At 47.9% G+C, this 57671-nt stretch carries 45 protein-coding genes and 1 riboswitch (1 of these 46 running past the window's edge); of the genes, 3 read left to right on the forward strand and 42 right to left on the reverse strand.

From position 1 onward, the window contains the following. From AB4Z33_RS08035 to AB4Z33_RS08155, 25 genes are all read right to left on the reverse strand, one after another. Nucleotides 1-383, reverse strand: a 383-nt coding sequence (locus AB4Z33_RS08035; RefSeq protein ID WP_442049427.1) for a GDP-mannose 4,6-dehydratase, incomplete at its 3' end; no start/stop codon positions are given. 2 nt (nucleotides 384-385) lie between these two features. Further along, nucleotides 386-931, reverse strand: coding sequence for a GNAT family N-acetyltransferase (locus AB4Z33_RS08040; protein WP_442049428.1), 546 nt, complete (start codon nucleotides 929-931; stop codon nucleotides 386-388). Nucleotide 932: 1 nt separating this feature from the next. Next, nucleotides 933-2000 carry an N-acetylneuraminate synthase family protein gene (locus AB4Z33_RS08045; RefSeq protein ID WP_442049429.1) on the reverse strand — a complete coding sequence of 356 codons (1068 nt, stop codon included), beginning with the start codon at nucleotides 1998-2000 and terminating at the stop codon, nucleotides 933-935. After that, nucleotides 1993-2883, reverse strand: coding sequence for an SDR family oxidoreductase (locus tag AB4Z33_RS08050; protein ID WP_442049430.1), 891 nt, complete (start codon nucleotides 2881-2883; stop codon nucleotides 1993-1995). Before AB4Z33_RS08050 ends, AB4Z33_RS08045 begins: the two co-directional genes overlap by 8 nt. A 5-nt stretch (nucleotides 2884-2888) precedes the next feature. Then, on the reverse strand, nucleotides 2889-3914 hold the full coding sequence (locus tag AB4Z33_RS08055; RefSeq protein WP_442049431.1) for a class I SAM-dependent methyltransferase: 1026 nt from the start codon (nucleotides 3912-3914) through the stop codon (nucleotides 2889-2891). A gap of 44 nt (nucleotides 3915-3958) precedes the next feature. Further along, on the reverse strand, nucleotides 3959-4696 hold the full coding sequence (locus tag AB4Z33_RS08060) for a cytidylyltransferase domain-containing protein (RefSeq protein WP_442049432.1): 738 nt from the start codon (nucleotides 4694-4696) through the stop codon (nucleotides 3959-3961). Between the two features lies 1 nt (nucleotide 4697). After that, complete coding sequence (locus AB4Z33_RS08065) at nucleotides 4698-5735, reverse strand: SDR family NAD(P)-dependent oxidoreductase (protein ID WP_442049433.1); 1038 nt, start codon at nucleotides 5733-5735, stop codon at nucleotides 4698-4700. Nucleotides 5736-5746: 11 nt separating this feature from the next. Beyond that, nucleotides 5747-7474, reverse strand: coding sequence for a motility associated factor glycosyltransferase family protein (locus AB4Z33_RS08070; protein WP_442049434.1), 1728 nt, complete (start codon nucleotides 7472-7474; stop codon nucleotides 5747-5749). Nucleotides 7475-8120: 646 nt separating this feature from the next. Further along, nucleotides 8121-10424, reverse strand: a complete 2304-nt coding sequence (locus AB4Z33_RS08075) for a motility associated factor glycosyltransferase family protein (protein WP_442049435.1) — start codon at nucleotides 10422-10424, stop codon at nucleotides 8121-8123. A gap of 55 nt (nucleotides 10425-10479) precedes the next feature. Then, nucleotides 10480-10806 (reverse strand): hypothetical protein, encoded by a 327-nt coding sequence (locus AB4Z33_RS08080; RefSeq protein ID WP_442049436.1) that lies wholly within the window; start codon nucleotides 10804-10806, stop codon nucleotides 10480-10482. A gap of 1 nt (nucleotide 10807) precedes the next feature. Then, nucleotides 10808-11206 (reverse strand): flagellar export chaperone FliS, encoded by a 399-nt coding sequence (gene fliS, locus AB4Z33_RS08085; protein ID WP_442049437.1) that lies wholly within the window; start codon nucleotides 11204-11206, stop codon nucleotides 10808-10810. Nucleotides 11207-11225: 19 nt separating this feature from the next. Next, nucleotides 11226-12659, reverse strand: a complete 1434-nt coding sequence (fliD, locus tag AB4Z33_RS08090; protein ID WP_442049438.1) for a flagellar filament capping protein FliD — start codon at nucleotides 12657-12659, stop codon at nucleotides 11226-11228. A 17-nt stretch (nucleotides 12660-12676) separates the two neighbouring features. After that, nucleotides 12677-13042: a flagellar protein FlaG gene (locus AB4Z33_RS08095; RefSeq protein ID WP_442049439.1), complete on the reverse strand. Its 366-nt coding sequence runs from the start codon at nucleotides 13040-13042 to the stop codon at nucleotides 12677-12679. A 157-nt stretch (nucleotides 13043-13199) separates the two neighbouring features. After that, on the reverse strand, nucleotides 13200-13994 hold the full coding sequence (locus AB4Z33_RS08100; RefSeq protein ID WP_442049440.1) for a flagellin N-terminal helical domain-containing protein: 795 nt from the start codon (nucleotides 13992-13994) through the stop codon (nucleotides 13200-13202). A 125-nt stretch (nucleotides 13995-14119) separates the two neighbouring features. Next, nucleotides 14120-14356 carry a carbon storage regulator CsrA gene (csrA, locus tag AB4Z33_RS08105; protein WP_442049441.1) on the reverse strand — a complete coding sequence of 79 codons (237 nt, stop codon included), beginning with the start codon at nucleotides 14354-14356 and terminating at the stop codon, nucleotides 14120-14122. Nucleotides 14357-14358: 2 nt separating this feature from the next. Further along, nucleotides 14359-14808: a flagellar assembly protein FliW gene (fliW, locus tag AB4Z33_RS08110; protein ID WP_442049442.1), complete on the reverse strand. Its 450-nt coding sequence runs from the start codon at nucleotides 14806-14808 to the stop codon at nucleotides 14359-14361. A gap of 87 nt (nucleotides 14809-14895) precedes the next feature. Further along, a complete protein-coding gene (locus AB4Z33_RS08115; protein ID WP_442049443.1) occupies nucleotides 14896-15471 on the reverse strand; it encodes a DUF6470 family protein in 576 nt (191 codons plus the stop codon). Nucleotides 15472-15473: 2 nt separating this feature from the next. Continuing rightward, entirely contained in the window at nucleotides 15474-16376 is a 903-nt protein-coding gene (flgL, locus tag AB4Z33_RS08120; protein WP_442049444.1) for a flagellar hook-associated protein FlgL, read from the reverse strand. Between the two features lie 31 nt (nucleotides 16377-16407). Beyond that, nucleotides 16408-17943 (reverse strand): flagellar hook-associated protein FlgK, encoded by a 1536-nt coding sequence (gene flgK, locus AB4Z33_RS08125; protein WP_442049445.1) that lies wholly within the window; start codon nucleotides 17941-17943, stop codon nucleotides 16408-16410. Between the two features lie 15 nt (nucleotides 17944-17958). Next, nucleotides 17959-18459, reverse strand: a complete 501-nt coding sequence (locus AB4Z33_RS08130; RefSeq protein ID WP_442049446.1) for a flagellar protein FlgN — start codon at nucleotides 18457-18459, stop codon at nucleotides 17959-17961. 18 nt (nucleotides 18460-18477) lie between these two features. Then, the gene (gene flgM / locus AB4Z33_RS08135) at nucleotides 18478-18753 is read right to left on the reverse strand and encodes a flagellar biosynthesis anti-sigma factor FlgM (RefSeq protein WP_442049447.1); all 276 of its coding nucleotides are present in this window, start codon (nucleotides 18751-18753) and stop codon (nucleotides 18478-18480) included. Between the two features lie 187 nt (nucleotides 18754-18940). Continuing rightward, on the reverse strand, nucleotides 18941-19357 hold the full coding sequence (locus tag AB4Z33_RS08140; RefSeq protein ID WP_442049448.1) for a TIGR03826 family flagellar region protein: 417 nt from the start codon (nucleotides 19355-19357) through the stop codon (nucleotides 18941-18943). Nucleotides 19358-19449: 92 nt separating this feature from the next. After that, nucleotides 19450-20007, reverse strand: coding sequence for a ComF family protein (locus AB4Z33_RS08145; RefSeq protein WP_442049449.1), 558 nt, complete (start codon nucleotides 20005-20007; stop codon nucleotides 19450-19452). A 299-nt stretch (nucleotides 20008-20306) separates the two neighbouring features. After that, the gene (locus tag AB4Z33_RS08150) at nucleotides 20307-22286 is read right to left on the reverse strand and encodes a DEAD/DEAH box helicase (protein WP_442049450.1); all 1980 of its coding nucleotides are present in this window, start codon (nucleotides 22284-22286) and stop codon (nucleotides 20307-20309) included. A 144-nt stretch (nucleotides 22287-22430) separates the two neighbouring features. After that, nucleotides 22431-22901, reverse strand: coding sequence for a hypothetical protein (locus AB4Z33_RS08155; RefSeq protein ID WP_442049451.1), 471 nt, complete (start codon nucleotides 22899-22901; stop codon nucleotides 22431-22433). Between the two features lie 254 nt (nucleotides 22902-23155). Continuing rightward, a riboswitch (cyclic di-GMP riboswitch) is annotated at nucleotides 23156-23237 on the forward strand. Nucleotides 23238-23270: 33 nt separating this feature from the next. On the opposite strand from AB4Z33_RS08155, the gene AB4Z33_RS08160 reads away from it, so the two are divergent. From AB4Z33_RS08160 to AB4Z33_RS08170, 3 genes are all read left to right on the forward strand, one after another. Further along, nucleotides 23271-25115, forward strand: coding sequence for a SpaA isopeptide-forming pilin-related protein (locus tag AB4Z33_RS08160; RefSeq protein WP_442049452.1), 1845 nt, complete (start codon nucleotides 23271-23273; stop codon nucleotides 25113-25115). A gap of 196 nt (nucleotides 25116-25311) precedes the next feature. After that, nucleotides 25312-25974 (forward strand): NUDIX hydrolase, encoded by a 663-nt coding sequence (locus tag AB4Z33_RS08165; protein ID WP_442049453.1) that lies wholly within the window; start codon nucleotides 25312-25314, stop codon nucleotides 25972-25974. Next, entirely contained in the window at nucleotides 25965-27227 is a 1263-nt protein-coding gene (locus AB4Z33_RS08170) for a hypothetical protein (RefSeq protein ID WP_442049454.1), read from the forward strand. The genes AB4Z33_RS08165 and AB4Z33_RS08170 overlap by 10 nt, the downstream gene beginning before the upstream one ends. Nucleotides 27228-27361: 134 nt before the next feature. On the opposite strand, the gene AB4Z33_RS08175 is transcribed toward AB4Z33_RS08170, so the two are convergent. From AB4Z33_RS08175 to AB4Z33_RS08255, 17 genes are all read right to left on the reverse strand, one after another. Next, a complete protein-coding gene (locus AB4Z33_RS08175; RefSeq protein WP_442049455.1) occupies nucleotides 27362-28093 on the reverse strand; it encodes a response regulator in 732 nt (243 codons plus the stop codon). 4 nt (nucleotides 28094-28097) lie between these two features. Beyond that, nucleotides 28098-29258: a sensor histidine kinase gene (locus tag AB4Z33_RS08180; RefSeq protein ID WP_442049456.1), complete on the reverse strand. Its 1161-nt coding sequence runs from the start codon at nucleotides 29256-29258 to the stop codon at nucleotides 28098-28100. A gap of 81 nt (nucleotides 29259-29339) precedes the next feature. Next, on the reverse strand, nucleotides 29340-32057 hold the full coding sequence (locus AB4Z33_RS08185; RefSeq protein ID WP_442049457.1) for a stalk domain-containing protein: 2718 nt from the start codon (nucleotides 32055-32057) through the stop codon (nucleotides 29340-29342). Between the two features lie 194 nt (nucleotides 32058-32251). After that, nucleotides 32252-36619 (reverse strand): Ig-like domain-containing protein, encoded by a 4368-nt coding sequence (locus AB4Z33_RS08190; RefSeq protein ID WP_442049458.1) that lies wholly within the window; start codon nucleotides 36617-36619, stop codon nucleotides 32252-32254. A gap of 249 nt (nucleotides 36620-36868) precedes the next feature. Continuing rightward, nucleotides 36869-38083 carry a methionine adenosyltransferase gene (gene metK / locus AB4Z33_RS08195; RefSeq protein ID WP_442049459.1) on the reverse strand — a complete coding sequence of 405 codons (1215 nt, stop codon included), beginning with the start codon at nucleotides 38081-38083 and terminating at the stop codon, nucleotides 36869-36871. Nucleotides 38084-38248: 165 nt separating this feature from the next. Further along, nucleotides 38249-38524 carry a small, acid-soluble spore protein, alpha/beta type gene (locus AB4Z33_RS08200; RefSeq protein WP_442049460.1) on the reverse strand — a complete coding sequence of 92 codons (276 nt, stop codon included), beginning with the start codon at nucleotides 38522-38524 and terminating at the stop codon, nucleotides 38249-38251. A 113-nt stretch (nucleotides 38525-38637) separates the two neighbouring features. Beyond that, nucleotides 38638-39129 carry a hypothetical protein gene (locus tag AB4Z33_RS08205; protein ID WP_442049461.1) on the reverse strand — a complete coding sequence of 164 codons (492 nt, stop codon included), beginning with the start codon at nucleotides 39127-39129 and terminating at the stop codon, nucleotides 38638-38640. Between the two features lie 123 nt (nucleotides 39130-39252). Beyond that, nucleotides 39253-41760, reverse strand: a complete 2508-nt coding sequence (locus AB4Z33_RS08210) for a hypothetical protein (protein ID WP_442049462.1) — start codon at nucleotides 41758-41760, stop codon at nucleotides 39253-39255. 193 nt (nucleotides 41761-41953) lie between these two features. After that, the gene (locus AB4Z33_RS08215) at nucleotides 41954-44425 is read right to left on the reverse strand and encodes an S-layer homology domain-containing protein (protein WP_442049463.1); all 2472 of its coding nucleotides are present in this window, start codon (nucleotides 44423-44425) and stop codon (nucleotides 41954-41956) included. Nucleotides 44426-44924: 499 nt separating this feature from the next. After that, nucleotides 44925-49094, reverse strand: coding sequence for an S-layer homology domain-containing protein (locus AB4Z33_RS08220; protein ID WP_442049464.1), 4170 nt, complete (start codon nucleotides 49092-49094; stop codon nucleotides 44925-44927). Nucleotides 49095-49277: 183 nt separating this feature from the next. Continuing rightward, entirely contained in the window at nucleotides 49278-50420 is a 1143-nt protein-coding gene (locus AB4Z33_RS08225) for a glycosyltransferase family 4 protein (RefSeq protein ID WP_442049465.1), read from the reverse strand. 207 nt (nucleotides 50421-50627) lie between these two features. Further along, a complete protein-coding gene (locus AB4Z33_RS08230) occupies nucleotides 50628-51377 on the reverse strand; it encodes a WecB/TagA/CpsF family glycosyltransferase (protein WP_442049466.1) in 750 nt (249 codons plus the stop codon). A gap of 7 nt (nucleotides 51378-51384) precedes the next feature. Further along, on the reverse strand, nucleotides 51385-52530 hold the full coding sequence (csaB, locus tag AB4Z33_RS08235; RefSeq protein WP_442049467.1) for a polysaccharide pyruvyl transferase CsaB: 1146 nt from the start codon (nucleotides 52528-52530) through the stop codon (nucleotides 51385-51387). Then, complete coding sequence (locus AB4Z33_RS08240; protein WP_442049468.1) at nucleotides 52494-54626, reverse strand: DUF5693 family protein; 2133 nt, start codon at nucleotides 54624-54626, stop codon at nucleotides 52494-52496. The genes csaB and AB4Z33_RS08240 overlap by 37 nt, the downstream gene beginning before the upstream one ends. A gap of 287 nt (nucleotides 54627-54913) precedes the next feature. After that, the gene (locus AB4Z33_RS08245; protein ID WP_442049469.1) at nucleotides 54914-56641 is read right to left on the reverse strand and encodes a phospho-sugar mutase; all 1728 of its coding nucleotides are present in this window, start codon (nucleotides 56639-56641) and stop codon (nucleotides 54914-54916) included. A gap of 62 nt (nucleotides 56642-56703) precedes the next feature. Then, nucleotides 56704-57135 (reverse strand): 3-hydroxyacyl-ACP dehydratase FabZ, encoded by a 432-nt coding sequence (gene fabZ, locus AB4Z33_RS08250; protein ID WP_442049470.1) that lies wholly within the window; start codon nucleotides 57133-57135, stop codon nucleotides 56704-56706. Nucleotides 57136-57274: 139 nt separating this feature from the next. Next, nucleotides 57275-57671 carry the 3' portion of a CDP-alcohol phosphatidyltransferase family protein gene (locus tag AB4Z33_RS08255; RefSeq protein WP_442049471.1) on the reverse strand. It continues 161 nt past the right edge of the window, so the window shows 397 of its 558 coding nt (coding positions 162-558); its start codon lies beyond the right edge, outside the window; the stop codon is at nucleotides 57275-57277.

The raw sequence follows: 57671 nt of genomic DNA on the forward strand, positions 1-57671 counted from the left end.
CGGTCGTATACCATGCAAGTGCTCATAAATACGACTTTGACATTATGCTTACGGCATTGTTCCATAATATAAAAGGTCCCGATTGTATCGTTATTAAAAGTCGTACGCGGATCGTCTATCGAATCCTGAACGTTAATAGAAGCTCCAAGATGATAGCAGATGTCGAATGCATAATTGTTGAATAAGGATTCAAGCAATTGTTCGTCAAGGATCGATCCTTTAATAAAGGCTTTGAAGTTCGGATGCTCACGAAACTCCGCAATGTTTTGTTCGCGTCCATTGGAAAGATCGTCAAGCGCCCATACGGAGTGCCCGTCGGCAAGCAATTGCTTAGTCACCCATCTTCCGATAAAACCCGCTCCGCCTGTAAGTAAAATGTTCATGCCTAATCACCTTTTCCTCTATTGTTATACTCGTTTATCAAACAGCTGTAATAAATCGATGCGTGCCAAATTCCTTCTGCCCAATGAGTATCTCTCAGCCTGCCGTCTTCTTTAAAGCCTATTCTTCCGAAAAACTTCTGTTTGGGAACATCAAATTCGTAGATTTCACCCCACAAACGATGTAGTCCAAGCTCATCGAAGCCATAGGCCATCATCACTTTGGCTGCATCATCCGCATATATCTCATCAATGTATAGCTCATCCGCTCCGATATAAATCGAGAAATCCGCGCTTCTATTGACCCAATCGATATAACATAATCCGCAGGCGCCTAGCAATCGTCCGGTAGACAGTTCTGTAATAGCGAACATGACCGTATTTCGATCCGAAAGAACAAACTTCTCGTACCATTGATTCTGGTTGTCGCTATTCAGTTCCCTATATTCGCGGAAGTATCTGCGAAATTGAGGCTTATTTCTCCAAGCCATCAATTGATTCAGGTCTTCTCGCTCTATCGCTCTTAAACCAACTACTTGACCATCCAACATGTTAGATCACCACATCCGTCAGGTACAAGGCTTCCCCTTGCTTTTTCGATACGGATATCTTCCTGCCGATCACTTGAGCAGCTTGGTAAGGAGCCAAAGAACCTCCAGGCGCCGGACGAAGCTCTTCCAGGTCCGCTTTATTAATCGTTTCGCCCGAAGCGATGTCCCTCGTCAACCGAAGGCAGCGGCGTTGAACGACGGACGTTTCCTGCTCGTTGTCCTCAATCCTTTTTACGCCGTCGCCCAAAGCAGCCTCCAGCTCTCTGCTTCGGTCAACCATCTCCCTCCATGTAACAGGATTCATGGAGAACAGATGATCCGGACCTTTACGATCATTGTCGTCCGTGAGATGTTTCTCGATTACCCTCGCTCCGTAAGCGATGGCCCCAAGTACCGTTGCATGGCCGGGCGTATGATCGGACAAACCGAGAATCGCATCCGGATAGCGCTGCGCATACATTTGAAGCACTCGCAGGTTAACATGCTTAAGATTGCCAAGATCCCCTGTGTAATTCGTATTGCATTGCATAAGCACAATTTGATCGTTATATGGTCTTATTGCCTCCATAGCGCGGTCTACGTCTTCTAAAGAAGATGCACCTGTCGCGATTAATATCGGCTTATTACATTGTGCGATTTTCTCAATAAGCGAAATCCAGGTAATATCGCCGGAACCGATTTTAAAAGCCGGCACATGTTGTTCCAATAACTCGATAGCTTCATAATCGTACGGAGTTGTCATGAAGTCGATTTGCGCTTCCTTCGCTGTACGAACAAGCTCGGCTGTCCAGTCGCGATTGCACTCGTATTGCTTATATACGTCAAACACGCTTTTTTCCCATGCGGATTGATGTCCTACTTTTAGATTCTCGAAACCTACCGCGCTTACGATTTTACTCGCTTCGAAATGCTGGAACTTCGCCGCATCCGCTCCCGCTTCCTTCGCAATCCAAATCAATTCCTTCGCCCGTTCCAAATCCCCGTCATGGTTCGAGGCTATATCCGCTATGAAGTAAGCCGGCAGATCGCGTCCGATCTCGAATTCGTTTATTCGGATAGTTTTATTCATGGCCAGCATGCCTCTTTTCTATAAATTCATTTTTGAGAGACGATATCACGCCTTGCAAATCAGGAAATGTGTACCCTACTTTGCTTTCTGCTCTGGATACGTCCAGCCCCAAGCTTTCCGCTCTCTCAATTCCGTCTTTAATTTGTACAACGCTGCCTTCTTCCACCTCGTCCAAACGGTACTCAAGCGATGTCGCTAACGCCTCGATAAATGTTTTCTTAGATGAGACCTCGCTGCTTGCTATGTTCCATACCCCGGCTGCTTTAGTAGCAATCAGATCAAAGAGAATGGCAGAAAAATTTCTAACATCTATGCTTGAAGTGAAATAATCTTTAAACATCGTAATCTTGCGCTGCTTCTGCAGGGAGTCAATCACCCACTCGACAAAGGTCTGCGATTGCTGGCAGCCTCTAAAGCCTACAATATTTGTCCGCACGACCAAGGACATTGGATTTGTTAATGCAAACGTCTCTCCGGCATATTTGGTCCGTGCGTATTCATTAACCAGATCCACTTGACTTGTCTCGTTATGTTTTTCAGAACCATGCCCCGTAAAATAATGATCTGTCGAAATATGTACGAAGTAACTATCGACTACACGCGCCGTTTTGGCCATTATGTCCACGCTGCGCGCATTCACCGCATAAGCATACCCGGGATCGTCAGTGCATTCTTTCAAATTAACCGATGCCGCGGCATTAATGATAAGATCAGGTCTGACATCATAAATAATTTGTCGAATGGAATCGTCATCCGTTATATCCACTCTGCGTTCGCCATGTTGACGAGAAACAGTTATGACCTCGTAATCTCGCAATTTGGCCTCATTATTCAGCGCTTGTCCAAGCATGCCTGAAGCCCCAAAAAGCAATAACCTCATCATGAACCTCACTCATCTTTTCTTTTTTTCAATAGGATATGCGTCTCGGAAGAAAAGTCTTTTTTGTCGAACAGAAGTTGAATCGCATCAATCTCTTCTGAAAACATGCCTTTAAATAGATCTAACGCTGAAGCACTGCAACTGGTATGCAGTTCATTGAGCATAAACCGATACAAGTCGATTGCATCCGCTCCGAAACTCCATTTTCCGATAAGATCGAATCCATATTCTTCACAAAACCACTGGGTATGACCGCCTGACAACAAACGATTAAAGTGATTTTGATTAACAAGCTCAAAATACACGCTTATCGAAAATAAAGGCAAAGATAAATAGAAGTACTCGATATGATCATTCTTTTTCACTTCTGCCAAAAACTCTCTAGGATTTACGAGATGCTCCAGCACTCCTATCATCGTCAGTACTTCGGATTCCGTATCCTGTACGATGCGAAGAATATCTTGCATATCGTTTTTCTCGACTAACGATTCGCCCAACATCGTATTTGCTAGCCTTACCTGTTCCTCGGACACTTCGTATCCTCGAACATCGTCTAACCCGAATTCTTTTTTTAGCGAATATACAAAATGTCCGCTCCCGGAGCCAATGTCGCAATACGACATTTCATTAGCGTTACGACCGTCTTCGACCAAACAATCCAATAGAAATTTCACCTTAGGGTTGTAAACCTTGCTTACTCTTTCTAAATATTGCTTATCTTCAACGGCTCTGTAGTATTTAGCGTAATCGCTTTCCGGACTTACGTAAAGCTGTTCCACAAAAGCCTGCGTATCCTCATATCCACCGTTCAAATGATTGCATCGTTCACAAAGATAATATTCTATATCATGTTTGACGAAAAACGCATTCCCAAAAGGATGCTTGCAGTTTTTACAAACTGATCTTCGCGGTTGTTGCTTATAAATCTCAGCTTGCCGCAAATTTTCTATTAAAAGTTCCTGATCCTTATCAAAAAAGTCCTGTTTGATATCCAGTATATCATTGCTTTTTTTCCCATACTTGACGAATGACAATCGAATCAATCCCCTTAATTGATTTGGCTATCCTATTCTAGTTGCTATATTAATGGGTTAAGTTTTTTCTGTTCGATATGCTTATTAATATCCACCAAYGCAGGATACCGTTTCATTAATTTTATCGCTTCGCTCCAATGAAAGGTATCGCCGGCAGTGTACAGATGATTGTATATTTCCGTTAAGTGTCTGTAATCCTCTTCCGTGTCCAACGTCCAGCGATAATGCGAGTAATCCGCGTCCCCGGTGTAATAAGCAAGTTTAAACCGACTCGGATTTTGATAAAAATACGGCGTTACATGTTCAAAATGATCGGCCGAATGCGCCTCTTGATAAGCAAGCTCTAGTCCTTCCATCGTAAACACTTCGGTATCCAAGCCACGCGGGAAAGTCCTCTCGATCGTATTGCTGGCGTAGTCAACTTTACGGTCCATAAAGAAACGGATCGTTTCGTTAGTCACCTCAGGATCAATTACCGGGCAATCCGACGTAATCCGAATGACGATATCGGCATTATATTGTTTAGCCGCCTCATAATAACGGGATAATACGTTTTCTTCGCTGCCTCGATACCACGCTGCTTCGATTCTTTCCGCCTCTGTTATGATGGCATCGTCACTCGGTTTAATTGTAGTCGCAATAACGACTTCATCGATCAACRGCACCTTGCGCAAGCGATCAACGACATGTTCCAGCACCGTTTTATCCATAAGCGGCATGAGCACCTTGCTYGGCAATCGGGTTGAACCCAATCTGGCTTGAACGATAGCGACTGTCCTCATTCTAGCTCATCACCATTTCGTAATTTGATTTAATCAATTGATTTTGAATTAACATATGTCGAATTTCTTCTTTGCTGACGATTGACGCGTTATTGGACGCATAGCTCTTTATCGGCGCAGGCTGGGCGTTTTCGTAATCGCGCTTGCCAATATACTGGTTGGGAATAACGAACATATCCGAAAACTCAAGCGCGTTAACCGACTCATCCTCCGTCATTAATTCTTCAAACAATTTCTCGCCCGGCCGAATGCCGATTTCCTCGATGCTTACTTCTGAAGAGGATATTTGCTGCGCTTTGCAGGTTTCTTCAATGACGACTTCCGCTAACTCCTGCAGCATGATAACCGGCATCTTCAGAATGAATACTTCTCCGCCTTGGGCCATCGTCATCGCTCGGATCGTGAGCTCCGTCGCTTGCTTAAGAGACATCATAAACCTGCTCATTCTGGAGTCCGTTAATGTGATGTTTCGTTGCCCGACAATTTGTTTTTGGAATAAAGGAATCACGGAACCTCTCGAGCCCATGACGTTGCCAAATCGAACGGCCGCAAATTTCGTTTTTCCCGCTCCCCCGTAATATTGGGCTGCGGAAATGAGCCTCTCTGCCATTAACTTAGAGGCTCCATATGTATTGGAAGGCGATATTGCTTTGTCCGTGCTCGTAAACACCGTCTTCTGCACACCGCTGTCGATAGAAGCTTGAATGACGTTCTGGGTTCCAATAATGTTTGTCTGCACCGCTTCGAAAGGATTATATTCGCACGCCGGTAYATGCTTCATTGCAGCAACGTGAAATACATAGTCGATATCCTGCATAGCTCGGCGAACTCTCGTGTAATCCCTAATATCGCCGATTAAAAACCGAACGTTGGAATGGTCTCTCAGCGTTTGCTGCATCTCGAATTGTTTGTATTCATCCCGGCTGAAAATACGCACAACCTGCGGCTGTTCCTGCAATATCGTTGAGACGAGAGATTGCCCGATCGTTCCTGTACCGCCGATGATCAATACTTTTTTATCTTTGAAATATCCTTGCATCCATATTCCCCCTAAGAGTGTGTGCTAGCCTTGCTGCCTTCTAAACGATAAAGCGTTTCACTAACAATACCCTTAAATTGAGATGCTTTACCAAGCATGGATTGTATGAGAGGCAACATAATCTTAATGGCAAAATCCGCTTTTTTAATGAGATTTGACTCCCCTGCAAATACCGGCAAGTCTCTTTCGAATTCTAGCAGTTCGTTTCTGCTTACTTTCAAATATAATCCTTGAAACGGATCGCTCCTTAGCATAGCTTTCCAATCAGAATCTATTTCCTGAAAGGCGCTCAAGCACTTGGACGGCTTTCTCCTGCTCCATTCCGGCAACTGCTTAAGCTGCCGTTCTAGCTTAGCTAGCCGTTCTTCGAACAGATCCATCTCCATCGGCAGTCTCTTAATTTTATCATTAATATACGAAATACGGGTTTCATTGTATGCATTGAGTTCGGCAATTTCATTCTTGACGAATGCGTCATCGACTAGCTCTCGTTCCAAGCTTTGATAGACTTGGCTCATTGGCTGATAGATCGTATGCTTTATTTTCGCCCCTTTGCTCGAAGCATTCACAAATCGAATATCGGAGAATTGTTCCAGCAGAGCTTCTATATTGGCAAGCGTTTGTCCCATGCCGGGGCTGATCCGGTTCCTTCCCCCTTGCACATTCTCGACAAACAGATCCGCACGATTAACAACTTCTTTCATTTCGTCATCGGTTTTATGCCGAGCTCCCGCCGCATACATCGTATTATCCGGATAGGACAAATCCTGGCCTGTAAAAACAATGGTGTGGCATCCCATAAATATCGCCGCTTGCACGGCTGTCCCCGTTACGGAATACGTCGAGAGGAAGCGCGGCTCTTCCTGCTTCACCTCCAGAAAGTGATCCATCGTACTATCGTTATCCAAAAAGAGATGAATAAGATTTCCATGATTTCGGTCGATAATCTGATAGTTGATCATAGGCGCAAAGACAAGAGGTATATCTTCAATATTAATGTTTTTAAACACATTGTAGTTCGGTTCCCCTCCGTCGATAGAGACGATTAAATGAGGAGTAATTCCATAATGGAGCAAGGATTGAATGGCAGAACCCGCAGCAATTAGAATAGCGTGTTTTTTGAGCTTATGCAGCCACTCAACATCCAGTTCCAGCGAAGGACCTGCACCGATAATGATGGCGGTCTTCCCCTCAAACTTATTTTTCAATCCTGATAACGAAGGCGAATGCAGTGTGGCTTGGAGATTGTACAAGCTATTGCGAACCCATTCCGTTCCGAACATTTCGGTCATCTTAATAGAGCTATTGAAGTTTGAAACGGCTGCTGCCGCTTCATTATAAAAGTGATCCAAATCATTTTTTTCAATGCGATCGTACTTAGGGAGAGCAAACAAGTGCGGCTCTCCTTTCATATATCTTGCAAAATGATAAAACATTTGCTCCTTTTGCTTTCTATCGGTTCCCAAAACGAAGTTGATGCCGGCATTACTTTCAAATAAAGATACGAAATCAAACACTTCCATCGCGGCCATAAAGATTTGCACATTCGGTTCATATATATATAATCGGAACTGCGGATATAGCTCAGCGTATTGCACGACCTGATATCCTAATCCAAAACCATAGAAGAAAACGCTCGTAGCTTCCGTCTCGTTAACAGCCAGAGAGCCGACCCATTTTGAAGCTTCGTAACCGGGATTATAGCGGCTGTGCAAAAATACTCCTTCGCCTTCTGACAACGCTACGCAAAGATTCGGGCTTCCGTTATTACTGTTCGTAATGCGGTACTTTTTCCAGTCCCTTGTGACTCCGCTAATCTGGGCATAAATGGAGGGCTGCTTCCTCCGAATATAATTCATATTCGATGCAAACTGTTCTTGAAGCTTGCTCGAGCCCGGCCCAAGATCGACGAACAGTTGGTCAAAAACCGGATTTAACTCATATATAATAATATCGCCTGCTCCTGCATAATCTTCTCGGTCCATATAATCGTTCATGATCCGAAACGCATCCTTGATGGCATCGATTGCCTGCTTAATATGCTTCTGCCCCGGATGGCCGGGATCCATGCTACCCAGGTCTTCGTTCAGACCCGACAACGTTTTGTACAAATCGTCTATTCCTTCAACGACATCTGAGACTTGCATCCAAGATTGATCATCGAGTCGACCATACATTCGGTCAGCAAGGTCAGAGGCTGCTGCGACTAGCTTCGGTAAAAACTCCTTTATTGCATCTATAGTCAAGTTAATGTCGCTCATTTGCCGGTTCATGGTTCCGCACGCCCTTTCGCTGCCTACTCTATATATCGGACTGCCAGCTTCATAATATAATAAAGCCCGTCAGAAAATTGCCGACGGGCTTCTAGTAATAATATCCAGTTTACTACTGTGTGGTTCTCAACCGATCGACTCGTACGATGGCCTCATCGATATAGGAAAGCAGCTCTTTGTTGACTTCCGAAAACTTATCGATCAGAGGACCCAATACAGCCACGAACAATTCTGCCTTCTTCTGAATATTTCTTTCCTCGGTCAATTCGGGCAGCTTTCGGTCAAGCTTATGCACGTCTGCCCCGACCACATATACATACAGCACTTCGAATGGCTTGCTCTTAACAATGATCCCCCAATGATCCTCAATCGCAGCCATGGAATTCAAGCATTTATCAGGGTTAGTGCGGCTTAGCTCAAGCAGCTGGTTCAGTTTTCTCTTTACTTTTTTCAGCTCCGATTCCACGTCGTTAATCAATTGTGGCAGATGTTTCAATCTGTCTTCGATTTCGGCTTTCTTAGACGACTCGTATAAGGCGCCTTTACTGCTCAAAGCTTGCTCTATGCGCTTTATCGAGCTGTCATCCGTGCTCATGCGTTCCCATATGCGCTCCATCGGCTCGAATTCGGTATGTTCGATTCTCGCTCCTAAGCGGCTTGCATTGATGAAACGGACGTTCTTCGTTCTTTTGATTTCCTCTTCGATATTGGCCAGCGTGACCTGCATCTTCATATTCGTTCGATTTTTGCCGCCCTGAACATTGTCTACAAGCTCATTGGCCTTGCCGACCGTAGCTTCCAGCTCCTGTAATTCGATATGCTGAGCACCTGCGGCATACATGCTTTCCGTCGGATACGAAAGGTCTTGACCGGTTAATATAATCTCTTGGCACCCTAAATAGGCTGCTACTTGAATAGCTGTCCCCGTCACGGAAAAATTGGAATGGAAGGGATGAGCCGCCCCCATCAGGTAGTGAGTAATGGAATCGCTTGTGAAAAATGCATGCATGTAATTATCGTTTCTAGGCTCCACGATCCGATACTCGATTTGCGGATTATAAACGAATAATGCATTTTGAAGCTTTATGTCTTTGAACGCCCTGTAATTTGCCTCTCCGCCATCCATGGATACCACGATATGCGGCTCAATACCGTAATGCTGCAGTGATTGTATGGAGGAGCCTGCCGCTATAATGACACAGCGGGATTTCAGCATCTTTAACAGCTCGATATCCTTCTCCAAAGAAGGTCCTGCACCTACGACAATTGCAGAAGCGCCGATCATCGTGTCTTTTAAATTCGTGATCGGCCTCGTATCGAGATTAACCGCCGTGTTGAACAATATATTTTTAGCGTGCTGCAGACCTAACGCATTCATTGTGCTTAGATTAATTAGATAAGAAAACGTCGCTTGCTGAATGAACTCCCGCAGCTTTAACTTCTCGTTGTAATAGAGCTGATTATAGAGAGGAATTTCAATATTCGTTACCTTGCTTCCGTTAACGGCGAAGAAGTCTTTCATAATCTCTTCGATTATGTTTTTTTCTTGTCCCAGAACGATCCGCTCGATCTTTACGGATTCAAAAAACGCCTGTAGGTCCAGCGTAAGCATGGCGGCCAGCAGCACCTGCTCGTCCGGTTCTACTACATAGTATTTTACGTCTTTCATATGTTTGGAAAGCTCTAAGAGATGGTGGCCCAATCCAAAGCCGTATACGATTATATGTTGATTGCCCTCTACTTTGCCTAGTACGGTCTCGACCCACCGGCCGACTTCATAGTCGGGATTGTATTCGCTGTACAAGAAGGCGGAACCGCCGGACTGTTGTTTAATATGTAAATTTGCTGCACCGTTCTTGGCACGAACCAGTTGATAATGAGCCATATCCCGCTTCAGCGTCGCAAGCCTTTGCCCTATTTTCGGATGTGCGGCTGACATGATCTGCAAATTGCTCGCAAATCTGGCTTCCATCGCGTCCCCTTCTTCGCCAAGATCATTGTAGAGCTCTTCGATAAGCGGCATAAACTCATATCGAATGATATCGCCTACCGCGAGATGACGATTCAGATCAAGCTGTATGTTCAATTGGGCAAAGCGAATCTCTATGGCCGATGCGGCTTGCTTCAAAATATTTTGCAACCCGTAGTCGACTCCGTAATCCAACAAGCCGTTACTCGCGGCATTCAAGGTTTGATACAAATCATCGATGCCTGCTACTACCTGGCTGAATACTTCCCAGGATTCCGGATTCATCTGGTCGTAAAACAGTTCGGATACAGAATCGCTAGCTTTGTGTAGACGCGGTAAAAAAGCTTTAATTTCCTCTATGATCTCGAAGATTGAATCGATCTCGTTATGCATCGCCAACCGTCCTTTGTATGTAGAAGTGGTATAGTTGTATATCGGCAATTGCATTCCGTTTCATAAGAAAAACTGCCAGGTATAATAACCCAGCAGTTTCTCGTTCCTACTATTCTTTACGATCTATAAAGTAGCTTTCCGCAGCCATCACCTGATCGTATTTGCTCTTATTCATCTGCGAATTTCTGAGCCTCGTCAGCTCCCGCGATGCCTCTTCTTTCAAAAAGTCCATACGGCCTACAATGGTTTCCTCGTAATGGCTGAGCTCTATTATCGCATCTTTATCCGCTTGCGTGAGACTTTCGGATTGCCGTAGCTGCAAAATGACCTGATCACGCAACGAAAGAAGCGTATCCAGCTGCTCTTCGAAGACTTGTTCGATATTGTTGGCCGTATCTATCGTTAATTCCATCAGCCGTACAAGATCTTCCACCATATCAAACCGTATCCGCAGCGGACTGCGAACGACCAGCACCGCCGTTAGACAGCTGCTTCCATGCTTCCAGCAAGCTTTGCAGATGAGAAATGACCTCTTCGGCCATTTCGGCATCCTTTCTTACGTTCGACTGAATAAGGCAATGCAGCATATACTCATAGATTCTTAGCAAGTCATTGGATATGGGATAGTCAAAATTAAGGGAAGCGATCAATTCATTAATAATCGCCTGCGCCTTAATAAAATTGTTATTGGCTACCTCATACTTACGACCTTGGACGGCTTCGATAGCTATTTTCGTAAAACGTATTGCCCCTTCATACAGCATGATAGTCAGTTTTTCACCATTGGCTGTCTGAACGGAAGATTGCTGATAGATTTGATATGGTGAATTTATCATCGTACACACTCCTTATGAACTACATAAAGCTGGATAGAGAGCCTGATTGCGAATTGAAACGATTAATTGCTGTTTCCATGGCCGTAAACTGTTTATAATACTGTGTCTCGAGTCGATTAAGCTTCGTGACMATCGCCGATTCCCTTATCTTCATCTGGTTGATCTCTTGGCTCAACGTGGAATTGACTAGAAACGACGACGAAAGATCGGTACTTGTAAGCGATGTGCCTGCCTTCTTGGATAATTCGGTCAAGGCATCCATAGACGCGTTCGTCATTTTCCGAAATACGCCTGTTGTGTTATTCGAGAATAGATCGGTCACTTCGCTTGGATTCGATTCAAGCGCATTACGGAGCGCAGTCTCGTCCAATACGAGCTTGCCTTTCTCCGAATAACTGCCTGTCGTAATGCCAATAGAAAGACTCTTCCCGTCCCCATCTTTTATGCCTGCCACAAGCGATGTTGCCGTTAGACGCAAGTCCGACACATATCTGCTCAGCGTACTGTCATTCTTCAGCGCTCCGCTTCTGGCTTTGTCCTGCCAGGTCTTTATGTCGTCCTCGTTCATTTCCGCTTTCTCTTCGCTGCTTAACGGAGCGAAATTGCGGAACTTGGCCTCGGACAATTCGGAATTCAGAGATCCAATCAGCGAGTTATAGTCAGCAACGAAGGCCTTAATGGTCTCGACAATTTTGCTCGTATCCTGCACGGCAGTAATATTAGCCGGTGCTAAGGTCTGCGTCATTGCCTTAACCGTAAAGTCGACCCCGTTAATATTGAAACGGTTGCTCGCCTGCGGTCCATACGTGATCCCGTTTACCGTAACGCTTGCATCGTTACCAGCCGTGATTTGGGTCTTTGGAGCAGGGAAATTGACATCGCTAAGTGTGGAAGCACCAGTCTGTGTAGCAGATAAGGAAAGCTTGCCTGCACCATCATAGACGGCAACAGCTTTGAAAGTGCCGCTATTTTGGTTTATGAACTTAGCCAATCCGTCTAGTGTGCTCTCTTCATCCACGTATAACGTTTTCCCGTTAATCGTAATGTCAACTTGACCGGCAGGCGTTCCTGTCCCAGCAGCAAAACCCAGGTCTTTCAGACTCATCGACGGGTCTGCGAAGGTATAAAGATCGGTTGCAGCCGTCGCTACCGAAGTAACCGAGACGGACAATGTCCCCGCTGCCGTAGAGTTGGTTGAGTTAACGGTAAGCGCATTGGTATCGCCGCTTACTTGCGATGTCTTAGCGCTGATTGCGTTCGATAGCGTGTAAGAGGAAAGCTTATTGTTTCTAAAATCAACGATTTTAGTGCTCGCCGAACGAAAATCTTCCTGCTTCCATTCCGAGAGCGTCCTCTTTTTCACCATATTATTGTAAGTTGTTTGACGAGCTTTCATAAGCTCTTTTACCATGGAGTCTACATCCAGACCCGATGCCAAACCGGTTAATCTCATCGGTGCAACACTCCTTTCTAAACCTTTTCGTCAATCATAATGCCTGTGAGCTCTATGATCTTGGCAGCGGCATCCAGCAGCTTTTCCTCGGGAAATTGACGGATGACCTCGCCGCTTGTTTTGTCTTTCACTTTATAAACGACTTGTTTGGTGCCATCATGAATGGATCTTTCAATCGTTGTATCGGGGCCCTGAATGGCCTTAAGAATACGGTCCAGGCTTTCCTCAAGCTTTTGCTTGGATACCGGGCTTTCACTCTTCTTGATCTCGCTCGTTTGCGTCGGTTCTACTGCTTTTGTCTGTATATCTTTTCCGGCTCCGGTGCCTAAGTTCTGGATTGATGTATAGCCTGGCGCGGTGTTGCTAGATGATAAATTAATCATCGCATGGCCACCTCACAATTTAATTTCCTTATTTTTATTATCGGATCGTACGATCGAGATTGTTAGTGCAAATTAACTAGCGTGATCTATGTGTTTAAATAGAGAAAGGAGACCTTGGCTATTCCAAGATCTCCTTTCTCTATTATTGCGGAATAAATTAACGGAGCAAGGACAGTACGCCTTGTGGCTGCGAGTTCGCTTGAGCCAACATAGCTTGGGAAGCTTGAAGAAGGATGTTGTCCTTCGTAAGCTTAACCATTTCGCTCGCCATATCCGTGTCACGGATACGGGACTCGGAAGCTGTAAGGTTCTCAACCGTAGTACCCAAGTTGTTCGAAGTGTACTCAAGACGGTTTTGTTTAGCACCCAGCGTAGCACGTTGCGTCGATACTGCTTTGATTGCATCTTCGATAGCGGAAAGCGCGCCAGTCGTAGCGGAAGCTTTGAATGTGCTTGCTTTGCCTACGAAGCCCGATTGTGCGATACCGGAGATAAGGATTTGTTGTTTGCTGTCATCCGATTGGATGTTAACGCCARCGGAAGTGTTGATTTTGATTCCGTTGAACGTCGTCGAAGTCATGATTTCGTCGATTTGGGAAGTCAGCTCAGTAAGCTCCAAGTCGATGTTCGATTTGTCGGAAGTCGAGTATGTGCCGTTAGCTTTTTGAACAACAAGCTCTTTAATACGGCTAAGCATGGAGCTAACTTCGTTCATTGCGCCCTCAGCAGTTTGTACGAAGGAGATACCGTCTTGAACGTTGCGTTGAGCCATTTCAAGACCGCGGATTTGTCCGCGCATTTTCTCGGAAACAGCAAGACCTGCAGCATCGTCAGCAGCGCGGTTGATGCGAAGACCGGAAGATAGTTTCTCCATCGATTTGCCAGCAGAAACGTTGTTAAGACCCATGTTACGGTGCGTGTTCAATGCAGTGATGTTGTGATTAATACGCATTGTTATTTCCTCCCTGAAATAAGTAGTTGATATCCACATCCATGTGGATTGCTGAGTCAGGTCGGCCGCCCTTGATCAGCTATATTACTTATATCGACAGGCAAACAAAATAGTTTATAGCATTTTTAATCTTTTTTTATTTGGCTGAACTGGTTTTTCAGATCGTCCTTGCTGATTGCCGATTGCAGTGATTTCAAGTTCATGTCTTCAATCGAGACGTACAGCTCCTTGCGCAGAATACCGATTTCCCTCGGGGCGGCAATTCCGATCTTAACGCCGTCGCTCGATATTTCCAGTATGCTGATCTCAATATCGTCCCCGATTAAGATCGATTCATTTTTCTTGCGTGTCAATACGAGCATCGTTAGTCCCCTTTCCCTGCCGCGACGAGCAATTCCGAGAATAACGGCTGACGGATGGAATAGTTATCGTTCGATATTATATACTGAACCGCCGTTCGACTGTCTTTATTAATAATGATAGGCGCTGTCAGATTCACGGTCGCGTTCACCAGCTCATCCCTGATACTTACGATACTGTACACGGCTACCTGCTGCTCTGTCTCGATGGCCAGATCGGATTTCAGCTGTTCGGACAATTCGAACTCGTACTCCTTAAAAAAGTCAAAGGGCGATACGATAATAAAGGAAAGCCCCGCTTCATCAATCGACTGTAGAAATTTAAACGGCCCTTCTTCCATTTCTACAACGATGTAGCTTTTGTTGGATTTAAATCCCGGTATTCCACCATTAAACGTAATAACTTCTTCTTCGCTGCCTTCCAGCTCTCCGAAACGAGTGGTTTGTATAATCAAATGATTCACGCTCCATAAAATGGTTAATTAAAACAAAAAGCTATAGAATCGAGGTCGATTATATAGCTTTAACAAATTATGACGTTATTAATGGGTCAAGTCAATAATTGGCGGTGTAACCGTTATCGACGCATACTGTTCCATATATACCTTTACGTTGCCTCTATTATACTGAATATCCGGCTTATTCACCTTCACGTTAATATCCGCTCGACCGACTTGAACATTCACTTCAGGCTTAGTTATTACGGCTTGAAAATCAACGTTGTCGTAAGAGGCGGGACCGAATACGTTGAGCTTCAAATCCTGTTGCGATAACGACTGCTTAGCCACATCGGCGACTGGGTTCCCGCCTGCGGTAAGGTCGCCTATTTGATTATATTCTTGAACCTTTGACTGGATATAGCGGATCGCGCACTCCTTGTAAGAACTATAGATGCGATTCCAAAACGCTTCGGGCTTGCCGCCCGTCAGCGCATCCCACGTCTTCGTCATATCAATCATAACGACAGGCTGCTCCGTCTTAATATCAATTACCGTGTCGGACGTCTGAACGTCAATTGTCGCCGAATTCTGTCTGATGTCATATTGTCCGCTCTGTGACTGAATACCGATTCTCCCTGGAACGGACTGGATCTGTATTTGCGGAAGAGGTACCGTCATAGCTAGCTTAAGAAGTCAACCAGCGATTTGCTGACGATTTTCGCACCGACCGACAGAGATGCTTGATAGATGTTCTCGTTGATTTGGGCATCGATCAGCAGTTTTTCATAATCGGCATCTTCCGTTTTTGACTGCATATCCGTCAAGTTAATCTCCATGTCCGCAAGACGGTTCTGCACTAATTCTACTCGGTTCGTACGAGCACCAATTTCCGATCTCGCATTAATTAAACGATCCATACTTGCTTCAATGTTCGGAATTTCTGAGGTAACAGCCGAGTGCGTTCCATTATCCAAAGCGGCTATGACGCGGTCAAGTACAGAGAATACATTGTTGCCGGTACCCGCTGGGTCATCAGCTCCAAATACTTGATTGCCCGACAAATTAATGTCCAGCGTCGAATTAACGCCAATCGCATAGTTGATAACACCCGTATCGGTAGTGTCTGCCTTTGGGTCTGAACCGTATGGCATCTGGTCAAACTTCTCACCATTAAATACGTACTTGCCATTAAACTGGCTGTTTGCGATATCCTTCAATTGCGATTTCAACTGGATGATCTCGTTCTTGACGTTATCAAGCGCAATATCCGGATTGGTGCCATTGGAGCCTTGAGTCGCCAATTCCTTGACACGCTGCAAGACCTCGTTCGCTTGACCCAGAACCGTATCGTTGAAATCCAGCCACGATATAGCGGAGTCGACATTTTTCTGATACTGCTCATTTCCTGATATTTCCGTGCGATACCGGACCGAATAGGTAATGCCGACCGGATCGTCGGAAGGCTTGTTCAGCTTGCGCCCCGTCGCCGTCTGTTCCTGCAGGCTGGCCATTTGGCCCATATTACGATTCAAATTGCGCATCATATTCAAATGCATCATGCCTTGCGTAACGCGAAGTGACATATCATAAACCTCCTTCTATGCGTCTAGTCTATTAGCGGCCAACCACGCCAGTGCCGTTGATAAGTTTCTCCAGCATCTGGTCAAAAGTGGTCATAAACCGTGCTGAAGCGCTGTATGCGTACTGATATTTGATCAGATCGGACATTTCCTCGTCGAGCGAGACGCCGCTGACCGATTGCCGGCTGCTTTCTACTTGATCGAGCTGCGTCTGCGTATTCGTGTAAATCCGATTCATTTCCTGACTTTGAACGCCCAGCGCGCCGACAATCGCGCCATAGAAGTCGCCGATTTTGGCGCTGGTAATGCCTCCTCCGATAGCCGTCTCGTCGAAGGATACCTTCACATCCTTCAGTTCGGACATAAGAAGTGCAAGTCCATTATTTCCTTTGACTACGGTCGTGACGCCTGCTCCATCCGTCGAAGTGCGAAGGGATGTGGCAATCTTGTTAGCATCCGATGCAATCGTCGGATTAAGCGTTATACTGGCTGCCGTAATACCCGTGGCTCCAAGCTTGAACGTAAAGAAATCTTCGCCTTGTTCAGCCGGAGAGCCCAACGAATAACCAAGCTTATGCAGGCCGTTTATGCCTTGAACAGTGACAACCTCCGGAGCGGTAGTAGCAACCGTGGTGCCGGGCTTCACCCATCCTGCCGGGACGGTAACCTGAAATTCTCCGTTCGCCAGCGTGTTGGCGAGCGTATCCAGTTGTTGCCGGAACTCCGATACGTAGGTATCTCGCGATACGATCATCCCGTGAATTTCGCCGCCGGTAAGCGTGCCGTTCGCTACGGCAGTCTCAACATCTTGGGATGTAATCGACGTCATTGTTCCGCCCTGCACCAGGTTCGTGTTGCCCATCGTGATCTGATAGCCCAGCTCGGAATCGGCGACGTTGATATTGACGATCTTTGAAAGCTTGTCGGTCATCAAATCCCTTTGGTCGCGGAGATCGTTCGCATCGTCGCCTAACGATTCAATACGTCTGATCTCCGTATTCAGCGATGAGATTGTCTGAAGCAATGAATTGGCCTCGGTCACCTTGACATCAACGTTTTCCGTTAGATCGGCATCCAGATCGCTCAATTGACGGCTCAATTCATTGAACGTCTCGACGAGAGCTTTCGCGTTCTCCTGCAATATCTCGCGGCCGGTTACGTTTTCTGGATCTTTGCTAAGATCCGACCATGAGCTCCAGAAATTCTCAAGTACTGTTCTAATTCCCGTATCCGAAGGTTCATTCACATAACCCTCCAGCTTGCTTAACGTATCCGACTGGATCGATAAGCTTCCGAGACTTTGACTTTGCTCTCGATACTGTTCATCAAGGAAAGCGTTCCGGATGCGCGTAATCGAGGTAAACTCGACACCTGTGCCAAGCTGTCCTGGAGCGATGGAACGGTTCATGCCATAAGCTTCGATAGGCCGCGCCGCCACCATATTGACCTTCTGCCTGGAATACCCCTCCGTATTCGCATTTGAAATGTTGTGGCCTACCGTATTAATCGCTGCCTGTTGCGTGAACAAGCCGCGCTTCGCCGTCTCAAGCGAATGGAAGGTTGATCTCATCGTGTCATCTCCTTGTTAAGCTCTGGAATCGAACCAAGTATTCCGTTTATTGTTATGGTACTGCTGTCCCATCGGATGCTGGTAGGTTACATCCTCTGTCGGGTTCTCCTGCATAAGATCGATCGAGAAGTTAATGAATGAAAGCGACTGTTGAATCAGTTGCTGATTTAGATCGTTCACCTGCTTCAATTGTTGGAGCAATCCCGCCAGTTCCTGCTGTATCTTGATGAGCTCCTGCTTCTCTTCGGCATTGCTGACCGACTTAATGAGCTCCGTCATGACGCCGCTGCGGAATCGGAAGCCCATATCCTTGTAGTAACGCGCCGTCTCGAACACTCTTTTCTTCTCGAGCTCATCAGCAGACGTGATGAGCAGCTTTTCCTTCTGCGTAACGACGTTCAACTGAACGACGTCGTTGGCAAGAATAAAAGGTTTCTTGCATTGCTCCAGTTCGAGAAGACGTCCGTATAGCTCATGCTGCTGCTGGAGCAACTGAACGATCGCATTTGTCGACATATGGGTCCGCCTCCGTCATTATTCCGACTGATTGTTCTTCAAGTATGGCAACAGCTTCTCGGCGATTTTGCCGGCTTCAACATGATAGGTTCCCGTTGCCACCGATTGCTTGAGCTGTTCAAGCTGCTTCGCTCTCTCGGCGCTGCTCGTTTGGCTGGTTGCCAGTTCTTTGGCCTCAGCCGAAATTTGCACTTCGTCCTTCTTCTTCGTCTTGCTCGTCTCGCTCAAGCGAGATTCATTTTGCTTCTGGTAGGGGTTAAGCGCGCCGATTCGACTAGGTTCATTTATCTTCAACTTGTTCACCTCATTATTTATCCGTACTAACGCAAACGGCTATAGTAGTCGTTCCGTGATGTGGTATAAGCCTATTTATAAGTATATAACCTATAAATAATACTCATAAAATAAAAAAGCCGATTACCTTTACAAGTATTATCGGCCGCAGTCAAGTTATATTTTATAGATACAACTATATTTATAATTATCTGTCCTTGTAACGATCGAGCCCACGGTAAGCGCCCTGGGTCGACGAGAAACCCTTCGGTTCATCTTTCTTGGCTAGATTACCCTTCATTTCATTTGCAGCTTTCGCCAACTTGTTGCGGCAATTGTCGCATAAATGCCCATCCCTGATAAGCGTCCCGCAGGATTCGCATGGATAAGACATATTCGGTGCGTTCACCATAGAGATGCGGCCTTCGCGAATGAACTTCGTAATCTGCTTTATGGAAACGCCGGTTTCATCCGACAACTCCGTAATGATAGCTCCTTTAAATTCACGCAAGTAGTTTGCGCATAGCTCGTACTCTTTATCGATGTCTCTTGTACATACATTGCATACCTCTCTGATTCCTTTGGCAAAAAGCTTTCCGCAACGAGGACAATTATCCAAATTCATCGCCATAAGCCCTCCTCTTCGTTCTCTATCGAAACTATATACCTAGTTTAACGGATAGAGGCAACGTTTTCATTAGAAATTCAAAAAAATGCTTACGATCGGGCCCATGTGAGGACAAAAACCTCCAAAGGTACCGAACAGCCAGCTATTATTGCCTCTGCACAAGCCTCTGCCGTACTGCCGGTTGTATATATATCGTCTATTAATAGAATTCTAGCCTTTGTTCTAGCAGTGCGCTCAGTCTTACTGGTGTAAATATGCTCCAACCTTCCTAACGACCCTGCATCCGTACGAAAAAGCTTCTTCGTATCGCTTATGCGTTCCGAACGCGACTTGAAGCTCTGCTTCCCGGTGTGACGCTCGCGGTTAAGCAACGCCAGCAATGGCAACTGGTAATGAAAAGCCAGATGGGCGGCAAGCTGCTCGGCTTGATTAAAACCGCGCTCCTCTGCTCGCACGGAGCTTACAGGAACATAAGTAATACCGTCCCAGCAAGCCGTTGCACTTCCTCGCTTCAAGGTTTCGCCAAGAGCGAGAGTTAATTGCTCGAAGACAGGCTGCAGCATTGAACCGAGTAGCGGAGCCAACTCCTCATTTCCTCTATATTTATAGAGCGCCAGCCACCCCTTCATCGTATGATCATATTGCACCGCACTGCGGTTGCAAACGAACGATCGTTGCGGTTCGCGAATGCAATCGTCGCATCGGATGCCCCGGCCGCATCTTGGACATACGATGGGAGTCAGCCATGGAATGGAGGACAAGCAAGGTGAGCATAACTGACGTCTCAGTTGGGATGGCAATTTCAGAGCGCTAGAGCGCTGTCTCTTATCGGATTGGATAGCTTTTCGGCAAATTGCACATGTATCTGCACGTGGAGACAACCACTCTGCTTTATCTGTCAATGAACTTAGCCGTTTACCCAGCCAAGGGATAATGGATGCTGCGTTCATCGGCTTATCTCCTTGCTAGTAGCTTTCGGCAGTAAATACCCTTGCTTGCGCGCCATGCGATTCATCGACTTAATATGGCTTACGGCTCTCGCTTGGGAACGGTTATGCTCGCTGCTGCAAAAAAAGACACGTCCAGCGGGATCGTCGGCTGAGCGGCCTGCCCGGCCAGCCATTTGGACAAGCGATGCTTCATCGAACAGCCTACCGTCCGCATCCAATATGTACACATCGCTTCGCGGAATCGTTACGCCCCGCTCCAATATGGTCGTTGTTACAAGCACTCGAATCTTTCCCTCGCGGAATTGTTTCACTTTTGCAGATCGTTCATCGTCCTGAGAGGAAGTTGCTGCCACCTCAGCCAAATAAAGCTGTGATCGCAATAAGCCGGCCATCGGTTCCGATTGCTCGATTCGCTGAACAAAGACGAACAGCTGGGCTCCCCGCTCTACGGAGCGGCGCAGCTCGGATAATAGCGATTGAGGGAGTCTTCTTGTCTGTAGCAGTCTAGCAACCGTTGCCGTTCGAAGCAGCTTTGGTACGGGGAGCGGATGCCGGTGATAGCGCACCGGGACTCTTGCATGAGGCAGCGCTCCGCGTTTTGCATCCCGCTGCATGGCAAGAGGAGGCGTAGCGGACAGCAGCATTCTAACTGCGCCCGGCGCGCAGCTCTTGTCCGCCGCATAGTGCAGCGTATCGTCATTGACAAAAGGAAAAGCATCAAGCTCGTCAATAATGACCAGATCGAAGCTTTGCTGGAAACGAAGCAATTGGTGCGTAGTGGCCAGCGTAATGTCGCCTTGCTCCCACCTTTGCTCGCTTCCTCCATATAGAGTGACAACTGACGCTGTCGGAAACGCCTTACGAATACGCGGATCCAGTTCAATAACGACATCTCGTCTAGGTGTTGCAATAAGCGCCTTGCCGCCGCGCAGCAAAATGGATTCGATTAGAGGGAAAATCATTTCCGTCTTGCCGGCCCCTGTAACCGCCCATAGAAGAAAGCTCTTAATTATGCTCGTTGCATATGGAGCCGACTTCCTATCTTCCATGGGCGACTCTGCAAACCGAAGAGCCTTCGATGTTGCCTCGGCTTGCGCAGGACTTAGATCCCATTTGGACAACCTCTCCTCTACAGTCGAGAACTTGCTTGCAGGAATGAGAAATTGCCTTCCTCGTTGCCCTTGGATAAGCAGCTCGCATTCGCGGCTACGACCCATCTGGATGCAGCTTGAGCAATAAGCGCATGCTCTGCCGCAAGATGCGCAGGTTGTGCGGCGCATCTGTGGTTCTCCGCTGCCGCAGCGCAAGCAGCGAAGTTCGCGCCGGCTCCGGCGCAGCAGGCTTGTCCGGTTGCCGGCAGTTGCGGCAACCGAACCGTGCAGGCGCACGAGCCCGAGCAGAGCAGCCAGCTGGAGCACATCGCTCCAGCCGCTGTCCGCACCGGGCACGCCCGCGCCCTCAAGCAGCGCCTGCGCTTCGCCCCGCAGCAGCGCGCGCCCTTGCAAGAGCGCCGCAGCCTGCCTCGCGGCGGCGGCCACCGCCTCCAGCGCAGCCCCGCTATCGCTTGCCGCGCCACCCCAAAGCTCGCGCTCTACCGCCGCTCGCTCCCAGCGCTCCGCGCCCCCGCGCAGGCTATCGCCCTGCCGCTTCCCGGTGCGCATGCTCCGCCGCGCGCCGGCACCCTCACTACACGCTCGCGCCACATAAGCGGCGAGCCCGCCAATCACATCCTCGCCTTCACTCCCCTTCCCTCCTCGTCGCTCCTGCTCTCTATTCCAAAGCTCCGCCGCTCTGCAAGCATCTCCGAGCGGCAGCGGCTGCCGCCAAAGCCAACCTTCCATCGCCGCTTCCCCCGCTCTCCCCATACGTTGACCAATCGCATGGTGAAGCCAATACATCCGATCAATAGCCGGTGCAATTGTCGTATAAGCGCTCCATTTACCTATCTTGCAAATCACATACACATAAGCCCGCATCTTTTCCTTGCCTCCCGCATATTGTATTTCTTAGTGCGTTACCGTCTTCCCTAAACCAAAGAACGCAAAAAAAGCACACCCGAGGCGCATTAAGCGCTACAAAGTGTGCTTCACTTTCCTTACCGATATTAATTGTAGTATATACTAGAACGGCATTTTGGACAAATCAACCGGATTTTGCAAATCGATCAGCACGGCTTGGATACCATCCTTCAATATGCCTTCAGCCTGCAGCTGCCACATAAGCTGATTGGCATCGCTTTCTCCAATCGTTACACCTGTTTCCAGGCCGGTGTCATGGCGGCTTCGCTTCAATATTTCCGGTAGTTCGTGTACGGTAATCTTATTCCCTTTCCGAGCCATTCGATCAACAATAGCAAGCGTCTCTGCACTTGCGCCATTATCAACGACCGTGACTTTCACCTCATTGCCCGTTTGGCGAGAGAACGTCATTAAAGAACGCATATACCATTCCATATTATGCTGATCCTGGTCGGCTATAAGGACATAATGCTTGCTCGCCCGCTTCCGTCCTTGCCGTATCCAAAAAGCCAGATGAACCGACAATGCAGCCGCTATATAACATCCAATGACAAGAAGCAGAAGTTCCAACACGGCGGTCACCTCCTCTATGCGACACTATATGCGATATAGCGCCCACAGGTTCCGGTAAAAGCGGACAAGTTGAAAAATAGGTGGTTCGTCGTGACTTTCGACACGGGCATATTCTTTCCTACATATTTCAACATTTTAACACCCTTGCAGAAATACCAATATATGTTATCATTTTAGAGCAAACCATAGCATAAGTAGTATAGGAAAGCAGATAGAGTGGAGGAAGGGGGGAGAGCACCTCTTATCATTCATGCTTTTTAGGGAAGCGATGATGTATAATCTGCATTTGGACACTTGGATTATACGGAGCTAGTAGTGTAACCGGCCCTCTTAGAACTAGATTATCCAAATCTAAGAGGAGAGTGAACAATGAAGTTGGTCAAAAAACAGTTTGCGGTCATCTTGTCCATCATGCTCGTCTTGTCCATGTTCCTTGGCTCGATCGTCATGGCGCAGGGCACGGAAAACACGGGCGAGGAGTCTGCGGTGGAATCGACTTTGCCGCCTTCCGAGGAAACAGTTGTCCTCCCGGATGAGGAAAGTGCGCCACCTTCTGACGAGCCTTCCGAAGTACCCGCAACGAAGTTGCCTTCTCCTGAAAGCCTAACGGAATTGTTATTTACAAAAAGCGGCGGCGGTGGCGGCAGCAATTGCATCGGCGGTGGCAGCCCGCGGATATCCGGAGAAGGTATCCAAGGCACCTATGGCGGCGACTGGGGCGACAAATGCGGCAACATCAAAGTCTACAAAAAGTACTTCTATGACGATGATGACACGAAAGCCCAAAGCGGCGTAACGTTCCAAGTACTTAAAGGCGGCACAGTAATTACCTCTGGCACAACCAATAACTCTGGCTATGTAGAATTCGAAGATCTGGAACCGGGCGACTACAAGGTAGTCGAGGTCGTCCCGGCGGGCTTTACAACTTCGATCTCAAGCAGCGGCCAGTCGGTTAAAGTCGAGAAGGGAAAGACGAAAGAGGTTAAGGTATACAACACCCCTATCCTATCCGTCATTGCCGCTTGTACGGACGATCCTGGCCAATCCCGCAAATGGATCGTAACGAACGAAAGTAACGTGAAGTTTTATTTTAAATGGAAAACTACTGGTTCATGGCATGAAGAATACATTTATGGAAATGACTCATCGCCAATCGACGTCTCGGGCGCTCCTGGATCGATCACGATCAAATGGGGCGACGACTACAGCAAATCACTAACTGCACCAAATCCAGGCGAAGACTGCACACCACCGACTCCTACGCCAACGCCGGAGCCGACTCCTACACCAACGCCGGAACCGACTCCTACGCCAACGCCGGAACCGACTCCTACGCCAACGCCGGAGCCGACTCCTACGCCTACGCCGGAGCCGACTCCTACACCAACACCGGAGCCGACTCCTACACCTACGCCGGAACCGACTCCTACGCCAACACCGGAGCCGACTCCTACACCAACACCGGAGCCGACTCCTACACCTACGCCAGAGCCGACTCCTACACCAACACCGGAGCCGACTCCTACACCAACACCGGAGCCGACTCCTACTGTAGAGCCGGAACAGCCGGAACTTACTATTACGAATGTATGTACCGTTAATCCGAGCTCCACTCGCAAATGGAGAGTGCACAACTCGAGCAATGAAGATATCACCATTACTTGGTACGTACTCGAAGGCAATGACGAGTCTACTAATGAGGTGACTGTACCTGCAGGAAAAACGATTACGATTACGGCCAATACGATAACGACCGAATCGAAAGAAAACACGATCAGAATCGTATGGTGGGGTCCTGGCGAGTCTTCTAACTACGAGGAATTGGTGAACAACGGAACTCGCTGCGCAACGTCTCCTCCGGAGACGCAGACGCCGGATCCGTCACCTACTCCTACGCCGGAAGTAACGCCGACTCCAACACCGGTAGTAACACCAAGCACAGAGCCAACACCAACGCCCGAAGTAACGCCTACGCCTACTCCAACGCCTTCCACTGAGGTAATTGAAGAGGAAGAGATTCCAGAAGGCGGACCTGGCGACGGTGGAGATGGCGGTGAAGATGACGGCACCGTCATCGAAGAAGGCGAAGTACCGCTCGGCAATCTTCCTAAGACCGGCGATACAAGCTCGCTTCCGTTCTACCTGCTTGGAGTGTTCGCAATCACTGCCGGTATCTTCGCTTACCGCAAACAACAAATCAAGAAACAAAGCTAGTTCAAGAAGCCGCGTCATCTTGAATGACGCTCAGCCTTCGAAATAACCTCGGAATCGTCCTTTGGGCGCTCCGAGGTTTTTTCTATCCTCTCCCTCCGCCTTCATCCATATTTCTGTGCAGATGCGCAGGGAAAGTCATAATCCGCGGCGTATTAGTAAGAATGGACTTACAAATTTAAACAATAGGAAGGTACTTATGATTGAAATCACTCGTTATTTGGAATGCCGCAACACCTATCCCCTGTTCTTCAGACAGAATGAGAATCTGAAGATCATTGTTGACGAGTCCGAAYTGCTCCAATATGCCATGCAAAAAAAATGTAAACTTGGCATTTTATTCGAGAACGACTACCTTCTGTTCGTGGTGGATCTCATCGAGAAATTGGACGGAAGTCGATATACCTATTCAAGAATCATTAACCGCAATGCCTATAACGGCGTCGTCATCATCCCGGTATTAAATAATAAAATAGTGTTCCTCAAGCAATTCAGACATGGCACGCGCGAATTTGAAATCGAGCTTCCCCGTGGTTTTTCAGAAAAGTCCAAAACGATAGAGGAAAACGCCGAAAGCGAAATTTTCGAGGAGTTGGGCGTCATGCCCCGGAAAATCGCGTATTTGGGAAATGTCGTGAACGACTCGGGACTCTCGGGTGGACTCGTTCACATCTTTGTTTGCAGCATTGAAGAAATCGCGCAATTAGCTGTCGACGAGGGGATTAATGATACCTACCAATACACGATAGAGGAAGTCGAAGAATTCATACATGCCAATATCATCAGGGATTGCTTCTCGCTTAGTGCCATTTATAAGCTTATCACTTCAACTCACAGACAGGAGTATCTGACATGTTCCTAGATTTACTTGATACGACCCGAACATCCAAAGAACAAAATACCATTGAAGAATGTACGATTAATGCGATTCAAGGAGAAAGTATGCTGTTCTATCTTCTCATGTCCGGTCAGACGCCAACGTTGAACCAAACGCAAATCATGGATTCGGCTATTATCCATCAAATTTTGCTCAACAACCACATCAGAGAACCCTTTCTCAAGTTGATTAAGACTGAAAAGATACAATTGACTTTGTATACAGGCAATGGAGCACAGAGCCTGCAAGATTATTTCAAAAACTCCCTGAAGTACGGATTGGACAATGAACAGCAATTTTTCGATTTTTCCATTTTCCCTTTTCTCAAACAGTACGACGCTAATACAAGGAGAACCCTGCACGCAACCATTCTCAAAACACTGGAACATAATACGTACAATTTTAAAACTAGCGGAGTAGAAGCCGAACATATCGAATATATTGGGGCCATTATTGAAAACATTCAGGATATCGATCGAGCCATTAAAGGGCAATACCTGCTCACCAAAACATTCAACAAGCATCTAGACCCACTGTTCCAATCCCAGTGCCAAGCGTTAATGAATTTCGAGAACACCGATCCCGAGTTCATCCGACTTTGCAGGGAATTATTAAGTAAGGGTCCTTATGGAAACAGAAGATCCGCTTACTACAATGTGCTCAAATCCATGCAAGGTCATTACTCTGAAATCCATTTAAGCAAGTTGAAACAAACCGTTGATAATTGCTACAACCAAGCGATAGCATCTTCCATACCGGATGACGGGTACAGCTTGAATTTCTCGAGCGAATTTGTCGATCTGGCGCAATCGATCCAGAATAACGGCGGGCTTCAAAGAAAGGAACTTATAGCAATAAAGCCTAGCGATAAGAGCATTTATATCACGTGGCATACGCTGGTAGACATGTTAGAGGAAGTCGACAGGCTGGAGCAGTCGAAAGGGATATCGCGGGTGGCGGCTTTGAATGAATACAAACGGACACAGTCTTTCAAGCCTATTATACAGGTAGCCAAATATTTGGCCCATGACACGGCAGCATCCCTTATTCCCGGCGTCCCCCAGGTTGTGGAGATTGTATCCGATTTGATCACGGGAGCAGCTTCCGATTGGACGGGGGGATTACTCAAAAAGCAATCTGTCGGGGAAATCGGCGTTTCGATTAAGGAAGGAAAAAGAAAGTCCAAAATTTTGGGCCAAACGATTGAGTTCCTATCCATGACCATGCGGCAATCATAAAGTTCTTCTCCTCATTATATTGTCATATCCGATAGAGTCGGGGTACCTGCACAGGTCGTCAGACAAAATAAAAATCCCGCTCCTACAGACACGGGACCCCCACTTTAATCAGTTGTGCAATACGCTTTTATCTATTACAAGGTAACCCAACCATACTTAATCGATTGAATAACCGCCTGTGTGCGATCATCAACCTCCATTTTTTGCAAAATGCTGCTAACATGGTTTTTAACCGTCTTCTCGCTAATAAACAGAAACTCGCCAATGTTTTTGTTGCTCTTGCCTTCAGCCATCAGACGCAGCACTTCTGCCTCACGGCGAGTCAGTGGACTTTCGTCTACAGAGTTATATTTAACGCCTTGCTCTTGGGCGGCTGCAGCTCCCGATACAATTCCCATCTCGTCCAGGTACGTCATACGACGAAGCTGATTGATAAGCTTCCCTGTTACTTTTGGATGAATGTACGCATAACCTTGAACAACCGAACGGATCGCGTTAATAAGCGACTCGGCTTCCATATCCTTAAGCAAATAGCCAGTAGCCCCTTTGCGGAGCGTTTCGAATACATAGCTCTCATCATCATGAATAGACAGAATAATTACCTTCACGTCAGGGAACATGCTTTTGAGTCTTTCTGTTGCTACTACACCGTTCTCAATCGGCATATTAATGTCCATCAGTACGATTTCGGGCAACGTATGATTGCAAAATTCCATAACCTGAATGCCGTCACCACACTCGCCGATCACTTCCAAATCATCTTCCATATTCAAAATTCGTTTCAAGCCTTCGCGAAACAACTGATGGTCGTCTGCAAGTAATATTTTGATTTTTCGGGCGGGAGTGCTCGGAACTTGATTTATCATTATACTACTCCTTTCTGTTCTCGGCAGTTATTGGTATATGAATTATAATTTTCGTGCCCTGTCCAGGATTTGAGTCTATATCCATCCTTCCTTCAATCAATTCCACGCGTTCTCTCATCCCGATGAGTCCAAAATGGGAGTTTCGGCTTGCTCCGAGATCGATAAGATCGCTCTGGAACCCAATGCCGTTATCGTGAATGATGATTGTAATCAAATGAGGCTCATAGCTTATGTCAAGCAATACGCGCGAAGCGTTAGCATGCTTCAGAGCATTCGTGAAAGCTTCTTGTACGAGCCTGTATATGGCCGCCTCCATGGCAGACGGCATTCGAATCTCCTTGCCGGAGAGCTCGAATACAGTATGTATTTTAGATTTATCTTCAAAATCCTGCACAAACTTCCGCAGCGTCGGCACTAATCCAAGATCGTCGAGCGCCATTGGCCGGAGATTGAAAATGATTTTGCGAATTTCTTCAAGCCCTGAACGAACCTGGCCTTTCAAATCTACCAATTCTTCCTGTACCATCTCGAATTCCTTCTTAATCAGCATACGTTCGGCGATTTCTGTACGAAGCACAATATTGGCGAGCGACTGCGCCGGCCCGTCATGAATTTCTCTGGCGATACGCTTCCGCTCTTCCTCTTGCGCCAAAATAATTTTTAGACCCAGCAGCTGCCTCGTCTTCGCCGATTCCAAAATTCGCGTCACCTGATTAAGGTCGCCTGATAAATACTCCAGCACGACGTTAATTTGCGAAGCAATCATCTCCGCCCGCTCAATCGAGTTCTCAACGTTGCGAACCCGCTTCTGCAGATCGTCTCGGCGAGCCTTCAAATACGATTCCTTCTCGCGGTACACCATAAGATCCAGCTGGATTTGTGTGGCCTTCTCGTAAGCCGACTTAATGTCCTCTTCCTTATATCGGACGAAATCCCGGCTCACTTCAGTTAGCCGAATGCGCGCGCGCCTGTAATCCTGCTCCAACTGATCGACTTTCTCGATCGTCTTCACCGTTTCCTGAAGTACAAGCTCCAGTTCCTGCTCGAGCGCTTCCAGCTCAGAGCGCGCGGATTCGCATATTTCATAGATTTGATATTTGCTGTCTTCCATCACTTGAATTGCATTTTTGATAACTCGGTTTATATCGACTGTTAAGTGATCCACGATCGATCGGCAACCTTTCTATGGCAATCCTGATTCCTATACTCCCCTATCATACCACAGAAAGGCTGCCTGTCGTCCATGCTATTGAATGGTAATCTTCTTCTGTTTTGCATCGTATCCTACGGTGAAGCCAAGCTTCTCCGAGAATAATCGCACAGGAATCAACGTTCTATTATTGCGAATAATAGGCGCTACCTCCGATTGCTGGCGAGTACCGTTCAACACGTATCCCTTCTCGCCAATAACCATTTCAAGCAGCTTCGTTCCCCGCAGTACGCCCACCTTGTTCAGCTTGCCGTCAACGAACAGCTGTCCGCCGAGAGCATCGGTTACGAAGCGGAGCGGCACATAAGTCGTTCCGTTCAACTGAATCGGCGCTGCATCCAGCTTAAGCGCTTTGCCATTCAAGGTCGCATTCGTTTTGCCTACTATCATCTCAACCTTGGACTTCGTATCTACCGTTACCTCCGGCGCATAATTCAGTTTCATATTATCCAAACCTACTGTACCAGTAACCGTGCGTCCAGCTTGTGTGCTGTCCAGCGTGACGACATAGATTCGCTTCAGCTTCACAGGATATTTCATGCCGAGCGACGATAAATTGATCTTAATCGTCTTCCAACCGCTCCAATCGAGCTGCTTCGTTACGTCGACTAGATGTGCTTTGCCGTCGGCATCAATAAGCTCTGCCCTTACCCAGTTTTTACTTTGATCGCTATAAACGTCAAGCGACATCGATGTAGGGCTTCCAGACAACGATACGCCATTCGTATTAAACGCCGCATACGATGCCTTCGTACCTGTGCCGTTCGTAAAATCATAGGTTAGCTTAAGCGCTTTGGCGGATGTTTGTCCAGGCAAATCCGCAGCAAGACTTACGCTGCCCGCAATTTCCTTTGGCGTCACTTGGGACGAGATCGGATAAGCTGTTTTCTCGAAATCCTCGAATGCTTTGACCGTTTCGCCTTGCGTGAATGGAATCAACGTCGGGAAGCCGTCGTAACGTCCGATCGCATATCCGGTCTTCACGCCCGCTTTTACCGAATTAACCGTTAACGTATCGCCTGTCATGGTGCCGTTAAAGCCGATATACTCCCATTTAAGAGAATCGCCGCTCAGCTTGTACGATTTGCCGTTCTTTAGCTTCACCGTAACCGGAACCGTGAGCGTTGATCCCGGCGTTAGCATACCGGCAGCCGTATTCAGCGAGATCGAGGCGATCTGGTCTTGTCCGATTACCTCCATCGTGTACTGAGCTGAAGCATCTCCAGCCTTGACGCTGATCGTTGTCTTGCCGACCTTAGTCGCCGTAAACGTATTGCTGCTGAACGTCCCAACCGCAGGATTAGCACTCCAAGCTGCTTGCGTCGCATCCACTTTAATGGGGTTATAGTACGTATCATAGCCATTGAGAGCAAAGGTCGTCTTTTGTCCGAGGAATACTACATTCGAGCCTGTTATAGTAACGCCCTTCAGCGTACCAACCGGCGCGCTTGTGAATACGCCTATGCCATTCGATACGCTGCGCTGCGTCGTTCCGGACTGCGTCGAATGGGACAGCGTCAGCGAACTCGTGCCGAGCGGTCGTTCGACCATGGTCGTAGAACCTCCGCCGTCCAGGTTCACGCCTTTGTATATGCCAAGCTGCACCATAACCTGCTGCAGCTCTTTCAAGCTGAGTCCGGTGCTGCTGCCGTATTTCTCGCTCGTAATTAAATACACCTTCGTACCGTCCTTGGAGTAGCCTACTCCGGATCTTGACGTGTAGGAAGAACCGCTGACACCTGTTACGTCACGGGAGAACGCCGATGCTGCTCCTCCGTCAACTAACAAGGTGTGGCCACCGATTAACATCTCGAAGCCTGCAGGATCGACTTTCGCGCCCGTCGTCGACGAGATAAGCGAATAGTCTGCCGTAACTGCCTGTCCGACCTGCAAATGTTCTTTCACGAAAGTCGCTGCTTTACCGTGAGAACGCAATATGTATCCGTCAGCCGGTGCTTGCCCGCTAACCGGCTTGCCGATTGAAATTTGTTCAATTATTCCGTTTCGAACGAGTACTTCCGTCGGGGTCGCCCCTGTGTTGATAGGCCGCTCAGCACCGTTCCATGCGCTCGTATAGATATACATCGTATCGACATGGCTATATTTATTACCGCCGAATTCCGGACCGTACGCGGATTGATTCAAACCCTCGAGCGCGAATGTCGAGCCGTCGGCTGCCGTAACGAGTCCTTCGAAGGTATAGTTGTCAATTGAAGGCTTGCGGTCCTTCGACACCCCGAATGCATACATGCCTTTCAACTTGGATGGACTGGATTCGAATGCTCCGCTCGTGATTTGGACGCCCATAGGCGCGCCTTCGTTCGTCATCACGAATACATCCGCGTTGATTCCCGCTACCGCACCGCTTTCCTTCGTCATATTCGTTATCGAATTACGCGTGCCAACCGTATGGTTTTTGCCGCTCATCGTATTTAAAGATACATAGGGATTCGATAGATCAACCTCGATGACATGCACCTCGGAAGTTATCGCTTTGCCGTTTCTTGTCGCGCTCCACAAATAGTCCATGCGCTTTGCGCCTGCCGTCACATAAGCCTGCTTTGTCAGCTTGAGCGTCGGTGCCGTAGCCGTGGCCATTGCAACATCCGCTGCTTCGGCTATCGCCGTGTTCCAACTCCCAGGAAGGAGCGATACGACCGGCTGCGACAATAACGTGCCGCCTAATGCGATAATAAATACCTTTTTACTAATGCTCTCCGTCCGCCGCCACCTGTTGTTCCTTGCCTTACCCATTTTGTTAGCAACTCTCCCATCTAGTACGTCTATGTAGTATAGACTACTAGAGTTGCACAAAAGTTACGCATGATAAAAGACTTCTATCACATTCCAATAGCTGAAAGGTATAACCTATTCCAAGTAAAAAAATCTAGCTGTCTGTGAGTGCCATGCTCTCACATTCAGCTAGATTTGCCTCTTCTACCTGTCTATTAAGGAGTAATAAAGTCTACATACTCCAGCAAACGCATGATCAACGCAGCGCCTTCCGCTCTCGTCGCATTCGTAAGCGGGCTCATTACCGTCGTCGTTTTGCCGTAAATGATACCTGCGTATACGGCTTTGGCAACGTCTGCCTGCGCATAAGCGCCGATTTTGCCCTTGTCCGTGAAGCTGGACAAATAGGACGACGCGGAGGAAGGAAGCGTAATGGTAACACCTGCAACTACTGCCGCTCTACCCATCATAACCGCCATATCCTGTCGCGTAATCGGGCTATTCGGCTTGAATGTGCCATCCGTGTTGCCGAAAATTATGCCGGCCTCGGATGCGGCTCCGATATAAGCCCCCATCGTCGTGTTTGAGCTTACGTCCTTGAACTTCGCAGCCGCCGTCTTATTGCCCGTTAATCCGAGTCCTTTGGCAATATACGTCGCGAATTCGCCGCGCGTAATGTTCGCTTGCGGCTCGAACTTCGTCGTCGTTCTGCCTTCGACGATGTATTTGCGAGCTAACGCATTAATATTTGCTGCTGCCCAATGGTTCGCCACATCGGAGTAGGTTTTCGAGCTTTGTACGAGCGCATAAGCGCTATTGCCCTTGCGCTTGAACGTCGCCGTCGTCTTGCCTCCGGAAGTGGCAAACGTAGTAGGTACATACGATAACGTTCCAGCCTGCTCGTCATACCATACAACCGCCGATTGACTCGTCGGCACGCTTGCATAGGTTTCGATCGTGCGTTTGACATACCCTTTAAAGCCGTTGATCGGCTTAATGATCGATCCGCTAGCGGCGGATACGTCAAAGTGAACCGGTCCTGTAATGATTTGTCCACCTGTGGTGCCTAATGTTGATGTCAGCTTCGTTGTTAACGAAGAGCTGCCTTGATCGATCTTGATGAGCAAATTCCCAACGGAGCCGCCAGCATTCAGCGATGCGGCTATTGCCGAGAAATCAAGCGCAGCTAACGGAATTTCATAACTTGTATCGCCATAAATCACTTTGAAGACTGATTTCGCTCCCAATCTGTACGCACTGTCTAATGCGCTCAGCGGTACCGAGACGATACCTGCACTCTCCGTAACAGGCACTGTGAATACGACCTTCGGAGCCGCTACGCCGGCCGTTCTAGCTGTCTGATAGGCTTGGCTAATCAGATCTTGCGGCAGCGTATAGCGTTTGGCCGACATTCCTGCAGGCGAAGTATCGGCAGCAGAGGATACAACCGAGCTCTTAATTCCAATTCCGCCGTCTACCGATTCGAAGTCTCCTGACAGCGTATCAAGCAAAGTCGTCTGATTGGCGATTGTCACGTTCTCAAAGCTGTTCACTGAAATCCCCTTCGAGGTTTGAAGACCTGTCGACGACGTGAAATAGGTGACCGTCATGGCATCGCCAATTCCTGGGGCGGAGGACAAGACCAGCTTTACCAATGTTCCGCTCACCGTCACCTGCGATACAGGTGTCAGCACGCCCTTTACTTTAACCGTGAATTGAATGCTCGATGGAACATACGAGCTGTTGAGCGATTCCTTGAACGTCAAAGTAACGTTCGTTCCTTTGGCTACCGCGCCTACTAGCCCGCTTTGCGCATCCCCGGATTCCGCCGCCATCTGGGAGAAAGCCGCTGCCTTATTGTCGGCGAGATCGGATAGAGCCACGCCGCTCTGAGAATAGGACACTTTCACCGTCTGCCCGCTATTGATCGTCGTGCTAAGCGTCAGAGTAACCGTATCACCCACAACGCTTACCGCGCTAACCGTACGGGATACATTATCGACCAAAACGCTGTATTGGCCTGTCGTTGGCTTCGTTGCCGGATTCAAGCTTTCGTCATATTTAATCGTAATTAGTTTGGCATTGGCTGTAATGGTTTGCACTTTAGGCGCCGTTTTGTCTGTACCGCTTGAAGCGGCAAAGTTCGTGAAGGACGCGACGTTATTGCCCGATGAATCCCTGAGCGGATACGAGCCCGGCGAATAGCTGACCTTCACCGATTGCGAACCGGTAATAATCGTATTAACCGTCAAAATAACGAGACTGCCGTTGCCCGTGATGGAAGTCGGATAATATATCGTGCTTCCGATCGTCACGCTGAACTGCAAATACGCATTCGCGCTTGGAGCAATCAAATTTTTGTTGAAAGACAGCGTGACGCTGCTTCCCGATGCCGTAATATCCAGCAGCCTCGGAACCGAGGTATCCGATACTAACGTAACATCTCTGTTCGATAGGCTTATTGCCGCATTCCCCGAAATGTCCTGTATCAATCCTGGAGTTGCTTTCGTATACGATAGTTTCACGGCTTGTCCGCTAAGAATCGGACTCGACAGCGTAAGGACAACGGTCGTACCGCTTACCTGCACGGAATTCACAGAGCGGAACGCGCCATTCACCGTAATGTAGAAACTGCCTGGGAGCGGCTTTAAGTCCGCGTTCAGTTCTTCGTTATACGTCATAATAATGKAGCTGTCGTTTGCCTCAAGCTTGCTAATGACCGGAGGAGTCGTATCCGTTCCGATCGTCTTGAACGTCCATTGGTATTCGTTCTGAATGCCGACATAGTAGTTGCCCGCCGTATCGGTAATCGCATTCGGAGCAATATACACGTAATAGGACGTGCTTTTGTTCAGAAGGCCGACAGGTTGTATAATCAGCTTTCTTTCGTTCGTACTGTCAATCGAAACTACCGTATCATAGCTGCTCTGGCCGCCTCCCGTACCGATACGGTAGATCATAATCTTGGCCGTTCCGGCGAGCAGCTCATCGCTTAATGCGATGTTCTCGCTAAAGATCATATTGAACTCCGGATTTTCCTTCACTGCAATCGCATTGTTCGCCGGCGATTGCGATATCGCAACCGGCTTAACCGTATCGTTTGTTACGGTGAATGTCCAACCGGTGGTGCTTTGTATGCCTGCATAATAATTGCTGGATATATCGCGGAATGCAGTATTGCTGATAATAACGTAATACTTTGTATTATTGACGAACGGTTTCTTCGCCTCTCCGTTGTAAGCCTTATTCGGATCAATCGTAATTGTCTTCGTTCCGCCGCCCGTTACGAGATCGGAAGTAACCGGAATCGAGCGGAACAACGCTCCCGTGCTTGAAACGCGAATTTCAATATTGCCGCTGCTTGGAAGCACGTTTTCGTTGAAAGTCATTTCCAGCTTCGTGTTCACGCTCGGCGCCGCGCCTTTATTAGCCGGTGTAAGCTTTTCAACGAGCGGTGCGCTTGAATCCTTCGTCGTGAAGTTCCATGTGCTCGCGTTCGTAATACCGGAAAAAGTATCCGTCGAGCCTGGAATCCCGTAGGCGCCCGGTTCTATCGTGACGTAGTAGGATGTGTTCGCTTTTAACGCCGGGCTAGGCTTAATTCTTACTATATTCCCTTCGATGGTCGTGCTCGTTGCCCGTATTTTCTGATAGGTTGTATTCGTACCCACCACTTTGATCTCGACGTATTTGTTCGCAATCGCCTCAACCACGGTATTGAAGGTCATGACGAGTTCCGAATTTAATTCCACGTTGATGGAATCATCGGTTGGGGAGAACGGCCCATCCAGCTGCACGGCCGAATCCATCGTCGTGAACGTCCAATTCGATCCGGTGTAGGATAGGCCCGTGGCGTCTTTGAATAGTCCGTTTCCTATCGTAATTTTGTAAGAACGATTGGGTTGAAGCGCCGTTTTCGGCGTTATGACGATCGTGTCCGATCCGCTACCTTGCACCTCGGTTGACGTAACCGCTATACTGCGGCTGTCATCACCGGATACGAGAGTAATGCTGCCGCTAGCAGCAAATACCGGTTCGTCGAACATTAAAGTAATTGGCGTGGTTGTTGGTATAAAAGAGCCTTGGGGATCATACCAGATCAATTCCGGGGCTTTCACTACCTCGTCCGCCATGGTTATGAAATTCCATTTGTCTGCTCCTTGAATACCGGCATATCCGTTCCCGTTAGAAACATTGACGAAAGCGCCTGCGGATACAAGTACGTAATAGCTTGTATTGAAATCAAAATCTTTTTGAGGATCGATCGTTACTTCGCTCTTATTCGTCAAGATCTTAACGCGGCTGCTTGTAACGCTAAGACTTTCGAATAATTCATTGGTGGAAGACTTATAGATCGATATCGTATTCGCGCTTGAGCCCTTCGCAACGTTCTCGTCGAACGTTATTTTGAGTACAGCTCCCGGTGCGACGTTCGTAAGATCGTCAGCCGGCGTCAAGCCAACCGCAACCGGACCGGACGATGCCGCTTTTACGCGCTGCGTTAGCGATGGCCAGCCGGTTAGGCCGATCTGCAACAGCATGACGACAGCGATGAACAATGACAGCTTGCTGGTTCGTTTCATTTCATTCACTCCTCAAAAATTACAGTCGTACTTTATTTGTCGGTTGTTTTGCATGAAAAATTTAGGTTAACCCCTTTTTTATACGGTTCCGATTGTTCACTTCCTTCGATTCGACATCTTTCTTTCAATCTTTCTCTTATGTCCTAACGAATTGTCGAAGTTAGAAGTTGCATTATTTTCCTTCATAGTGAAACAAAAAAAGACCGTCCTTTCGTTACCGAAAGAACAGCCTCGATTATTATAAAGTGATTATACGCCGCTAGATGCGCCAGCTTCTGCTTTCAGCTTATCCGCCTTGTCGACGCGTTCCCAAGGAAGGTCGATGTCTGTACGGCCGAAGTGACCGTAAGCAGCTGTCTGAGCGTAGATTGGACGACGCAGGTCCAGCATCTTGATGATGCCCGCCGGACGAAGGTCGAAGTTGCTGTTGATCAGTTCAACGAGCTTCTCTTCTGCAACGATGCCTGTACCGTACGTATCGACGTTGATCGATACCGGCTTCGCAACGCCAATCGCGTATGCCAATTGAATTTCGCATTTGTCCGCAAGTCCTGCTGCTACGATGTTTTTCGCAACGTAACGCGCTGCATAAGCTGCCGAACGGTCAACCTTTGTAGGATCCTTACCGGAGAATGCACCGCCGCCGTGACGAGCGTAGCCGCCATACGTATCAACGATGATTTTACGGCCGGTTAGACCGGCATCTCCTTGAGGTCCGCCGATAACGAAACGGCCTGTAGGGTTAATGAAATATTTTGTTTGTTCATCAAGCCATTCCACTGGAACGACTGGTTGGATAACTTGCTCGAGAATATCCTTTTGAATTTGCTCAAGCGTAATTTCCTCAGCATGCTGTGTCGATACAACGATCGTATCCACGCGAACCGGCTTGCCGTCGACGTATTCAATCGTTACTTGCGTTTTGCCATCCGGGCGCAGGTAATCAAGCGTACCGTTCTTGCGCACTTCCGACAAGCGTCGTGCGATGCGGTGCGACAGGGCGATCGGAAGCGGCATAAGCTCAGGCGTCTCATTCGTCGCGAAACCGAACATCAAGCCTTGGTCGCCTGCTCCGATGTCTTCGTTCTCTTGCTTCATATCCTTGCCGTCGCGTGTTTCAAGCGCAGCGTTAACGCCTTGCGCAATATCGGCAGACTGCTCGTTAAGTGATGTGAGAACTGCGCAAGTGCTGGAGTCAAAGCCGTATTTCGCGCGCGTATAACCGATTTCCTTAATCGTACGGCGAGCGATAGCCGAAATATCAACATAATCCGCACGGCTGCTGATCTCGCCAATAACAAGCACAAGACCTGTTGCTACAGAAACTTCGCAAGCGACACGCGCATATGGATCTGCTTCAAGGAATGCATCTAAGACTGCGTCAGATATTTGATCGCATATTTTATCGGGATGGCCTTCCGTTACTGATTCCGATGTGAACAAGTGGCGTCCTTTGACCGACATCCGTATCAACCTCCTACAACCTTAGTATGGAATAAGAGCTAACTTTCTACACAAAAAATGAACCTTTTCCGCGAAGGAAAAGGTTGTTAGACAACTCTTCTAAAACAGTATGATACCGAAATTGTCGCTTTCTGTCAATGGACGCCCATTTTAATTCCGAGGGGATTACTGGTAGTTTCCAAGCACCTGTTCAGCTTGAGCGATGAGGCGCTTCGTAATCTCTCCGCCAACAGAGCCAGCTTGACGCGTCGACAAGTTAGACCATTGAACACTGCCGCCGCTAGCGCCAGTCGTACCGCCTAACTCGCCTGCAAACTCGGTATCTTGACTAGCGCCTCCATAACCTCCAGATGTAAGGCCAAACTCGGCAGCAATTTCATATTTCATTTGGTTTAGGGCGGATTTGCAATTCGGTACTACTACTCTATTCGAACGACTCATTGTGGTGACACCTCCAAGTAATGTAGGAACAATTGTATTGTGTGCTGTTCCTGGTTCCTTGAAGCGTATAACCTATTGTCAGTTCGGGGAAAATGTAGTATCTATTCCATCCGCTATTGCAGAACGTAGCTGCCTCTTACCAGTACCGTAAGCCCATTCTTCTGAGCAGGATCAGGTTGAATGCCACGGCCTTCACGAGGGAAGATAAGCAAGTGGTTCGCCGGAACGGGCGTGCCCTTCTTAAGCTCCGTACCGTCCGTCAGATCCGCTACACCGTTCGTATCCACACTATAAGCAAGCGCTTTGCCTACACGTACGATGACTTCGGTACCGGCACCTGCAAGCAATGTTTTACCGGCAGGCACGGCTACAACTTCTAGTGTTGCACTCGCACTGCTTCCTCCGCCTGAACCGCCGCTTCCGCCTCCATTAATCTTAGCAAGCTGCTCGTCGACATAACTCTTCGTCACGACAGGATCTTCTACAGAGCCTGGCGTGAGCGTATTTGATTCCGCTTCAAGCGGTGATCCTAGGCTCACGCCAATCCATACGCCTGCTCCGATAAGTACGGATGCAACTAGGACCCGCATTAGCTTTTGTTTCACTTGGCAGTCTCCTCTCAAATCTATTTATCTCTTAATAAGATACTAGATTTGAGTAGGATAAACCAGTTTTTTGTTTCCACTCTAGCATCTCTATGAACCTTTCAAAGCGATTAAAGCCCGCTATTACGTAGTTGTGAACCATTTTACTTTCTTCGTAGCGATAAGCATCTTCGCGCCTTCGAATACGTCATAAACGTTAACCGTGTACGTGTCGTTCAGGTTATTTAGTTTGTTTAAGATATTCGCGTCGTTGAATACGATCGACAGCGGATTCTTCGTGCCCTCTTCGAGTACGGTTAGCGAATTGTCGTCGGACTTTTTAAGGGCGAATGTTTTGGAGTAGTTCGTATTTGCGCTGCCGCCATTCAGTTCGATTACGATCTTGTGATCGCCAGCGACGAAGTCGTAGTCACCACCGATTGCCAAATCATAGTTCAGATCGAATTGGATACCGTCCGAATCACCTTCACCGGAGTACGAAAGCTGCGTGCTCAGATTTTTCAGGCTTAGATTGTATCCGCCGAAAGTAATGCCAAGCAAGTCCGTTTTCACGGCTGAGCCGGACTCGTCAGTAAGCTTGTACGCAACCGGATTCATCATGACAGAAGATTTCACTTCGCCGACAGCTGTCTCTGCTGTTTTGCCGATCACAAGTGAAGAACCTAATCGGTTGAAGTTTTTCGATACTTTAGCCCATGCAGATACGAGTACTTTGCCTTCCGGTGTTACTCTCTCCGTGAATTTAACGAACTGAACCGGAATCGTAAAGCCCGTTACATCCTGCAAATAACCTCCGATATCGGCGATTGCAGCATAACGCTGTTCATTGTTCGTTACAACGAATTCGCTATAGAAGTAGCTCTCCGTTACATTATCATAGAATCTGGTCGTAAGAAGCTTGATATCCGCTTTGCGTCCCGCATTATTAATGAGATAGCTTTGATCCTTCGTTTGCGTAGGAACCGTGCTAATCGCTTGCGCACCGAATTGGTACAGCTTTTTCTCCTTATCGGTTGAAGTTGCCGGCAGCTCGGTAAGAACTAGCGAGACATTGCTTACTTGTGCCGTATAAGGAATATTGACATGAACATATTTGGTTACCGTAGCATTTGGTTCGATATACAGCTCGCTATCCAAAGAAGTGACTTGGTGCGCTTCGGAAATTTGCACGCCGTTCAACATGAAAAAACCGCTCAAATTCGGCGTTTTCTTCGCAGCCTTGCTCGTGTTCGTAATTGTGATTTCGGCAATTAACGAATCTTTCTCTGATGTTGGCAGGCGGTGAATCGAATTGAATTTTACGAGATAGCCGTCGTCATAGCTGTACGTGTTGCCGCCAGTTGCAACGCCGCCGTCCTTCTTCACTTTATAGCTGGCAATGACGTAACCCGAATTCGTTTCCGTTACGCCTGAACGTACGACGAGCTGGGATGTATTCAAATTCACCGATGCAGGAATGTCTCCGCTCATGGTAATCGTTTTCTTGATTTTCGGCAGCAAAGATACAGCTGTACCCTCGGCATTGTTAGATGCAAGCGGATAGACAACACCGCTCGCCGTTACAAGCGAGAAGTTCAAATTCGGTACGTTGGTGAAGGTCGTCCCGATATTCTCAAGGTCGTAATCCATCTCGATTTTCAAGCTGTTGTCGTCATTCTCGCTCGTCGTTACGAATCCGACTCCGCTATTAACCGTGACGCCGTTTAAGTAAACGGTCTTCACTTTACCTACTTCTACGGCCGCCGCAGGCGTTACTTTCGGCATATCGAATACGCCGATTGGAATGCTTGAGCTCGTTCCACCTTCGTTTGGCGATGCTACAATTAACGCGAATTTCTTGCCTTTCATAGCGAGCGGCATCGTTGAGCTTAAAGTGATTATTTTGCGTTCTTTGGGTTGGATCGTAAGATTCGTTAGTGCAGTTGTATCCACATTATATGTAGCTAAACCTTCCGATTGCGCGAATAGCTTCATATTAGCTACGTTCACACTCTGTAGGCCTGAATTTTCAAGCAAAAAGCTCATCGTCACGTAGACGTTGTTTTTATCGCTGGTCACCATGTATTGCTTTAGCGCGCCACGAAGCGTTCCTCCATTATATAACATCGTTTTAGCTTGAAAAGCGGTTGTTTTATCGGTTKAGCCTTCAGGGAAACTAAGCTTCCCAAGCAACTTTTCATAGTTGGATGAAGAAAAGTCCCATTTAATAATATTGAATGCGAGATCAGAAAGTTTCGTATTGATATTAACGACTGCGTAATACGTAATATTAACCGTTGTATTAGGAGCAACGGTTAATTTGGTTTTGTCGGCCTCCGTTACTTTGGATATGTAACGGCTACCCGATTTCGTAACCAAACGAATATAGTAATCCTGCATATTAATAGTGGCGTTGCCGCTATTCTTAATCGTGACCGTGTAAGCAAATACTTTGCCTTGATCTTGCATCAGGAATTGGCCGTCACGTACTGAAATTGTACTGGATGCGTTAAGCTTGACGCTTTGACTCGTTATCGATGCGGCCTCCGCGATCTCTACAACCTTCAATGGCGCTAATGGAATCGCCGATTGAGCCAACAATGCATACGTGGCTACAGATGCAGCACCGATCTTAATCCACCTTGTATTCACAAATCATTCCTCCTCGAACTTATTATTGGTATAGACGCTTGCAGCCGTATAGAAGTTGCTGTTATGTCCATAATAATTAATAGTATATCGGAAGTTTGTGAACCATGGATGAACGCAAACAAAAAAAAGAGGCCGTGCCTCTTCATCGCGGAGCGATTAGGAGGACGGCCTCTTTTGGACAATTGATTATCAATTAAACAACTTTAACAGTGATTGTGTAAAGTGTGTCATTGATGTTCAATGTCAGTGTTACAGTACCTTTAGCAAGAACAGTAAAGTCAGTGTCTACATAGTTTTTGTTGGAAGAGAATGCATCTACATCAACTGGATCAATGATAGCTACTGTGCCGTATTGATCGTAACCAACGAATGCTCCACCTTTGCCATCAKCGTCGCCGAACAATGCTGCTTCAAGATCGCCACCTACAGCAATCGTAACTGCATTTTTCGCTTGCGATACTTTAGTCAAAGTTGCGATTGTTTTAACAGCTGTAAATTTGATTGTAGCAATTTTCGCGCTGTTCACAAGAACAGTTACGTTTGCTGTACCAACTTTTGCTGCTGTTACTTCAAGAGTCGCATCATTAACAGTTACAGCAGCGTCATCAKCAACATCAAGATCAACACCAGAAGTTACGGTTTCAATGTAGTTACCGTTAACATCTTTTTTGTATACTGTGATACCTGTTGTTACTGGGTGTTCAGGGTTTACAGGATCTTTTTGCTCTACATCAAGTGTAGTATCGCCAGCTACAGCAACGTATCCAGCGAATGTACCAGCTTCAACAAGTGCAACCGATACAGATTTGCTCAAAGAACCTACTACTACTTTAATGCTACCGGAACCTTTAACTTGGCCTGGTTCAAGAACAAGCTTAGTTTCGGATTGGTTTTGAGCAATGTTAAGTGTAATTGCATTAGCAGCACCAGTTACAAACTCATCGCCATCAACTTCAACGATATCGTTCTTAGTAATCGTGAATACTACATCTTTACCTGCAGCATCAGTTACTTTGAATGCATTACCGTATTGGTCAAGAAGTTTAACTTTCAGATCTTGAGTAATACCGGAAAGTTTAACTAGTTTCGAGCTTGGAAGCTCAACTACGATCGAAGTCAATTCAGCATCAGCTTTAACAGTTACAGTTACAGTTTTGGAAACTGTTTTACCGTTATAAACAGCTTTTACCAAGATTGTTGCAGTACCAGCTTTAACACCATTGATGTCGCCAGAAGTTTCGTCGATTACAGCAACCGTTGGGTTTTGCGATCTGTAAGTAACATCGCCAACTGCAAGCTCATCTGTAATGTCAGTTCCGTCTTGATCAAGAACTTGAGCGATCAAAACATCAGGAGTGGATTTGAAAAGGTTAAGATCTTCAGTTCCGAAGTCATCAGCAACTGTTACAACGCCGATTTTCGAAGCTACGGACAATGTGTTTTTAACAGTGATGATTGTGTTGCCAGTTTCGAACTTAGTGTCGTTAAGTTTAACGTTAACAACAGAGTAAGCAGAAGAGTTAACAAYAGGGTTAGCAGCAGTAAGGTCAGCGTCGCTTACAACGCCAGTGTCAGAGCTTTCGATCGTAATTGCTTCAGATAGATCGAAGTTAGCTGTGATATCGTTGCCAGCAGCATCTTTAATTACTACAGGTACTTTATTACCGTCTTTAACAGTTGTGCTTCCGAAACCAATGCTTACCGCTTCAGTAGCAACATAAGATACTTCATTTTTAGTCGAAGCCAACACCAAGTTGTTTTCTTTGGAAACTACACCGTTCGAAGTAAGAACATAAGTCGTTTCTTCGTCAAGCGAATCAACCAGGTTGATTTTAACTGTTTTGCCGTCGATTGCTACGCTGTCAACAACGTTGATCGCGTACTCATCGTCTTTTGTAGTTACAGTGAAATCGTTAGCAGTTGCAGTACCAACTTCAACATTGAATGTAGCTACCAATGTTTTGGAGTTAGTTGCTTTAACCGATTCAACAGTGATTGCAGCTGGAACTTGAAGAGCTGCATAAGCGCTGTAAGTAGCAGTTACAAGCAATCCACGAAGAGCTGGGATTGTGTAGTCAGCTTGAGCAGCGAAGATGCCGTTGGAGATTGCTTTACCAACGTATTCTTTAGCCCATTCAGCTACAGTGCCGTCAACAGCAGCTGCATCTTTAAGTGTGTAACCAAGTTTAGCTAAAGCATCAACAGCAAGCTTAGCAAGCTCTTGAATTGTTACGTTAGCGGATGGTGCGAATGTGCCGTTAGAAAGACCGGAAATGATTCCAAGGTTTGCTGCGTAATCAACATAAGCTTTAGCCCAGTGAGTAGCAGGTACGTCTGTGAAACCAGCGTCAGGGGAAGTAACGCCATCTTTGTAACCAGCAAGCTTAGCGATAATTACCGCTGCTTGTGCGCGTGTCATTGTTTGATCCAGACCAGCTTCGCCGCCTGGCAAACCTGCGAAGATACCAGCTTTCACTAGTTCGTCGTATTTTTGTTCTGTTGTTTTTTCATCAGCCGCGAATACCGATGTTGCGAACATCGAGAATACCATCGCGATTGCTACGAGCAAAGATAAACTTTTTTTCATAACCTTTTTTTCTCCTCCTCTAAATACCTTCGGTTGTTGAGAGTGTTGATTGGATAATAGATTGCTCGGTTCTCTCATGCCGATTCACCCCCTTCCCAGAGTAGAGCATTAATTTCGTATAAATGATGTCTGCGCGCATGCTTAACCCTATGTAATAACATGTCGCAGAAACTTGTAAACAATAAGTAAAAGAGTGCTAGAGTAGGTGTACCACTATAACATTATACAATGGGCTACCCGTACCGTAAAGAGGAAGTTGAGAATTCATTCCAACTATTTGGCTATTCCGATGCGCATTCGTCAAATTTCATCGCTTGTTTTGTGCTGCCATGTATTTAGACGCATTGCTCAGGGAAAAGTTGCGCTTTTGCCTGAAAAGTTTTTTTATGTACGATTCAGTTGAATGAACCCTTTCTTTCTTTACTTTGCTAGTATAGCTTGTTTCACTCATCACCGTCGATACTTAAGTTTTTCCATGGATAATGTTTCAGGATTCTCATCTTACCACTTTCTCATTAACAATAGTAACAGCCGCAGGCATAGCCTGCGGCCGTTACATGGCGTACTTCACTAGCTATTAATTGATTTTAGGCAGCTTCTTCAGATCCGCAAGAATCTTAGCCGTAATAATCGCAGCGTCGGAACGAAGCAAGTTCGATCTTGGCTCGAATACGTATCCGTTCTTCGGATTGCTTGCATCGACCGGCGATCCTACGATGAAGCCTTTTTTGGCGACTGCAACGACTGAAGCTTGAGCGTAGTAATTCACGTCGCCGCTGTCCTTGAAGATTTTGTCCAAATCCTTCTTAATCTTCGTTGCATCCGTACCCAGCTTCAGGTCCAGCGCTCTTGCAATAATAACTGCCGCTTCCTGACGAGTCAGGTTAACGTTCGGCTGGTAAGTTTGGGGTCCTGTTCCACGAATAATGCCTTCGCGGGCAGCCGTCTCGATATAACGGTAATCCCATAATGCGTCCGGATTTATAATAGTAGGAACATCATTGAAATGCGGTTTGCTCAATTCAAAGTTAAGCGGAATATCGAGAGCCTTCACCATCATTCGAGCAAATTCGCCGCGCGTTACATAAATGTCCGTGCCGAACTCGTCATAACCCGCAGAGTTCATCACGCCTTTGGCATAGATGGCTTCAAGGTAATTGCGCGCGTAAGGATGGGACGTTACGTCCTCGAACGCATATACCATCTTGCCAACAACGTAATAGCCGAATTTGTTAAAAGGTACAGTAATCGTGTTTTTCTTCACATCTACGACTCCGCCGATGTTTTCCCAATACTTCGCTTTTACGTCGTAACGGTAAACGGTAATAATCGTGCCGACGCTATCTTTCATATTCGGATCGAAAGATAAGGTGAGCGTGCCGGTCTTCGATGTAATTAATTCGCGATCATCCGGACGTTCGTCGTAGGTCGGAATCTTCGTGCCGTTCGTTCCTTTGGCGCCTGGATACTGGTAAGGATCTACCCCCATCGCAAGAGGATCATACGCTGTTGTATTTGGATCGTCTGCAAGTCCTGCGTCAATCCAGTATACAGGGCTTGCTTTCGTAAATCGTGTCGGGTACGAGAGTCTGAATCTCGTTCCGAAGCTTTCCAGCGTAATGTCGAAGCCCGGCGGCTTGCTTTCCAGTTCGCGACGGTCAACGACGCCATCCTCGCCGTTCGCAATAGCGAACATCAGGTTATGTCCTGTGAATACCTGGTTCTTCAAGTTGCTCGGTACGTTGAAATCGGTACGGATTAACGATGTATTCGCAGGGAACTTAAGATTTACGGCTCCTTCGAAAACTTTGTGCGAGTTTTTCATGACTTCCAAGTATTGAGCGCCTGGGATATTTGTAGGTTTATACGTAACCTCGAAGCTGCTCTTCACTTCGTCGTCTGCACGAACGATCGTGAACTCGATCTCGTTCTTTCCGACCTTCAAGCCGCTCAAGTACGCTCGGAATGCATTCGTGTAAGTAATCTCCGGCGTTGACGGATTGTTGTCCGAATCATACTCGACCTTCTCGCCCTTGATCTTGTTCACGGTTACGGACTCCGTACCTTCCGGCGCGTTAATGATAACCTCTAAATAGTTCTGGTTGACAACGCTTTGAGCAGGCAAGATTGGACGCAAAATCTTATACGGCATAGAAGTCGGATCGACTTCCAGTCGGTAGCTTGCCCGCGGGCCAGTCAGGCCAGTATTATAAACCACGAAGTTGTAGACACTCGAGCTTCCATCGGCATTCAGTTCCTCGTCGTTCATAATAAACGAGAAGGATTGCGTAACGATATCGTATCTCACCGTCAAGCCTGCCGGTCCTGGGATTGTACCATTAACCGTTCCCAGTACGGCATTGCTATTCAAGCTATCGATTACTTTAAATTCTTGGGTCAAATCCCAAAGGATATCGGTATCGATAGAACTTCCTTTGATCTCCAAAATATAATTTTCTTTTGCTGCTGTAGTCATGGTCGATATTTTTGACTCAACATCTGCAAAGGTTTTACCAAGATCGATAAAGTCAAATGTCCCGTAGATATCCATGAACTGCTCCGTCGTTGTATAAACGGTTCCGCGCAGCGGGAATTTCGGATCATTAGGCAATGGTTCATCCAGGTTATTGCTGTAAGGATAGATCCCAAGCCCCGTATCAACCGGTATAACCGGCAAGTTAGTCGGAACTAGATAAATTTTAAGTTTTTTCTCATAGGCATTTTTAGATCCTTGGAACACGAATCGGATTTCATTCTCGCCAGTGAAGAGCGCGTCGAAAGCTCGATCCCTCTCGCTATCCGAACCAATAGCTGTTCCATCATCATAAATTTGGAATTTGGTTGGATCCGACGGATCAATAGCCTGCAAACGAACAGGCGTATTGTTGATGTAGAAGAACACCGTTTGAGCCCCTGTGCCGGTAAGATCATAACGAATCTCCGACGTATTGTTAATGTTATTGATTTCTCCGGTAAAGTCCGAAAGCTCTTCCACAATAACTTTGCTGATACGATCAGCCGTATCCAGCGTCGTATCGTCATAAATCAATTTATTATCGAAGATCGATTCGTAACTCGTAAACGGTCCGAACAGCATCGTAAACTTAACGGACTTTGTAGCCGTTGCTCCTATGCCTAGATCAACTGTCTGAGTGCCTTCAAACGGCAGCTTGTTAAATACGATTACTTCGCGTTTGAACAGTCGGCTAACGCCGTTCACGTCGCGGTAGACGAATTTCGAGGTAAGTTCGTCCGAACGATTAACAAAGTTTCCATTAGACGGGTCGAGATAATCAGCAGGCGCGCTAACGCCGGTGATGCTTCTGACATTGTTCACGGTAACGACGCTAGAAATATCATTGATATCCGGATTGGCTACCAATACTTCCATCGCGAACGGAATGCTGAACAAATTCACGCCTTCAAGGCCGGAACTCGTCAGATTCTCGAATGGCGCGTTATTCTTATAGCCGCCCAAGTAATTGATTTGTTCAATGTATTGCTGGTTAGCATCGCGAACATAGAACGACATCGTGCCCGTGCCTTCATCGGACGGCAAGCCTTGAGCTTCACGCTTCTCGTTGACAGCGGTAAGCTTCAATCCATATTGCTTGTCGAATTCAGGCGCTGCTCCGATCAAGTTGTTCAGTGGCTCGATGAATTCGTAGACAAAAAACGCGTCCGTAGGCTGGCCAACCGATGGGTTGGGAGCAACCGACAAAAAGTTGCCGGCTTGGCTATCGGGCGACAGGGTCCAATCGATTTGGATGGGAAGCGTCGGATCCGGGTGAGGATCGAGAATGCCGTCCGGCGGCGTATCGTCATCCTTCAAGTAATTCGGAACGATGACTTTACCTGTTACGTACAAATCGCCCTCGTCGTCCACGGCAAAATTCGGATTGTACTCCAACGCGGCCGACCTCTCCGCAACTAATGTGCCCGTGCCTGAACCGTCGTCGACCATTTCCTCCAGATTGACATCGTAGAACGTTACGCTGCCATTGTAAAAGGCGATTTCGCGTGTGGTCTCGATCGTTTGATCCGCATTCTTAACGCGAATAGTTACCAAGTTTTTGCCCTTCAGCAAATTGATTGGGGAAGCAGCGAACTGATAGTTGTTAGAGCTGCTCACATTATAGGTCTTGCTGCTGTTATTCGTAATGATTGTTACGGATTGCGCGTTTGGCGCGAAGCCCGTAAGACTGATGTCGGCTGATGATTTACCGGCGGAAGTTGTCGAATGCACGACCGTCGTGCCGTTTTCTTCAACGCTGAACCGATTGCCGTCCAATTGCGCGACAAGATCGTAGAAGACGGGCGCGTTGTGGTAGTTGATATAAATAGAGTTCGTCACTTCCCCGCCGCCCTGTACGCCCTTGAACGTAATGCGGTTAAGTCCCGGGAAAAGCTCGATATTGTATACTTGAATGTTGAATCCGTTGATGTAAATATTGCTCGTCACGTTCTCGCGCTTCGAGCCGATCTGATCATTGGATGGATCATTATCGCCTTTGTTGTTAATGATTTGGACGACATCGTACGAAACCGTCGCTCCGTTCACGTTGCTGATCGAGCCTGTTAGCGTTACGCGCGGCTCAGTCGTTATGCGCGGTGCGGTCGATACGTCGGATTCGTTGGCAAAGTTGAAGCTTCCCGTCGCGGCAGATACTCCTGTGCCGCTGTACGGCGGCAGTACCTGGAGGACGAGGGCCAGCATTAGCAATACTGCTGAGATTTTTTTAAACACAATTAGCCTCCTCCACTTCTGTCCTTTAAAGTTAGATGTAACGTATATATCGGACAGACCGCAGCCAAAGTTTAGGTTAAACATGAATTTCCAAATATGACAAGTAAGCCGGGTAAAACAAAAAAGCTCCGAGCCTCTTGGTACAAGGGCTCGGAGCGAGTTCATGCTTAAATGATGAAGTTATTATTTCGAACGCGATTCGGCGTTAACCTTGGTCCGCAAGAAGATGCGGTTAAGGAAGCTAATAAGCGGCTTGCGTGTCTTGTCTACAATGCCGGTAACCTCTGCACCGATTTGCAAGAAGAACATAAGCAAGCAGATAACGGCGAACGTGATCCAATTGGCCGCGCTCGATTGCACGATAGTCGACTGCACGATCGCAAGTCCGCCGAAGATAGCGGCAACGCTCCAGATAATGAGAACGGTCTTGCGGTGGCTGAAGCCAAGATCGCGCAGACGGTGATGCAAATGACCTTTGTCCGGTGCGAACACCGGGCGCTTGTTCACCCAGCGGCGAATGATCGCGAAGAACGTGTCCGAGAGCGGAACGCCGATGATAAGGAGCGGCGTAACGAAGGATACGATCGTAACCTGCTTGAATCCAAGCATGGAGAGCGTCGCCAAGCTGAAGCCAAGGAACAGCGAGCCGGAATCTCCCATGAATATTTTCGCAGGATGGAAGTTGAACACAAGAAAACCGACGATGCCGCCAAGCAGCAGCGTACTAAGCAGGATGATCGGCTGGAAGCCCATCAGCGATGCCATGACTACGATCGTTGCAATGGCGATACCAGATACGCCTGCAGCAAGCCCGTCCAAGCCGTCGATCAAGTTAATCGCATTCGTAACGCCTACGATCCATAGAATCGTAATCGGAATCGCGATCCAATGAGCGATAGGCTGCATCGTCTCGCCGAACGGAATGTTCAGCAGATCGATCTTCACTCCGAAGCCGAATACGACAACGCAAGCTGCGGCGATCTGGCCGACTAGCTTCACCTTAGCCGAAAGCTCGAAACGGTCGTCTAAAGCGCCAAGCACAATAATGATTGTCCCGCCGACAAGCAGCGCGTTAATCAGCTTCATGTCGCTTGGACGAAGCAAACCGTCAGGTAACAATGGGGACAATAAGAAGAATCCCCCTACAAATGCAATATAAATAGCTAACCCGCCAAGACGCGGCATAATGCGCGTATGTACCTTGCGGTGATTCGGTTTATCGATTGCGCCGACTTTGAACGCGAATTTCTTCACGAGCGGCGTCATGACAAGGGCTAATACAAGAGAGATGATGAATCCTATCGTGTACAGCAAGCCTACTGGCATTTTGTGCAACTCCCCTTTTCTTCAAATATAAGACGCTCACTTACAAGCAGCCCTATATTTCCTGCGTGTAACGTCATTTTCACCATCAAAGGACGGTGATACGCGTTTACGCATGTACCGAAGTGAATTATACTCCGATTGAAAAAGAAACTCCAATCCCGTTTTCAACCGATTTTCACGATTTTCACTACATATTCGCGGTGTAAGTTAAGGTTTTGTCACTTTTTCTTTGTCGCGAAGCACTTTCACGACGAATTTCGGCAAAACAAGCATTCTTTTGTAGCGTTTCGGCTCTTGCATCAGGCGATAGAGCCATTCGAGACGCAACTTCTGGAAAACAGATGGTGCACGCTTCAATCTGCCGGAAATAACGTCAAAGCTTCCGCCGACACCCATAATGAGCGGTACGTTCAAGCTTTTCTTGTGCTTGACGATCCATGGCTCTTGCGTATCCGCGCCGCGCGCTACGAATAACAAATCGGGCGCCGCTTGTCGGATCTCGGCAATCACTTCATCGTCCTGCTCAGCGGTGAAGAAGCCGTTGCGGCAGCCTACGATCCTTACCTGCGGATACTGCAGCTGCAGCTTCTCGGCCGCCGCTTCAATAATTTCCTGCGTCGTGCCGAGCAAGTACACTTTCCAGTGGCGTTTCTCGCCCTGCTCCATTAATTTGTTAAGCAACTCGATGCCTGTTACTCGCTCAGCAACCGGATTGCCAGCGTGCTTCGCCGCCCACACAACTCCGGCGCCGTCCGGCACGATCAAATCAGCCTTAAGCATCATCCGCGCGTAATTCGGATCGTCCACCGCTGCCATAATCATGATCGGATTAGCCGTAATAACATGCGTAGGTGTTCTTGCCTCAATAGCTGTTGTAAGTAAACGAACCGTCTCGTCCAAATTCAGTTTCGAGAACGGTATGCCATAAATCGGCACGGTTGGATGATTATTCGACATGAGGAAGTCACCTCGATATAGTATGACGCAAGAAATGCACGATTTGTTGCGCCGGTTTTTGCGATTGTTCCACTAATTGGTCGATTGCGCGCTTATGCTTGTCCTGCCACTGACCACGCTGGTCAAGCAACAGACATGCCGCATCGGCGAAAGCTTCTGCGTCCAGCTGCTCCGTCGTGCCAATTGGCGTTAGCCCTAGTCGATTCAGGAATTGATCGATCTTCGGATCGTAGGACAGGCCGAGCATCGGAATGCGCTGGCCTGCGGCATAGATAAGCGCGTGCAGGCGCATGCCCAGCAGCGCGTCGCACCGGCTGACCTCGAGCAGCATCTGCTGCGGATGGTCGCCGGGAGCGGCCAGCTCGGCGGAGCTACCCTCGCCGAGCCGGCCGCGCAGCCGTTCCATCACCTGCTCCGACGTTTCTACGTCAGAGGGGGTGTGGAACGGCAAGAAGCGCAGCCGCACGGGCCGGCGGTGCGACAGCGCGACCAGCGCCTCGACGGCGCGCGCGATATCCGCGCCGTCGAGGCGCCAGTGGCGCAGCGAAACGCCGATGACCGGCGGCGTCTCGCTCGCGCCTTCAATCGCTGCCGCCTCAACGGCCGGCAGCGGCAAGCCCATCACCGGATCGGGTACGACGTCGATCCGGTCCACAGGGACCCCGATCCGCCCGAGCAAAGCGGCGGATTCGGCGTCCCGCACCGAAACATACTTGCTCCGCTTCATCACATTGCGGATCATCGGATCCATCCATCTTCGATTCACCGGGCCAATGCCCTGCGCATACGCAAACGTCGGCTTGCCGAGAAGCTGGGCTAGCTTCATGATTCCCGTATAATACGGAATCGTCTTTACCCCCGTTGCGTCCTGGAGTAAACTACCACCGCCGCTAATGAGCCCGTCGCAGCGACGGAGCGTCTTCAGCACGTCCGCCGGACGCATCCGATGAGCCGATTCAACGCCGTACGTCTTGCTCGTCCACTCCGGGTCTACGGACAACACAATCGGTTTGACCGTTACGCCCTGCGCCTTGCCTTCCGCTTCAAGCGCTATCAGAATCGAGAGCAGCACCGCCTCGTCACCGCTATTATGGAAGCCGTAAAAGCCGGAGATCGCTATTTGATATACTTGCGTATGAGAATCGGTGCCCATTTCTTCAAAACTCCCTCCACAATCAGCCACGCAACAATAAGAATGCAGCCGATAATTGCTCCCGTGCCCAGTCCAAGCAGAACGCGGATAGCCGAAATATAAAGCGGCGTATGCAGATGCGCGAACGTGTCAACCATCGACAGTTGGCCGATTGAGCCAACGATCACGAGCAACCATGCTGCGCGATAACGGAGCGATAAGAACAGTCCGAGCAGGAAGAGCGGGTGCGACAGCAGGAACTCCTTAAAGCGCGGCCTTACGCCGAACGTCTGCTCCAGGAAATTACGGATCACAAGCTCTATCGACGATACCGATCCAGCGTTGCCTGTACGCGACAAGTAATAATAACCGACTACGCCGATAACGGCGACGAGAACAACCCATGTAAGCGTAATAGGCTGCGCAAGCAGCTTGCGAATATTGAACAGCTTCGCATGGCCTGTATAAAGCACGACGTAGATCGCAACAAGCGCAATTGGCGCAAGATGCAGCACGCTAACGCCGCGGAATTGTTCCAATACAAGATTGTACGTAATATTGTTCAACAGGCCGAACACAAGCGGAACGGCTATAAATGAAATCAATGCCGTTACTACGAACCAATTAATCGCCAGTCCAAGACGTTTGCCTACGGAAGGAGCAGCGAACAACCAATTCAAGCGGCCATTCTTCCCGCCTGCAGCCGCTCCGCCCTCTGCAAGGGACGCTTGGCTTCTGCCAACCGACCAATCGTCGCCTCCGACAATACGCCGATCGCCAACGGTTCTAGACGTAATGCGATTCATCGCCCAAATGAGCGCAAGCGTCGGCGCGGCAATGGCAGCGCCCAGAGCCAATGCCTGCTCCATCGTCGAACTATTCAGCTTATACAAGGCAGCGCTTCCTACAAGACCGAGCAGGAATACCGGAATGTTGACGCCCGGTACGAACGTACCGACAACCAGCGCAATAAGCGCAATTGCTCCCAGCGCTACAACGCCGCGAAGCGGCTTCGCCCATGACGGTTGCTCGTAATCGAACGGTTGCGGCTCGCCTGGCGTGAAGCCATGCTCAGCAAGCTTGGCAACAGCCCCGTTTTCCCCGCGCAGCGCTTGGCTTATTTTATCCAGGTTATGAACGAATTTGCCCTTGTCCGTGTTGGCTTGTACCATGCCGTTCATGAAGAACATCCGAATATTGCGATCCTTCGCCGCCAACAAGAAACGGTCGGCGATTGCCTCAGGTGACATTTCCATCCCGTCTCCCGGAGAGAGGGAATAGAGGCGAACAATATTATAATTCGTATTGTACGCTAAATTATTTAGCCCTTTTTGCGGTTTTTTCAAATTTTCAATCGCTATAAGTCCCATCTCATACTTATTCAACAATTCGGAGACGCTCAGCAAATTCGCCTTGTCCGATCCGCCTTTCACGACATCTCCGTCGAACAGCACTCGAGTAACGCCCAATTCCTTCATCATGCCGAGCTGCTCGTCCAAATCCGATTCCTCGTAAGGCTGGATTTTGTTCGAGATGCGCGGCAAAATTTTAAAGCCTGCATCATGAAGCTCCTGAAGCGTCATTGGATCAAAATCCATCGTCTTCATGACCGCTTCGGCAACCGGCATTTCAATGACAAGACCGTTTTTACCTTCGTATGACCAGTCTCTGTAGACAGCTTCGGCGCGGTCGAACGCTTCGCGGACGATCGGACCGATCTGCTCTTCCTCTTCTTTGCCATTGTATAAAATATAAGTGAAGTTTTGTCCCGGCGTTTCGAACTTGCCTTGCAGCAGAGCTGCGTCGCGGGAGCTAAAATACATCAGTCTGCCGGAGAGCACAAGCTCCTTGAGCGAGCTCTCATAGACAGCCATCGTCGTGATGCCCGAATCCTTAAGCAGCTGGAGCTTTTCCTTCACGAACTCCCGGGGCTTCGTTTGCAGCTCCGACACTTCAATAATATCGCGATAGTCGAATACATACTCAATGTTCTTCGACGTCTTCTCCATTTCCATCCGAACCAGGCCAAGCGGCATGGCCGCCGCTACGCCAATCAGCGTAATGACCCATAACCATATCTTCGCGTGCCGATTCCATTGCTGCCATCGTAAAAGCACGAAACTCCTCCGTTCCAAAACCTAAATAAATAATTCAACAGACATTACGGACACTGCAAACCCTTAATCTCGATATCTGGGTCTATGTCCTTCCTAGCGGACCCAGATGACCTTAATCGACCGATTTGGAGTTCAAATCCTTGAAATAACGTTAATTAAGGTCTACTGGGTCCGTTAAGCTGGAGATCTGAGACTCATACAATAATTAGGGTCCCTATAGTCCGTAACTTTGATTAATGTACATCAAATGGCGCTCAGGTCATCCCCCAGCCATATCCCTTAATAGCCTATGCTTTGCTGTCAACTCGTGCCATAACGGCATCCTTCAACACTTGAAGCGACTCTGCAGCCGCAGCCGTCGATTCGCCTTTGACCGCAAAATAAACTTTGATTTTCGGCTCCGTGCCCGATGGGCGCAAGCAGAACCAAGATCCGTCCGCACGAAGATACTTAAGCACATTTTCCGGACGAAGTCCGTCTAGGCCGGCAGCGTAATCAAGCACCTGTTCAACCTTCACGCCGCCGATCTCACGAGGCGGATTTTGACGCCAGTCGTCCATGATCGCCGCGATCTGCTGAACACCGTCGAATCCTTTGAGCGTGCGGGACTCCAAGCCCTCCAAGTACACACCGTGCTGCGCATACAGCTCAAGCAGCACATCGTATAAAGTCTTTCCTTTGCTGCTATAATAAGCAGCCGCTTCACAGATCAACAGCGATGCGACAATCGCGTCCTTATCGCGCGCGTATGTGCCCGTCAGATAGCCGTAGCTTTCCTCATAACCGAATAGAAATGCGCGCTCGCCCGTTTGCTCGTAACGCGTCATTTTCTCACCGATATATTTGAAGCCTGTAAGTGTATTTTCAACTGCAACGCCGTATGACAAAGCGATATCCGCGCCCATCTCGCTCGTGACGATCGTCTTAACAACGACGCCATTAGCTGGAAGCTTGCCGCGCTCTTGCAGTTGGCTAAGTACATAATGAACCATCAAAGCGCCCGATTGATTGCCTGTTAGCACGACGTATTCGCCTTCGTTGTTTTTCACGACGGCGCCCATGCGGTCCGCATCCGGATCCGTACCGATAATGATGTCGGCGCCAGTCTCCTTCGCAAGGGCAATCGCCAGCGTGAACGCTTCGCGTTCCTCGGGATTCGGCGACTTCACCGTGCTGAAGTAACCATCAGGTTGCTCCTGCTCGGGTACGATGTGAACGTTGCGGAAGCCCGCTTGCTTCAATACCTCGCGTACAGGAATGTTTCCTGTTCCGTGCAACGGCGTGAACACGACGCCGAACTTCTCGCCGATCTCGCCTTTCAGCAGCTCGCCATTCAAGCTTTGCGCTGCAACCGTATCAATAAATTGTTGATCCGCATCAGCGCCCAACCAGCGAAGCAAACCTTTAGCTTCCGCTTCCTCGCGGCTTACGCGTTTGATCTCCCCGAAGTCAACGATTTGGCCGATTGAAGCGATAACTTGCTCTGCTTCCTCCGGAATCAGCTGACAACCGTCTGCTCCGTAAGCCTTATAGCCGTTATATTCAGGAGGGTTATGGCTTGCCGTAATGACAATGCCGCTCGCYGCGTTCAACGCGCGAACCGCAAAGGACAATTGCGGCGTAGGACGAAGCCCTTCGAATAAATACGTCGTAATGCCGTTAGCCGCAAGCACAAGCGCCGAATCCAGCGCGAATTCAGGCGACAGATTGCGGGAGTCATGCGCGATAACGACCGATGGCTTGTCGCTCTCAGCATCTGCTTTGGCAAGCAGCCAATTCGCTAGACCTTGCGTTGCTTTGCCTACGGTATAAGCATTCAATCGGTTCGTCCCTGCACCCATAACCCCGCGCAAGCCGCCTGTCCCAAATTCAAGATCGCGATAGAAACGATCCGTAATTTCCTTCTCGTCGCCGGCGATGCCGCGCAGTTCCGCCTTCGTCGCTTCATCGATTAGCGGATCATTTAACCATGCTTCATATTTGGCCGCAGCCGTGTTCAGGGATGATTGAGTCATATATTCAACCTCTTTCTTCGTATCTTTGATAATCAAAACGAGCCTACGTGTGCAACAAATGATTAATTACGATCGGACAGAGCAAACATAAGCTCGCCTTCGGCTACTACCTTGTCACCAACTTTTGCAGTCGCTTTTCCTTTGCCGATCGGCCCTTTGAGGCGTGTAATCTCTACCTCTAGAATAAGGGTATCGCCAGGCTTCACTTGGTCGCGGAAACGGAAGCCGTCAATGCCCGCGAAGAATCCGAGCTTGCCGCGGTTCGCTTCAACCATAAGCATCGCAACCGAGCCTACTTGCGCAAGCGCCTCCACGATCAATACGCCCGGCATAACCGGATAACCTGGGAAATGCCCTACAAAAAAGGGTTCGTTCATCGTTACGTTTTTGAGTCCGACGGCCTTTACGCCCGGTTCAACCTCCAAAATACGGTCGATGAGCAGGAATGGAGGGCGGTGCGGAATAATTTCTTGGATTTGATTAATATCGAGCATGTTAAACAATACCCCTTTCGCAAAGTTCACTAGTATAAAAAAAGTTATTTTAACTAAAACTATACTTATCCTTCATGAAACTGCAGTTCGTGGAGGTTAAGATAAGGGAGCTTGACTATGAGACCTGAAGCGTCTTTGGTCAAGCTTCTTTTTTCTCCGGCTCACCTTCCTGTTTATGTAGCACGTCGACTTCCGGCTTATTTAGCGCCTTGAATAATGCGATATACATAAAGGAAGTAATAAATGAGAAGCCGATAACCGCCCAAAGATACGACTTTGCAAACGATGCATCGAAGAAAATAAACATGATGGCGGAATAAAATAATATCGTCGTCAGTTTCCCCATCCAGTTGGCCGGCACGGTCTTCTTGCCCCGGAAATGATAAAACATGCCTCCCGCTATCATGCCCAAATCGCGCAAAAACATCGCTCCAGCCGCAGCCCATGAAATCATGTCTGCCAGCAACAGCGATAAGATGACTGTTATGAGCATAAGCTTATCGGCCAGCGGATCAAGCATAATGCCAACCGTTGTC

Origin of the sequence: Paenibacillus sp. 2TAB19 (assembly GCF_052115185.1) — a bacterium.
Classification (GTDB): domain Bacteria; phylum Bacillota; class Bacilli; order Paenibacillales; family Paenibacillaceae; genus Pristimantibacillus.

Bases quoted from the DNA above. Each gene is read 5' to 3' on its own strand.
- AB4Z33_RS08040 (WP_442049428.1), bottom strand. From the start codon at position 931: ATGTTGGATGGTCAAGTAGTTGGTTTAAGAGCGATAGAGCGAGAAGAC.
- AB4Z33_RS08045 (WP_442049429.1), bottom strand. From the start codon at position 2,000: ATGAATAAAACTATCCGAATAAACGAATTCGAGATCGGACGCGATCTG.
- AB4Z33_RS08050 (WP_442049430.1), bottom strand. From the start codon at position 2,883: ATGATGAGGTTATTGCTTTTTGGGGCTTCAGGCATGCTTGGACAAGCG.
- AB4Z33_RS08075 (WP_442049435.1), bottom strand. From the start codon at position 10,424: ATGCAATTGCCGATATACAACTATACCACTTCTACATACAAAGGACGG.
- AB4Z33_RS08080 (WP_442049436.1), bottom strand. From the start codon at position 10,806: ATGGTGGAAGATCTTGTACGGCTGATGGAATTAACGATAGATACGGCC.
- fliS (WP_442049437.1), bottom strand. From the start codon at position 11,206: ATGATAAATTCACCATATCAAATCTATCAGCAATCTTCCGTTCAGACA.
- AB4Z33_RS08095 (WP_442049439.1), bottom strand. From the start codon at position 13,042: ATGATTAATTTATCATCTAGCAACACCGCGCCAGGCTATACATCAATC.
- csrA (WP_442049441.1), bottom strand. From the start codon at position 14,356: ATGCTCGTATTGACACGCAAGAAAAATGAATCGATCTTAATCGGGGAC.
- AB4Z33_RS08115 (WP_442049443.1), bottom strand. From the start codon at position 15,471: ATGACGGTACCTCTTCCGCAAATACAGATCCAGTCCGTTCCAGGGAGA.
- flgL (WP_442049444.1), bottom strand. From the start codon at position 16,376: ATGTCACTTCGCGTTACGCAAGGCATGATGCATTTGAATATGATGCGC.
- flgK (WP_442049445.1), bottom strand. From the start codon at position 17,943: ATGAGATCAACCTTCCATTCGCTTGAGACGGCGAAGCGCGGCTTGTTC.
- AB4Z33_RS08130 (WP_442049446.1), bottom strand. From the start codon at position 18,459: ATGTCGACAAATGCGATCGTTCAGTTGCTCCAGCAGCAGCATGAGCTA.
- AB4Z33_RS08140 (WP_442049448.1), bottom strand. From the start codon at position 19,357: ATGAATTTGGATAATTGTCCTCGTTGCGGAAAGCTTTTTGCCAAAGGA.
- AB4Z33_RS08150 (WP_442049450.1), bottom strand. From the start codon at position 22,286: ATGCGGGCTTATGTGTATGTGATTTGCAAGATAGGTAAATGGAGCGCT.
- AB4Z33_RS08160 (WP_442049452.1), top strand. From the start codon at position 23,271: ATGAAGTTGGTCAAAAAACAGTTTGCGGTCATCTTGTCCATCATGCTC.
- AB4Z33_RS08170 (WP_442049454.1), top strand. From the start codon at position 25,965: ATGTTCCTAGATTTACTTGATACGACCCGAACATCCAAAGAACAAAAT.
- AB4Z33_RS08175 (WP_442049455.1), bottom strand. From the start codon at position 28,093: ATGATAAATCAAGTTCCGAGCACTCCCGCCCGAAAAATCAAAATATTA.
- AB4Z33_RS08185 (WP_442049457.1), bottom strand. From the start codon at position 32,057: ATGGGTAAGGCAAGGAACAACAGGTGGCGGCGGACGGAGAGCATTAGT.
- metK (WP_442049459.1), bottom strand. From the start codon at position 38,083: ATGTCGGTCAAAGGACGCCACTTGTTCACATCGGAATCAGTAACGGAA.
- AB4Z33_RS08200 (WP_442049460.1), bottom strand. From the start codon at position 38,524: ATGAGTCGTTCGAATAGAGTAGTAGTACCGAATTGCAAATCCGCCCTA.
- AB4Z33_RS08225 (WP_442049465.1), bottom strand. From the start codon at position 50,420: ATGCCAGTAGGCTTGCTGTACACGATAGGATTCATCATCTCTCTTGTA.
- AB4Z33_RS08230 (WP_442049466.1), bottom strand. From the start codon at position 51,377: ATGTCGAATAATCATCCAACCGTGCCGATTTATGGCATACCGTTCTCG.
- csaB (WP_442049467.1), bottom strand. From the start codon at position 52,530: ATGGGCACCGATTCTCATACGCAAGTATATCAAATAGCGATCTCCGGC.
- fabZ (WP_442049470.1), bottom strand. From the start codon at position 57,135: ATGCTCGATATTAATCAAATCCAAGAAATTATTCCGCACCGCCCTCCA.